Raw genomic sequence first — 57671 nt, forward strand, 5'->3', positions numbered from 1 at the left:
GGCTCCCAGTAGACGACTGGGTTGATAGGCCGGATATGGAAGCCCTGTGAGGGGTGGAGTTGACCGGTACTAATAGGCCGAGGGCTTGTCCTCAGTTGCTCGCGTCCACTGTGTTGTTCTGAAACAACGACCCCCGTTTTCGTGGCGGGTTCCGGTCGACAGTTTCATAGTGTTTCGGTGGTCATAGCGTGAGGGAAACGCCCGGTTACATTCCGAACCCGGAAGCTAAGCCTCATAGCGCCGATGGTACTGCAGGGGGGACCCTGTGGGAGAGTAGGACGCCGCCGAACAAATTGTGAGAGAACCCCCGCCGGTATTCCGGCGGGGGTTCTCTGCGTTCTACCCTCAGGCCGGCGAGACGGTCGGCCTGCCGAGGTGCCGGTCGTAGAACCGGCCCCCGTCCTCCACCTCGAACCACGGGGTGCCGACGTGCCCGCCCATGTTGGCGTGCAGCGTCTTCTCCTTGCTGCCGAAGGCGTCGAACAGGTCCAGGGCCCGCTGTCGGGGATTGCCCTCGTCGTCCCACTGCAGCAGGAACAGCAGCGGAGCGGTGACCTGCCGGGCCTGCGCGCGTCGTGCACGGGGCACGTAGCCCCCGGCGAAGAGACCGAGGGCCGCGATGCGCGGCTCGACCGCGGCCAGCCCGATACCGACGGCGGTCCAGCCCGAGTACCCGACCGGGCCGTCGATCCCGGGCAGCGTCAGGAGGGCGTCCAGGGTGGCCTGCCATTCCGGGACCGCCCGGTCGACCAGCGGTCCGACGAAGGACTCGAAGATCTCGTCGACCGGTTCGCCGGCCCGCATCGCCCGCTGGAGGTCGGCGCGGGCCTGCGCGTCGGCGGCGGAAGCCGGCCGATCGCCGCACCCGGGGGCGTCGATGGTGGCCACCGCGTAGCCGTACGCCGCGTAGTACCGGGCGCGGGCCACCAGTCGGGTCTCCCGCCGGGGCAGGCCGTTGTTGTGGGCCATCAGGATCAGCGGGGCCGGTGCGGATCCGGGCGTCCACAGGGTGCCGGGGATCTGTCCGAGGGTGAACTCGCGCTCGACCAGGCCGTTTGACGACGACTCGGCGGTGAACTGCAGAGCATGCATGAGGTGTTGCCTTCCGGGAGTGCCTTGGTGTCGAGGCGCTCCCGGCGACAGCTGCGTCAGTCGCCGGCCGTGACGGAGAGGGGGAGCACCCACGTCGTTACAGCGTTCATGGGTCTCACCTCCTCGGGCGGCGTCACGGTCGAGTGCACGCTACCAACCCGGCCGTCGTCGCTCCACTTCTTTTCCGGCGGTCAGAGGCGACCGGCGGCCTTGAGGGCGAGGTAGGTGTCGGCCAGGGCGGGGGCGAGCGAGGCCGGCGGGGCGTCGAGGACGGTGAGGCCGGCGCGGGTGAGACGGTCGGCAGTGTGGCGGCGGTCGGCGCGGGTCTGTTCGGCGGCCGCGGCCCCGTAGACGGCCTCGACGGTGCCGCGGCCGGCGGCGAGTTCGTCGAGGTGGGGGTCGGAGACGGAGGCGAGGACGACCTCGTGGCGCTTGGTCAGCAGGGGGAGCAGAGGGAGCAGGTCGTCCTCGACCGGGGCCGCGTCGAGCCCGGTGAGCAGCACGATCAGCGAGCGGTGCGGCGCCATCTTGAGCGCGGTGGAGACCAGCGAGCGCATGTCGGTCTCGTGGAGGGCGGGCTCCAGGACGGCCATCGCGTTGGTAAAGGCCGGCAGGATCTCGTTCGGGGAGCGGCCGGCCACCGAGACCCGCTTGCGCAGGTCGTGGGCGAGCAGGTCGACCCGGTCGCCGGCCTTGGTGGCCAGGGCGGTGAGCAGGAGCGCGGCGTCCAGGGAGGCGTCCAGGCGGGGCGCGTCGCCGACCCGGCCGGCCGAGGTGCGGCCGGTGTCGAGGACGACGAGGATGTGCCGGTCGCGCTCGGGGCGCCAGGTGCGGACGGCGACGGTGTGCCGGCGGGCGCTGGCCCGCCAGTCGATCGAGCGGACGTCGTCGCCGGGCAGGTACTCGCGCAGCGAGTCGAACTCGGTGCCCTGGCCGCGGGTCAGGACCGAGGTGCGGCCGTCGAGTTCGCGCAGCCGGGCGAGCCGGGAGGGCAGGTGCTTGCGGCTGGCGAACGGGGGCAGGGCGCGCACGGTCCACGGGACGAGGTGCGAGCCCTGACGGCCGGCCAGGCCGAGCGGGCCGAGCGAACGGACCGTCACCTTGTGGGCGTGGTGGTCCCCGCGCCGGGTGGGGGTGAGGACGGTGGTGACCCGGCGCCGTTCGTGGCCGGGCACGCGCACGGTGTGCCGGGAGGCGGCGGTCTCGGTGCCGGGCCGCCAGGCGGACGGGGCCCAGGCGTCGCGGATCCGGGCGCGCAGCGGGCGCCCGGCCGGGTTGGTGAGGGTCAGTTCGACGGCGGCGGGTTCGCCGAGCCGCACCACGGTGTCGCCGCCCCGGGTGATCCGCAGGCTGCGGACGGGGGCGGCGAGCACCAGGTCGAGGGCGACGCCGAGCAGGACCGCACCGGTGACGGCGCCGATCCCGGCCCAGGAGGGCAGCAGCAGGCCCGTGACGAGGGCGCCGAGCGCGGCGAGCAGGGCGGTTCGCCCGGTGAGGGCCATGCGGTGCGTTCCTTCGTCGGGGCCGGGGGTGAGCCGGCGACAGGGGCGGGCGGGCGGGGCGGGCTCAGCGCGGGGCGGGCGTCTGGGCGAGCACCGCCTGGATGACGGAGTCGGCGGTGACGCCCTCCATCTCGGCCTCGGCGCGTAGGGCGACCCGGTGCCGCAGGGTGGGCAGGGCCAGTGCCTTGACGTCGTCGGGGGTGACGTAGTCGCGCCCGGCCAGCCAGGCCCAGGCGCGGGAGGCGCCGAGCAGGGCGGTGGCACCGCGCGGGGAGACGCCGATGGAGAGCGAGGGCGACTGCCGGGTGGCCCGGCAGAGGTCGACGATGTAGGCGAGGACCTCGGGGGAGACGGTCAGCTTGGCGATCTGCTCCCGGGCGGCCGCGATGTGCTCGGCTCCGGCGACCGGGCGGACGCCGGCGGAGGCGAGGTCGCGCGGGTCGAAGCCGGCGGCGTGCCGGGCGAGGACCTGGAACTCCTGGTCGCGGTCGGGCAGCGGGAGGATCAGCTTCAGCAGGAAGCGGTCGAGCTGGGCCTCGGGCAGCGGGTAGGTGCCCTCGTACTCGACGGGGTTCTGGGTGGCGGCGACCAGGAACGGCACCGGCAGGGCGCGCGGTTCGCCGTCGACGGTGACCTGCCGCTCCTCCATGGCCTCCAGCAGGGCGGCCTGGGTCTTCGGCGGGGTGCGGTTGATCTCGTCGGCCAGCAGCAGGTTGGTGAAGACCGGGCCGGGCTGGAAGGAGAACTCGGCGGTGCGGGCGTCGTAGACCAGCGAGCCGGTGACGTCGCCGGGCATCAGGTCGGGGGTGAACTGGATGCGCTTGGTCTCCAGGCTGAGCGCGGTGGAGAGGGTGCGGATCAGCAGGGTCTTGGCCACGCCGGGGACGCCTTCGAGCAGCACGTGGCCGCCGCAGAGCAGGGCGACGACGAGGCCGGTGACGGCGGCGTCCTGGCCGACGACGGCCTTGCCGATCTCGGCGCGCAGGGCGGTCAGCGCCTCGCGCGGGTCCCGGAGCCGCGGGTCGCCGGGCGCGGTGGCGGCGGGGACGGTGGTGCCGGTGGTGGCGGGTGCCGTGCCGGGGGTGATGCGGAGCTGGGTGGTGGCCTTCTCGGTCACGGCTTCCGTACCTGCCTTTCGAGGGCGTCGAGGTCGTCGGCGAGCCGCAGCAGCGCGGCGTCGTCGGTCGGGGGCGGGCCGTACAGGAGGGCCCGTACGTCCCCGGCGGACCGCTCGGGAAGGCGGTCGGCGACGGCCGCGCAGAGCGCGGTGGGATCGGGCGCGCCGGCCTCGGGCGGGACGCCCAGGGCCGGGGCGACGCGGTGCGCGGTGGCACGGCGCAGGGCGTCGGCGGCGCGGCCGCGGGCCCTGGCGCGGTGGTAGAGGCGGGCCCGGCCCTCGGTGGTCTCGGAGGCGCGGACCACCACGGGCAGGTTCTCGCTGACGACCGGGCCGAGGCGGCGGGCGCGCCAGAGCGCGGCGAGCACGACGGCGATGGCCAGCTGGTAGCCGGCCCAGCTCCAGCCCTCGGGGATGTAGTCCTGGAAGCTCTTCTGCCCGCCCTCGGCGACCGGGGCGGTGTAGTCGGGCAGGTGCCAGGAGACGTGCGGCCGGGCGCCGAGCAGGCCGAGCCCGAGGGCGGCGTTGCCGTCCTTCTTGAGCAGCTCGTTGGTGAGGAACTCGCCGCTGCCGAGGACCACGACGTCGGTGCCGCGGCCGGTCGGCACGCTGACCAGGGGGTAGCCGTGCCCGCGCTGGTAGCAGCCCTCGCCGCGGCTGCCGGCGGTGTAGAGCAGGCCGCCGAGGTGGGCGCTGCCGGCCCGGACGGCCTCGGGCAGGGAGCAGCCGGGGTCGGTGCCGCGGACGCGGGCGTAGGGCACGCCGCCGTTCTCGTCGGACAGGCGGACGCCGGGGGCGAGGGCGCTGAGGGCGGCGGGGCCGGGGGCGATCAGGACCAGCCGGGCGTGCCGGGCGGCGGCGATGGCGGTGAGCTGCTCGGGGGAGAGCAGGTCGGGCTCGGGCAGCACCAGGGTGTCGGCGCCGGTGGGGCGGCCGGTGGGGTCGATGGCGGGGTCGACCTTGAGGCCCTCGCGTTCCAGCAGGGCGACCACGGCGTGGCTGCCGTCGGGGTCGTAGGAGCGCGGGTCCAGCGGCGGGTACTGGCGTTCGCCATTGGCGGCGGCCAGCACGACGGCGGCGAGCAGGGCGAGGACGAGGGTGAGCAGGTACCAGCGGGCGCGCCGCCACAGGCCGCGGCCGGTGGGGGCGATGCTGGTGCCGGCCGGGACGGGCGCGGGGGCCGGTGCCGTCTGCCGCAGTGCCGTCGGCGGGGCGGGGGTGGCGCTGGTCATGCGGCTCCTCCGGCGGCCGGGGCGAGGACCGGGCGGGCGCGGCCGAGGGTCCGGTCGAGGTCGCGCAGCAGCTGGTAGGCGGCCTGGTCGGCGGTGCGCTCGCCGTACGCGATGTCGTCGAAGGTGCGGGCGGCCGCGGTGAGCGCGGCGGCGTGCTCGGGCAGCGCGCGGCCGGCCTCGGCGGCGGCCTCGTCGGCGGTGCGGCCGGGGCGGGGGTCGAGCAGGGCGCGTTCCTCCAGGTCGCGGACCAGGGCGCGCATCTGCTCGCGGACCGCCTCGGCCCACAGGCCGGCGGCGGCGTGCCGCTCGGCGTCGGCGCGGTGCTCGGCGGCGCTGCGCGGGCCGGTGCCGCCGAAGACGCCGAGGTCGGTGCGGGCGGCCCGCTTGGGCGCGCCGAGGCGCCACCAGAGGGCGGCGCCGATCACCAGGGCGACCACCAGGAAGAGGACCAGGCCGGTGGCACCGCTGGTGCCGCCGCCGGCGAGCGCATTGAGCGCGTCGTTGATCCGCTCCATGATCCAGTCGATGATCCGTTCCTGGATGCTCGGGTCGTGCCGGTGGTAGTCGGCCTTGACCAGTTCGTCCCGGGCCGCCTCGCGGGCCGCGTCACGCGGGGTCGTGACCGGGGCCCCGCTCGCGAGCACGACGATCTCCCCCCAGGTCGGCATCGGGCTCAGAGCCTTGCCGGGGCGGGGCCGGGCTGGTCGCCCCAGCCGGTGCCGCCGTGCTCGGGCAGGCCGGCGGCGCGGGCGAGCTCGATGTCGAGGGCCTCGCGGCGGATCCGCTGGTCGACGTAGAGCAGCACGCCGATGGTGGCGGTGAAGGGGAGCGTGATGGTGGAGGAGATGATGCCGCCGATGGCGACGGCGACCAGCATCGCGGTGGGCATGCTGGTGCTGTCGCCGGCGTCGATCTGGCTGGAGAGGTCGCTCCAGCCGAGCACCACGCCTGCGACCGTGAACGGGGTGGCGATCACGCTGGAGACGATCCAGGAGATGAGCATGCTCAGGAGGGTGATGCCGAAGATCCGCCACCAGGAGCGGCGGACCAGGCGGCGGGAGCGGGAGAGGGCGGCGATGACGCCCTGCTTCTCCAGCATGAGCGCGGGCGCGGCCAGGCTGAGCTGGATCCCGATCCAGCAGACGACGGGGAGGCTGAGCATGCCCACGATGATGAGCAGGGCGGTGATCGCCGGCTCCTCCGCCCCGGCCAGCGCGTAGCCGATCAGCGGGGTGAAGGCCAGCAGGGCGATACCGCCGAGGATCAGTCCGTTGAGCAGGGTGAGGCCGATGAGCTGGAGCATCCGCGGCCGGGCGTCGCGCCAGGCGTCCCGGAGCGTGACGGCCTGCCCGAGGATGGCGCGGCTGACCACCATGGTCAGCAGGGCTGAGGCGATCACGCCGAGCAGCCAGGCGAGCGGCAGGCTGACCAGGGAGCTCAGCACCGGGGTGAGTTCGCCGGTGTCGCCCTGGACGGCGAGCTGGGCGCCGAGCGCGACGCCCTGCTGGACCACGGCGACGCCGAAGGAGAGGCCGAGGGCGGTCCGCCAGTGCTTGCGGACGGTGGAGACGGCGCCGTCGAGGATCTCACCGAGGCCGAGCGGGCGCAGCGGGATGACGCCGGGCTTGGGGCTGGGCGGCGCGCCCCAGCCGTACTGCCCGCCGGGCGGCCCGTACGGCGGCGGCTGCTGCCCGTACGGCGGCTGCTGCCCGTACGGGGGCTGCGGGGCGCCCGGGGCGGTGCCCCAGGCGGGCGGGGCGTCGTGGTGCGGTGCCGACTGGCCGGGCACGGGGGCGGGCGCGTCGGCCGGGGGCCGGGCACCGTCGCGGGGCGGCTCGGACGAGCCGGGCGAGGCCCAGCCCGGGGTGTCGGTCATCACTGCTCCTCGGAGGGCGTCAGGGTTCGCGGCACCGGGTGGATCTTCACCCGGGCGCAGCGCCCATCGTGCCATGGTGCCCGGACGCGCCCCAGGGGGATCCGGTTGCTGAACGGCAACGGCCTCTCCGTGGACGGCCGGTGGCCCCTCAGGCGGGCCCCGGGGGTGGGTGGGGCCGGACCTTTCGCCCGGTATGGCCGGAATTCGCCAGGGTGCCAGTTGGCCGTTCTGGAGCAATGGGACTGCTGTGCGGCAGGTCACAATCCGGTAATGAGAAGATGGACCCATGAAGGGACGCGTCCTCGTCGTTGATGACGACTCCGCACTGGCCGAGATGCTCGGCATTGTGCTGCGGGGTGAGGGTTTTGAGCCGTTTTTCGTCGCGGATGGGGACAGGGCGCTAGCCGCCTTCCGGGAGACCAAGCCCGACCTGGTCCTGCTTGACCTCATGCTGCCCGGCCGCGACGGCATCGACGTCTGCCGGCAGATCCGGGCGGAGTCCGGGATTCCGATCGTCATGCTGACCGCCAAGACCGACACGGTGGACGTCGTGGTGGGTCTGGAGTCGGGTGCCGACGACTACGTGACCAAGCCGTTCAAGCCCAAGGAGCTGGTGGCCCGGGTGCGTGCCCGGCTGCGCCGCGCCGAGGAGCCGACTCCGGAGCAGCTGACCATCGGCGATCTGGTGATCGACGTGGCCGGCCACTCGGTCAAGCGGGACGGACGGGGCATCCCGCTGACCCCGCTGGAGTTCGACCTGCTGGTCGCGCTGGCCCGCAAGCCCTGGCAGGTGTTCACCCGCGAGGTGCTGCTGGAGCAGGTCTGGGGCTACCGGCACGCGGCGGACACCCGGCTGGTCAACGTCCACGTGCAGCGACTGCGTTCCAAGATCGAGAAGGATCCGGAGCGCCCCGAGATCGTGGTGACCGTGCGCGGCGTCGGCTACAAGGCCGGGCCCAGCTGACGTGAGCGAGCAGTCCGACGAGACCCCGGCGGGTGCCGCGAGCGACGGGGGCGGCGGCGCCGTGCGCGGGGACGTGCTGAGTTCGACCGTGCGCAGCCGCCGCCGGCGCGGGCCGGCGGCCCTGCTCGCGCCGGTGCGCCGTCAGCTGCGCCGCCCCGTGCACCGGGTGGCCGCGCTGTACCGGCGGTCGATCCAGCTGCGGGTGGTGGCGGCGACCCTGCTGCTGTCGGTCCTGGTGGTGCTGGTGCTGGGCGTCGTCGTGATCGCCCAGGTGCGCACCGGGCTGCTGGACACCAAGCGGGCCGCGGCGCGCGACCAGGCGATCGCGGGCTTCCAGACCGAGCTCAAGAAGATCGACGAGGCGAAGGACCTGCGGCTGCGGGTCGGCGCGGCCGCCGACCCGGCCACCGAGGAGCCCGGAACGTGGCTGCTCCGGCAGGTCGGCGAACTCGCCGCCAGCGGGCAGAACGTCTACTCGGTGATCGCGATGCTGCCGGCCAGCGGCCAGACCGTGCAGCCGGACCGGACCAGCTTCGGCCCGCGCTACTCGAGCGACATCTCGCCGGACAGCATTCCGGCCGCGCTGAAGACGCGGGTGGCCCAGGAGGCCGGCCAGACCTTCAGCCAGCCCACCCGGATCCAGCGCTCCCCGGAGAGCGGCGGGACGACCGAGCCCGGCCTGGTCTTCGGACAGCAGTTCGTCGGCCCGGACGGCACCAGCTACCAGCTGTACTACGTCTTCTCCTTCGGCCAGGAGACCAAGACCCTCAACCTGATCACCGGCACCCTGGCGACCGCCGGCGTGTTCGTGGTGATCATGATGGGCGGCATCGCCTGGCTGGTGGTGCGCCAGGTGGTGACCCCGGTCCGGATGGCCGCCGGGATCTCCGAGCGGCTGGCCGCCGGTCACCTGGAAGAGCGGATGAAGGTCACCGGCACGGACGACATCGCCCGGCTCGGCGAATCGTTCAACCGCATGGCCAACGCGCTGCAGGCGCAGATCCGCCAGCTGGAGGAGCTGTCCCGGGTGCAGCGGCGCTTCGTGTCGGACGTCTCGCACGAGCTGCGCACCCCGCTGACCACCGTCCGGATGGCCGCCGACCTCATCTACGACAGCCGCGAGGACCTGGACCCGATGGCGGCCCGGTCCGCCGAACTGCTCCAGGGCCAGCTGGACCGCTTCGAGTCGCTGCTCGCCGACCTGCTGGAGATCAGCCGGTTCGACGCGGGCGCGGCCGTCCTGGACGCCGAGCCGGTGGACCTGCGCGAGATCGTCGGCCGGGTGGTCGAGGCCGCCGATCCGCTGGCCCAGGCCAAGGGCAGCGCGGTGGTGATCCGCGGCGACGGCGAGCCGGTGGTGGCCGAGGTCGACTCCCGGCGGATCGAGCGCATCCTGCGCAACCTGGTGGTCAACGCGCTGGAGCACGGCGAGGGCCGGGACGTCGTGGTCCGGCTGGGCTCGCAGGACGGCGCGGTCGCGGTCGGCGTGCGCGACTACGGCATCGGCCTCAAGCCGGGCGAGGCGTCCCGGGTGTTCCACCGGTTCTGGCGGGCCGACCCGTCCCGGGTGCGGACCACCGGCGGCACCGGCCTCGGCCTGTCCATCGCGGTCGAGGACGCGCACCTGCACGGCGGCTGGCTCCAGGCCTGGGGCGAGCCGGGCGGCGGTTCGCACTTCCGGCTCACCCTGCCGCGCACCCGCGGCGGTGAGATCAACCGGGCGCCGTTCCGGCTGGAGCCGGAGGACTCGCGCAACAACCGGGGCCTGGGCACGTACGGCACGCCGTACCGGCGGGCGATCCGCCCGGCCGGCTCGACCGCGCTGGCCGCGGCGGAGGACCCGGCCGTCCCGGAGACCCCGGAGGCCTCCGGGGGCGGGTTCGGCAGTGGGCTCGGCGGTGTGCTGAGCATCGGCCCGGGTCTCGGCCGGCGGCTGCCGGACGCCCCGCGGGCCGACCCGTCGGACGTCCTGCCGGCCGGTGCCGGGTACGGTGCGACGGGCGCGCAGGTCATGGTGGACACGGCGCCGGGCCGGCCGTCGGTGGCGCAGCGGACCGCGGGACCGGACGGGACCGCCGGGGCGGGCACGGGTGGAACGGACACGGAGGGGTCGCAGGGTGCGAAGGACCAGCGGCAGGACTGAGCCGCGGCTGGCCGGGGTGGTCGGGGCCCTGCTGGGCTCCCTGCTGGCCGGCGGCTGCGCGGCGATGCCGGATTCCGGTGGTGTCACCAAGATCGAGCTGTCCAAGAGCTCGGCGGACAAGAACCTCCAGGTGAGGGTCTTTCCGGTGGAGCCCGCCAAGGGGTCCGACCCGCAGGAGCTGCTGGCCGGCTTCCTGGACGCGCTGACCGCGGACGACAACTACGGCACGGCCCGCAAGTACCTGACGCCGGCCGCGGCGGCGAGCTGGAACGCCGAGACCGGCGTCAAGGTGCTGGGCGGCAAGCCGACCCAGCCGAACGTGAGCGTGACCGACACCGAAACCGACATCTCCATCGCGCTCAACGGGCAGCTGGTGGCCGAGGTGGACGAGCGGCACTCGTACCGGATCGTGGACCCGCGTCCGTTGGATCTCCCCTTCTCCTTCAAGCGGGAGAAGGGCGGCGAGTGGCGGATCGACAAGCTGCCCAACGGGCTGATCCTCAACGAGGTCAACTTCCGCAACAGCTACCGCCAGGTCGACCGGTTCTACTACGCGGCGCCGGACCCGTCCGCGCCGACCGCCGCGGCGGCGACCAGCCAGGACGTGCTGATCGCCGACCCGATCTACCTGCGGCGCCGAATAGACCCGCTGGTCTCGGCCGTCAACGCGCTGATCTCCGGGCCGTCCACCTGGCTCTCCCCGGTGGCCCGGTCGGCCTTCCCGGCCGGGAGCAAGCTGGAGTCGGTGAGCCTGGACGACGGCCACACCGGGCACGTCGTCGTCAGCGGGGTCGACCTGGGCAGCGCCACCGCGTGCCGGCGGATGGCCACCCAGCTGCTCTACACGCTCGCCGACCAGGGGACCGGGCAGGTGGACAAGCTGGAGCTCAAGGGGCAGCACGGCGGCCCGAGCTGTCAGGCGAGCCGCGGCGACGAGCCCGCGACCGGCCCCGGCTCGCTGGCGGGGCAGATGGCCACCCGGCAGTTCTACCAGCGCGCGGACAACGGCGTGCTGTACGAGACGCGCGGGGGCGACGACATCGGTGAGCCGGTGCACGGGCCGCTGGGGCGCCCGCAGCAGTCCGGCCGGCGGCTGGGCGAGATCGCGGTGGCCCGGGACGGCGAGCACGCCGCGGCGATCAGCGGGGACGGCCACCAGCTCTACACCGTGCCGTTCCTGGAGAACCTGGCGGCGATGCCGCAGCCGGTGCTGACCACCCCGAACCGTCCGGGGGCGAAGGCGGAGGACGGGCTGACCTCGCCGACCTGGGACGGGCGCGGCGACCTCTACGTGGTGGACCGCGACCCGCAGGGGCCGAAGGTGCTGCTGGTGCGCGACAAGAAGGTCGTCGAGGTGCCGGTGGTCGGCCTGGGCAACCGGTCGGTGCAGGGCATCAAGGTCTCCTCGGACGGGGCCCGGGTGGCCCTGCTGCTCAAGGAGGGCAAGGACAGCAAGGACCAGCAGCTCTGGCTGGGCCTGATGGTCCACGAGGGCACCAAGGACGCGCCGACCGCGAGGATCGTCGGCCTGCAGCCGGCCAACCCGGTGTTCCAGGAGGTGGTCTCGGTCTCCTGGGCCGAGGCGGACCAGCTGCTGGTGCTGGGCAAGGAGAAGGACAAGCTGCAGCAGCTGCACTACGTCAGCACGGACGGGTCGCAGAACCCGGACGCGCGGCTGCAGAGCGGCGGCGAGATGGGCGCCGTCGCCGCGTCGGAGTCCCGGGTGAACGGCGGGGGCGGCAGTGCGCCGCTGGTGCCGCCGGTGCTGGCGCTGCAGGGGGCGGAGGGCAAGCCGTACCGGCTGGTCAACAACCAGTGGCGGGAACTGGTGCTGCCGTACCAGACCTCCGCGTTCATCTACCCGGGCTGATCACCGGGACCGTCGGCGTGCCGCCGGTCCGCGCCGGCCGCCGCGACGGTGGCGGCCGCGTGGGGCGGCAGGCCGGCGGCCGACAGCGCCCGGGCCGCCTCGGCGAGGCTCGCGCCGGTGGTCACCAGGTCGTCCACCAGGACCGGCCGGCGCCCACCGGGCGGGCGGGGGCCGAGCGGCCGGACGGTGAGCGCGCCGTGCAGGTTGCGCCGGCGCTCGGCGGCCGGGAGCCCGGCCTGGTCGGCGACCGGGCGGAGGTGGCGCAGCAGGGGCGCGGCGCGGGCGTCCAGCCCCTCGCGGCGCAGGGCGCGGGCGGCGGCGCCGGCCAGCCGCAGGGTCGGGTCGTGGCCCCGGGCGCGGACGGCCGCGCGGGCCGAGGGCACCGGGACGAGCAGCAGCGGGAACTGCCCGGTGCGCGGGCCGAGCGCGGAGCGCACCGCGCGGGCGAGCGCCTCGCCGAGCGGGCCGGCCAGCCGGAGCGCGCCGCGTTCCTTGTGGGCGAGCAGCAGCCGGCGGACCGGGCCCTCGTAGGGCGCGGCGGCGTGCGTCCAGGGCAGGGCGGCGCACGGCCCTGGACGTGCGGTGGCGAGGGTGTGCCGGCAGGCCGGACAGAGCTGCCCCGGTCGGCGCCGCAGCCCGCGCAGGTGGCCGGCACCAGCACGTCGAGCAGACCGGCCAGGGCGTGTGCGAACGGCCCCTGGGCGGGCTGCGGTTGCGACGGTGCGGGCGTCGGTGGCATGGCTGCTCCTTCCGGCTCGGGAACGGAGAGTGAGCAAAGAATGCGCCGTACGGGGGGTGTTGTCCAGGTATTTACCTGTGTTTCACTCGCAGGAGGGTAGACAGGGGGCAACGGCTTGACCGCCAAGCCGATCTGTCCGCCTTGCCCGAACTCTCCACTGGGGAGGCGAAAACTCCGTGTGAGGTGTTCGATGAGCCCCAGGGGGTTTCAACCGTCCCTGATGGGGAGGAAGTGAGGTGAGGGCCAGTCGTTCCCGCCGTTGCCGGTGGGACGGAGGGCCGGCGGAAGGATTGGCTGGTCCGGCTGGTCTCAGTCCGGTCCGGTAGCACCCGGACCGGCGACAGAACGAGGGATCGGAGTTCTGCGTGGACATCGTTGTCAAGGGCCGCAAGACCGAGGTGCCCAAGAGGTTCCGGGATCACGTGGCCGAGAAGCTGGAGAAGGTCCAGAAGTTCGACACCAAGGCGATCAGCCTCGATGTCGAGGTGTCCAAGGAACACAACCCGCGGCAGGCCGACCGGTCCGACCGCGTGGAGATCACTCTCCGTACCCGTGGCCCGGTGATCCGGGCCGAGGCCGCCGCCGCCGACCCCTACGCGGCGCTCGACCTGGCCTCGGCGAAGCTCGACGCCCAGCTGCGCAAGTCCGCGGACCGGCGTCGGGTCCACAAGGGCGGCAACGGCCGCACCCCGATCAGCGTCGCCGAGGCGACCGCGGCCCTGGCCGCGCTGCCCGAGACGCAGCCGTCGGAGAGCAGCACCAACGGGGCCGTCCGCAAGACCATGATGGGAACCCTGGAAGTGGAGGGCGAAGGCCCGCTGGTGGTCCGGGAGAAGACGCACCCGGCCGCCCCGATGGCGCTCGACCAGGCGCTCTACGAGATGGAGCTGGTCGGCCACGACTTCTACCTCTTCGTGGAGAAGGACAGCGGCCTGCCGAGCGTCGTCTACCGCCGGCACGGTTACCACTACGGCGTGATCCACCTGAAGGCCGACGGTTCGACCGTCGAGGGCGGTGGCGCCGGTGGTGCGATCGGCGCGGGTGACGACGAGGACTGACCGTCCGAGCAGCATGGGAGGGTGACCCCGGTGGCCGGTGCCGCCGGGGTCACCGGCGTTCGGGGCGGCCCGGCCGCGTCGCCGGGCCGCCGCGCAGGTCACCCGATGCGGGGCAATCGGCGCCGGAGGGTGACCGCAGGGGCCTCCGGCCGTGGAATGATTGGCGGACGACGACCGGCGACGGGGGAGGAGCGGATGGGGGATCACTTCGGGCTGGGGCCCGCAACGGGGCCGGTCGCGGGGGTGTCGCCCGGCCCGGGGGCGGAGCCCGAGTACGCCCCGCACCGGGGGGAGCCGATCCGTGTCCTGGTGGTGGACGACCACGCGCTGTTCCGCCGCGGCCTGGAGATCGTGCTGGCCGAGGAGGAGGACATCACGGTCGTCGGCGAGGCCGGGGACGGCGCCGAGGCGGTGCTCAAGGCCGCCGACCTGCTGCCGGACATCATCCTCATGGACGTCAGGATGCCGCGCCGCAGCGGGATCGAGGCCTGTACGGCGATCAAGGACGTCGCGCCCAGCACCAAGATCATCATGCTGACGATAAGCGACGAGGAGGCCGACCTCTACGAGGCGATCAAGGCGGGCGCCACCGGGTACCTGCTCAAGGAGATCTCCACCGACGAGGTGGCCACCGCGATCCGCGCGGTCGCCGACGGGCAGTCCCAGATCAGCCCGTCGATGGCGTCCAAGCTGCTCACCGAGTTCAAGTCGATGATCCAGCGCCGGTCCGACGAACGGGACCTGGTGCCCGCGCCGCGGCTGACCGACCGGGAGCTGGAGGTGCTGAAGCTGGTGGCCACCGGGATGAACAACCGGGAGATCGCCAAGGAGTTGTTCATCAGCGAGAACACCGTGAAGAACCACGTGCGCAACATCCTGGAGAAGCTCCAGCTGCACTCCCGGATGGAGGCCGTGGTGTACGCGATGCGGGAGAAGATCCTCGAAATAGGGTGAGCGCGCGGGGGCCGCCGCGCCCCCGCTCAGCCGAGCAGTTTCTCCAGTGCCGGGCGGAGCGCCTCGTCGTGCAGCGCCTCGACCCGCACGCCCTCGCAGCCCACCCAGGAGGCCGCCTCGCGCAGCGCCCCGGCCAGCGCCTCCAGGTGCCGGGGGGAGTCCAGCGAGACCTGACGGGCCACCAGCGTGCGTCCCTCGCGGGCCGGATCGACCCGGCCGACCAGCCGGCCGCCGGCCAGCAGCGGCATCGCGAAGTAGCCGTGCACCCGCTTGTGCCTGGGCGTGTAGGCCTCCAGCCGGTGGAGCATGCCGAAGATCCGCTCGGTGCGCGGGCGGTCCCAGATCAGCGAGTCGAACGGCGAGAGCAGCGTGGTCCGGTGGCGCCCGCGCGGCGCCGCGGCGAGCGCCGCCGGATCGGCCCAGGCCGCGCCCGGGGAGCCGTCCGGGCCCCAGCCGGCCACCTGGACCGGGACCAGGCCGGAGTCGGGCAGCACCGCGTCCAACTGGTCGGCGCGCAGCCGGTGGTAGTCGAGCAGGTCGGCCCGGGTGGCCACGCCCAGGGCCGCGCCGGACTGCGCGACCAGGGTGCGCAGGCAGTGCTCGTCGTCCGGCTCGGCCGCGAACAGCTCGGCGGGGATCGCCTGTTCGGCCAGCGCGTAGACGCGCTTCCAGCTCCGGCGCTCGGTGCAGACCACGTCGCCGAAGGCCAGCGCCCGCTCCACCGCGATCTTGGTGTCGGACCAGTCCCACCACTCGGCGGTGCGCTTGGCGCCGCCCAGTTCGGTGGAGGTGAGCGGCCCCTCGGCGCGCAGCTTGTCGAGCACGGTGCGGTACGTCGCCGCGTCGACCTGCTTGCCCCAGACGTGGGCCTTGGCGCGGTAGCCGCGGCGCCGGAAGGCGAACAGCGGCCACTCCTCGACGGGCAGCACGCAGGCCGCGTGCGACCAGTACTCGAAGCTCGCGCCGCCGCGCCAGTACGCCGCCTCGACGGCCGGGCGGCCGACCGCGCCGAGCCGGGCGTACGGGACCAGTTCGTGGGAGCGGGCCAGCACCGAGATGGTGTCGAGCTGGACGGCGCCGAGCCGGCGCAGCACCCCGCGCACGCCGCCGCGGCGGTCCGGGGCACCGAGCAGTCCCTGGGCGCGCAGGGCGATCCGGCGGGCGTCGTCGGCGCCGAGGACGGTCGCCGGGGCGGGGGTCGCGGGGGAGGGGCCGGCGGTCGGGCGCGGGGTCGAGGCGGTCATGCCGGCGAGCCTAGACGGGGGCACCGACAACCGGCCCGGGCCGGCCGGCGTCCGTCCGGTCAGCCCGGGAGGTCCTCGGCGAGCAGCGAGGCGATCCAGGAGTCGCGGAACTGCCCGCGCTGCTCGGCGTAGGAGCGCAGCAGGCCCTCCATGCGGAAGCCGACCTTCTCGGCCACCGCGCGGGAGCCCTCGTTGCCCACGTAGGCGAGCCACTCCAGCCGGCGCAGGCCCAGCTCGCGCAGGCCGTAGCGGGCCACCGCGGCGGCGGCCTCGGCGGTGTACCCGCGGCCGCGGAACTCCTTGGTCGCCCACCAGCCGACCTCGGCGGCGCCCGGCCGGCCGGCGCAGGCCATCAGCCCCTGGCTGCCGACCAGCGCGCCGGACTCCCGCTCGAACACGCACCACACCAGGTTCTCGCCGGTCCGCCAGCCCTCGGTGGCGAAGTCGTGGACGAAGTACTCGGCGTCCTGGCGGCGGTAGGGGGACGGGACGACCGTCCAGCGCTGGATCTCCTCGTCCTGGCAGGCGGCGAAGACCGCGTCGACGTCGCCCTCGGCGGGCGCGCGCAGGACCAGGCGCTCGGTGGTGAGGACGACGGGCTCCGTCGTGCGCGGTTCGTTCCGCTTCTGAGACTCTTCTTCCATGCGCGGATTATTCCGTGCAAAGAGAAATCCAGGTATCCGATTAACGGACCGGCGTGGCCAACTGGCCGGACGCCCGCCCGGTTTGCCCCGGTGCGATGGACTTTCACCGGATGTGCTCGCGCGGGTGACACGGGAATAGCGTGCTGACGCACCTCCCGGGGCATTGGACTCCTCGCATACGATGGCCCGTGCGGTGGGGTGGATCCACCGTGCAGTCGTCCAGTGCCAATACAGGCAAGGAGCCCGCTCACGTGTCCGTCTTCGACAAGATCCTGCGCGCCGGCGAAGGCAAGATCCTTCGCAAGCTGCAGCGGATTGCTGCCCAGGTCAACTCCATCGAAGAGGACTTCGTCAACCTCACCGACGCCGAGCTGCGCGCACTGACCGACGAGTACAAGCAGCGGCTCGTCGACGGCGAGACCCTGGACGACATCCTCCCCGAGGCGTTCGCCACCGTCCGCGAGGCCGCCAAGCGCGTGCTGGGCCAGCGGCACTACGACGTCCAGCTGATGGGTGGGGCCGCGCTGCACCTCGGCTACGTCGCCGAGATGCGCACCGGTGAGGGCAAGACCCTGGTCGGCACGCTGCCCGCGTACCTCAACGCGCTCACCGGCAAGGGCGTGCACCTCATCACGGTCAACGACTACCTCGCCGAGCGCGACTCGGAGTGGATGGGCCGGGTGCACCGCTTCCTCGGCCTCGAGGTCGGCGTGATCCTCGCCAACATGACGCCCGCCGAGCGCAGGCGCCAGTACGGGATGGACATCACGTACGGCACCAACAACGAGTTCGGCTTCGACTACCTGCGCGACAACATGGCCTGGTCGAAGGACGAACTCGTCCAGCGCGGCCACAACTTCGCGGTGGTCGACGAGGTCGACTCGATCCTCATCGACGAGGCCCGCACCCCGCTGATCATCTCCGGCCCGGCGGACCAGGCGACCAAGTGGTACGCCGACTTCGCCAAGCTGGTGCTGCGCCTGAAGATCGACCGCGACTACGAGGTCGACGAGAAGAAGCGCACCGTCGGCATCCTCGAGGAGGGCGTCACCCGGGTCGAGGACTACCTCGGCATCGACAACCTCTACGAGTCGGTGAACACCCCGCTGGTCGGCTTCCTGAACAACGCCATCAAGGCGAAGGAGCTGTACAAGGCGGACAAGGACTACGTCGTGATGAACGGCGAGGTCATGATCGTCGACGAGCACACCGGCCGCATCCTGGCCGGCCGCCGCTACAACGAGGGCATGCACCAGGCCATCGAGGCCAAGGAGGGGGTGGAGGTCCAGAACGAGAACCAGACGCTGGCCACCATCACCCTGCAGAACTTCTTCCGCCTGTACGACAAGCTGGCCGGAATGACCGGTACCGGCACCACCGAGGCGGCCGAGTTCCACCAGATCTACAAGCTCGGCGTGGTGCCGATCCCGACCAACAAGACCCCGCTGCGCATCGACCAGCCCGACCTGATCTACAAGTCGGAGCCGGCCAAGTTCGCCGCCGTGGTCGAGGACATCGCCGAGAAGCACGAGAAGGGCCAGCCGGTGCTGGTCGGCACCGTGTCGGTCGAGAAGTCCGAGTACCTGTCGCAGGAGCTGCGCAAGCGCGGCATCCCGCACGAGGTGCTGAACGCCAAGCACCACGAGCGCGAGGCGCAGATCGTCGCCCAGGCCGGCCGCAAGGGCGCCGTCACCGTCGCCACCAACATGGCCGGCCGCGGTACCGACATCATGCTCGGCGGCAACGCCGACCACCTCGCGGCCGCCGAGCTGGCCCAGCGCGGGCTCTCCGCGGTGGACACCCCGGAGGAGTACGAGGCCGCGTTCCCGGCCGCGCTGGAGAAGGCCAAGGCCGCGGTCAAGACGGAGCAGGACGAGGTCAAGGAGGCCGGCGGCCTCTACGTCCTCGGCACCGAGCGGCACGAGTCCCGCCGGATCGACAACCAGCTGCGCGGCCGTTCCGGCCGTCAGGGCGACCCGGGCGAGTCCCGCTTCTACCTGTCGCTGGGCGACGACCTGATGCGCCTGTTCAAGGCTGGCATGGTCGAGCGCGTGCTCTCGATGGCCAACGTGCCCGAGGACGTGCCGATCGAGTCGAAGATGGTCACCCGGGCGATCGCCTCCGCGCAGACCCAGGTCGAGCAGCAGAACTTCGAGATCCGCAAGAACGTCCTCAAGTACGACGAGGTGCTGAACCGCCAGCGCGAGGTCATCTACGGCGAGCGCCGCCGGGTGCTGGAGGGCGAGGACCTCCAGGAGCAGGTCGGCCACTTCATGGACGACACCGTCGAGGCGTACGTCCGGGCCGCCACCGGCGAGGGCTTCGAGGACGACTGGGACCTCGAGAAGCTCTGGACCGCGCTCAAGCAGCTCTACCCCGTCACCCTGGACCTGGAGGAGCTGGAGGAGGAGGCCGGCGGCACCGCGGGCCTCACCCCGGAGTTCCTCACCAAGGTCATCCAGGAGGACGTCCAGGCGCAGTACGGCGCCCGCGAGGACCAGCTCGGCACCGAGATCATGCGCGAGCTGGAGCGCCGCGTCGTCCTGTCGGTGCTGGACCGCCGCTGGCGCGAGCACCTCTACGAGATGGACTACCTCCAGGAGGGCATCGGCCTGCGGGCCATGGCGCAGCGCGACCCGCTGGTCGAGTACCAGCGCGAGGGCTTCGACATGTTCACCGCGATGATGGAGGGCATCAAGGAGGAGTCCGTCGGCTACCTGTTCAACCTGGAGGTCCAGGTCGAGCAGCAGGTCGAGGAGGTCCCGGTCGAGGACGCCGCGGTCATGCTCGACAAGCTTGAGAAGGACGCCGCCCGCCCGGAGATCAAGGCCAAGGGCCTGGAGGCCCCCAAGCCGCAGCGGCTGCACTACACGGCCCCCTCGGACGAGGTCGGCGGCGGTGTGGTCGAGGGCGACTTCGAGGACCTCGCGGTGGAGGACGAGGGCGACGGCCTGACCCGCGCCGAGCGCCGCAAGGCCGCCAAGTCGGCCAAGGGCCGCCGCCGCAAGGGCTGAGACGAGGCCGGCGGCCGGTCCGCGCCGCGGACCGGCCCGCCGCCGGGCAGGGCGCCGCTCCCGTACGGGGGCGGCGCCCCGCGCCGTTTCCGGGGCGGTCCGCCCGGGCGCGCGGACGGCGCTCACCGGGCCTCCACGGCGGTGCACTGCCACTGGCCCGAGGGACCGCGCGGCTCCAGCCGGAACGCCACCACGTGGTGCCGGGGGCCGAGGTCGACCCGGACGCAGGCCTCGACGGCGCCCGGCGAGGGGGAGCGGTCGTGCACCGGGCCGAGCCGCGGCCGCACGCCGCCGTGCGGCCGGCGCAGGGTGCCGGCCCGGACCAGGGCGGAGAGCTGGCCGTAGCAGTCCAGCGTGGTGTGGCGCATCAGCTGGCCGGACGGCCGGACGCCGGTGAGCACCTCCACCAGCCGGAGGGCGAACCGGGCGCTCAGGCCGTCGAGCGGGGCCCGGACCTGAGCACCGGTGCAGACCGCCCGGGGGTTGCGGGGCCGGCGCGGGGGCGCCGGGTGGTGGTCCCGCGCGGTGCCGCGGGGCCGGACGGGGCGCGCGGAGAGCACGGCGGGCGGGGCGGCCGGCGGTGTGGAGCGGTTCGGGCACGTGGTCATGGGCCTTCCTCGGGGGCGGTCGGCGCGGGGCCGGGCGGGGCCGTACCGTCGGTGCCGCGGGTACGGACGGGTCCTTGCTAGCGGCCGCCCGCGCGGGGCGGCAACGGTTTTCCGACGGTCCGGCGGACGGCTCCCGAATTCACCTATCCGGGTGAGTGGGCCCGTGCGGGGGCAGGGCTCCGGGCGCCCGCGCGGGCCGTGGGTTGACGTGCCGGGTCGGCCGGGACGGCCCGAAAGGGGACGGTCCGTTCGCCAGGACGGGCGTTGCGCCCGCGGCGCCGCGCGCGCAGGATCGAAGGCCGGGCCGTACGTCCCGCGCGGCGTCCGCCCGGCAGCGCACCACCACCCACCGCCCCGACGACGACAGGCGGCCGGTATGACGACATGGGTATCCGGAACACGTCCGGCGCCGCCGGTGCCCGGGGGCGCTCCCCGGCGCGGCCTGGTGCTGGGCGGCGGGGGCATGCTCGGCGCCGCCTGGACGGTCGGCGCGCTGTGCGCCGTCGAGGAGGCGACCGGCCGGCCGGCCGGTGAGGCGGAGGTGCTGCTGGGCACCTCGGCGGGCGCGATCCTCGGCGCGCTGCTCGCGGGCGGGGCGGACACCGGGCAGTTGCGCGACCACCAGCGGGGCCTGCCGATCGGGTCCGGGCCGCTGGCCGGGATCGACTTCGACTACGACACGGCGGTCGGCGGCGCGCTGCCGCCGCGGCCCCGGGCGGGAATCGGCTCGCCGGGGCTGCTGCGGGACGCCGTCCGGCACCCGCGCACCTACCCCTGGCTCACCATGGTCTCGGCGATGGCGCCGCACGGCCGGGGCTCGCTGACGTCGGTCGGCGCGCTGGTCGGCGCCCTCTTCGACGGCCCCGACGGCCCCGACGGCCCCGACGGCCCCGACGGCCCTGGAGGTACGGGCGGCACCGACAGCCCGGGCGCCCCGGACGGCCCGGACGGCCCCGGGGGCTGGGCGGGGGGCCCGGCGCTGCGGGTCGTCGCGGTGGACTACCGCAGCGGCCGCCGGGTGGTCTTCGGCGACCCCGGCGCACCCCCGGCCCGGGTCGACGAGGCGGTGATGGCCTCCTGTGCGATCCCCGGCTGGTTCGCACCCGTCCCGGTCGGCGGCACCGAGTACGTCGACGGCGGCTGCTGGTCGGCCACCAACGCCGACCTGCTGCTGGACCGGGGTCTCGACGAGGTGTACGTGCTCGCCCCGATGGCGCTGCGGCCCGACCCGCCGGGGCGCCCGGAGCCCGACGGCGGCGCGTCGGCCGCCACGCGCGCCCGGCGCGTGAGGGAGTGGCTGCACGCCCCGCGCGAGCGGGACCGTCCGAGCGGGGTGCTCGCCCAGCTGGTCGCCCGCTACCGCCGGACGGTGACCCGCCAGCTGTTGCGCGAGGCCCGGGTGCTGCGGGCCGGCGGCGTGCGCGTCCACCTGCTCGCGCCCACCCCCGCCGACCTGGCGGTGATGGGCCCGAACATGATGGACCCGGCCCGCCGCGGGCCCGTCCTGGAGAGCGCGCTGGACAACTGCCGACGGTCCCTGCGGACCGCGCGCTGACGGTCCGGGGAGGCGGGGCGCGCGGCCCGGCGGCGCGCGGGTGATCACGGCCCGCCGTCCGGCGCTTATTCTTGGGGGCGCTGGAAGCTGTGCCGCTGGACGAACCGGAGAGTGCCACCGATGCGCGTGTACGTGCCCACCACCCTGACCGCCCTGGCGGCGGCGCACTCGGGCGGCGCGCTGGAGCAGTCCGCGGCGTACGCCGTGACGCCCGCGCTGCGCGAGTGGTACGTCAGCGACGACCTGGAGGAGCTGGAGTACGCGGCGCTGAACCGGGCCGCCCAGTCCTCGCTGCGCCTGCTGGCCGCCGAACCCGACGCCCCGCGCCGCCGGGTCGTCGTGGCGCTCGACATCGCCGACTCGGCGGTGAAGCCCTTCCCCGGCGACGAGTACCAGGACCAGGCCTCGCTCGGCCGGGTGGTGCTGGCCGGCCCGGTCAAGCTCGCCAAGGCGGCCGCGGTGCACGCGGACGTCGCCGACGCGGACGTGGTGGCCGACGTGACCGCGGCCGTCGAGGCGGTGGCGGCGGCGGACGCCGGCGACCAGGACGCCCAGTTCACCGTGGACGGCGCCGAGGACCACGACCTGCTCTGGTTCGCCACCCAGGAGATCACCGGCCTGCTCGGCTGAGCCCTGCCCGGCCGGTCCGCTCGGCCGGGTCCGCCCCGCGTCGCCGGCCCGCGTGAGCCCCGTCCTACCGGTCCGGCGGTGCCCGGCGTTACCGTTCAACGCGTGCGCACTCATATCGTCTGGGACTGGAACGGAACGCTCTTCCACGACATGGAGGCGGTGCTCGGCGCGAGCAACGCCGCCTTCGCGACCATCGGCGTAGCGCCGATGACGCTGCAGGAGTACCGAGAGCAGTACGAGATCCCGATCCCCCGCTTCTACCAGCGGCTGCTCGGCCGGCTGCCCTCCGAGGACGAGTGGCTGCGCCTGGACGACGCGTTCCACGACAGCTACCGCCGGCTGGCCGCCGCCTGCGGCCTCACCGAGGGCGCCCGGGAGCTGCTGGACGACTGGCGGGCGGCCGGGCACAGCCAGTCGCTGCTGTCCATGTACGAGCACGACCGGCTGCTGCCGGTGGTCGACGGCTTCGGCCTGACCAGCCGGTTCCTGCGGGTGGACGGGCGCAGCGGCCCGGCCGGCGGGCAGAAGGCCGAACACCTGGTCCGGCACCTGGCCGCGCTCGGCGAGCGGGTGGACCCGGCCCGCACGGTGCTGATCGGCGACGCGGCGGACGACGCGCTGGCCGCGCTGAACGCGGGCGCCCACGCGGTGCTGTACACCGGCGGCTCGCACACCCGGGAGAAGCTGGAACCGGTCGGCGTGCCGGTGGTGGACACCCTGGCGGAGGCGGTGGAGCTGGCCGGCCGGCTCGCCGGCTGAGGCACCCGCCGGGCGGCCGGGCGTGGCGCGGACCACGTCCACCGTTGGCGTGTCCGGGCGGGCGAAGCGGCCCGCCGCTGGTCAGGCTGGACGGGTGCCGGTCCCGTCGTCGGAACGGGGTCGGCCACCGTGACGAGGAGCGGAGTCCGCCATGCCCATCGACGCAGTCACCCAGGTCCCGGTCCCGGGCAACGAGCCGGTGCTCGGCTACGCGCCCGGCAGCCCGGAGCGGGAGCGTCTGGTGCGCCGGCTGGACGACCTGGCGGCCGAGCAGGTCCCGCTGCCGATGACCATCGGCGGGGAGCAGCGGTTCGGCGGCGGCGAGCGGATCGACGTCGTCCAGCCGCACCACCACGCGGCCAAGCTGGGCGTGCTCGGCAACGCCACCCGGGAGGACGCCCGGGCCGCGGTGGACGCCGCGCTGGCGGCCGGGCGGGAGTGGCGGGCGCTGTCCTTCGACGACCGGGCGGCGGTCTTCCTGCGCGCCGCCGACCTGCTGGCCGGGCCGTGGCGGGAGACGCTGAACGCGGCCACCATGCTCGGGCAGTCCAAGACCGCGCAGCAGGCGGAGATCGACTCGGCCTGCGAGCTGATCGACTTCTGGCGCTGGAACGCGCACTTCGCCCGGCAGATCCTGGCCGAGCAGCCGGTCTCCTCGCCGGGGGTGTGGAACCGCACCGACCACCGCCCGCTGGAGGGCTTCGTCTACGCGATCACCCCGTTCAACTTCACCGCGATCGCCGGCAACCTGCCGACCGCGCCCGCGCTGATGGGCAACACGGTGGTGTGGAAGCCCGCGCCGACCCAGACGCTGGCCGCCCACTACCTGATGCGGCTGCTGGAGGCGGCCGGCCTGCCGCCCGGCGTGGTCAACCTGGTCACCGGCGACGGGCAGCAGCTGTCCGCGGTGGCGCTCGCCGACCCCGCCCTGGCCGGACTGCACTTCACCGGCTCCACCGCGACCTTCCGCTCGCTCTGGCAGACGATCGGCGCCAACATCGGCGGCTACCGGACGTACCCGAGGATCGTCGGGGAGACCGGCGGCAAGGACTTCCTGCTGGCGCACCGCTCGGCCGACCCGGAGATCCTCAAGGCCGCGCTGATCCGCGGCGCCTTCGAGTACCAGGGCCAGAAGTGCTCGGCGCTCTCCCGCGCCTACCTGCCGCGCAGCGTCTGGCAGCGGATCAAGGACGACTTCCTCGCCGAGGTGGACGCGCTGGCCGTCGGCGACGTCACCGACCTGTCGAACTTCATGGGCGCGCTGATCGACCGGCGCGCGTTCGAGAAGAACCGGGAGGCCATCGACCGGGCCAAGGCGGACCCGACGGTGGAGCTGGCGGCGGGCGGCCAGTACGACGACGCGATCGGCTGGTTCGTCCGCCCGACCGTGCTGGTCTCCTCGGACCACCGCAACGAGATGTTCCGCACCGAGTACTTCGGCCCGATCCTGGCCGTCCACGTCTACGAGGACTCCCGCTGGGAGGACGTGCTGAACCGGGTGGACGCGGGCGCGCCGTACGGGCTGACCGGCTCGGTGGTGGCCCAGGACCGCTACGCGATCGCGCAGGCGGTGGAGGCGCTGCGGTTCGCCGCCGGGAACTTCTACATCAACGACAAGCCGACCGGCGCGGTCGTCGGCCAGCAGCCCTTCGGCGGCGGCCGGGCGTCGGGGACCAACGACAAGGCGGGCGCGGCGCAGAACCTGCTGCGCTGGACCTCGGCCCGGTCGATCAAGGAGACGTTCGTCCCGCCGACCTCGCACGTTCACCCGCACATGGGCTGAATGCCCACCCTCCGCACACGGATTCCGCAGAGGCTCCGCACGAACTTTCGGCTTTCGGCGCAAACCGGCAGGCTGATTGGACAAGCTGTCCAGGACGGCCCGATCTTCCTGCAGGTTTGCGCCTGCTTGTCCCCTGACACCTTCGATTGATCCCGTTAGGCTGGCTGGCGTCGTCGGGTGGTTCCGCAGAGGCCGAACGTCTCGTCCTACCCGCTGCAGAGGTGTTCCATGCGTGCCATGGACGCCTTTCAGCAGGACGGTGCGGCAGGATTGCGGAAGACCCGGCGGTGATCCCGATACCACCACCGAGTCACGCAACGGCGCGCGACAGGAGCCAAGAAGTCATGCAGACCAAGCTGGACGCAGCCAAGGCCGAACTGCTCAGGAAGGCAGCAGCAGCCGCTGAGAACAGCCAGGTGGGGGGAGCGGCGCCGGGGGAGGGACTGAGCAACGGCGCTCTGTCCGCGTACCTGCACCACTACTACCTCCACACCGCGCCCGAGGACCTGGTCGACCGCGACCCGGTCGACGTCTACGGCGCGGCCGCCTCGCACTACCGCCTGGGCCTCAAGCGCCCGCAGGGCACCGCCGAGGTGCGGGTGCACACCCCCTCGGTCGAGGAGAACGGCTGGTCCTGCGGCCACACCGTGGTCGAGGTCGTCACCGACGACATGCCGTTCCTGGTCGACTCGGTGACCAACGAGCTGTCCCGCCAGGACCGCGCGATCCACGTCGTCATCCACCCCCAGCTTGTCGTCCGCCGTGACATCACGGGCAAGCTGCTGGAGATCCTCGACGTCGACGCCTGCGCCCGCAGCCAGGCCGCCGGCGCCGAGTGGCCGGCCGACGCGACCGTCGAGTCGTGGATGCACATCGAGGTCGACCGCGAGACCGACCGCGAGGACCTGCGCGAGATCGAGAGCAACCTGCGCCGCGTGCTCGGCGACGTCCGTGAGGTCGTCGAGGACTGGTCCAAGATGCGCGACTCCGCGCTGCGGCTGGCCGACGAGCTCGCCGAGCAGCCCCCGGCCGGCCTGCCCGAGCAGGAGGTCGGCGAGGCCTGGGAGCTGATGCGCTGGCTCGCCGACGACCACTTCACCTTCCTCGGCTACCGCGAGTACGACCTCGTCGAGCACCAGGGCGAGGAGGTCCTGCGGGCCGTCGCCGGCACCGGTCTCGGCATCCTGCGCTCCGACCCGATCACCCGCGACGAGCAGCACCACGCCGTCAGCGAGGCCTTCGGCCGGCTCTCCGCGCCGGTGCGCGCCAAGGCCCACGAGAAGAAGCTGCTGGTCCTCACCAAGGCCAACAGCCGGGCCACCGTGCACCGTCCCGCCTACCTCGACTACGTCGGCGTGAAGAAGTTCGACGCCAACGGCGAGGTCATCGGCGAGCGCCGCTTCCTCGGCCTGTTCTCGGCCGCCGCGTACACCGAGTCGGTCAGCCGCATCCCGGTCGTCCGCCGCAAGGTCCAGGACGTCATCGCCGACTCCGGCTTCTCCACCGAGAGCCACGACGGCCGCGACCTGCTGCAGATCCTGGAGACCTTCCCCCGGGACGAGATCTTCCAGACCCAGGCCGACGAGCTGCTCCAGATCGCCACCAGCGTCCTCTACCTGCAGGAGCGCCGCCGGCTGCGGCTGTTCCTGCGCCAGGACGAGTACGGGCGCTACTTCTCCGCGCTGGTCTACCTGCCGCGCGACCGCTACACCACCCGCATCCGGCTGCGCCTCATGGACATCCTGATGCAGGAGCTCAACGGCGCCTCGATCGACTACACGGTCTGGTCGACGGAGTCGGTGCTGACCCGGCTGCACTTCGTCGTCCGGGTCACCCCCGGCAGCGAGCTGCCGCAGCTGACCGACGCCGAGGTCGAGCGGATCGAGGCCAAGCTGGCCGAGGCCGCCCGGTTCTGGATGGACGGCTTCAACGACCAGCTGCACGTCGAGCTGGGCGAGGAGAAGGCCGCCGAGCTCTCCCGCAAGTACGCCAACGCCTTCCCCGACGGCTACCGCGCCGACTTCACCGCGCGCACCGCCGTCGCCGACCTCAAGCAGATCGAGTCGCTGCACGGCGAGGGCGACTTCCGGCTGAACCTGTACCAGCCGGTCGGCGCCGGCGACGACGAGCGCCGCTTCAAGATCTACCGGGTGGGCGGCCCGATCTCGCTCACCGAGGTGCTGCCGGTCCTCCAGCGGCTGGGCGTCGAGGTGCTCGACGAGCACCCGTACGCGCTGACCCGCTCCGACCACACCACCGCCTGGGTCTACGACTTCGGCCTGCGGCTGCGCGAGGCCGTCGAGCTGACCGACGAGGCCCGCGAGCGCTTCCAGGAGACCTTCGCCGCCACCTGGACCGGCAAGGCCGAGAACGACGGCTTCAACGAGCTGGTGCTGACCGCCGGGCTGACCTGGCGCCAGGCGATGATGCTGCGCGCGTACGCCAAGTACCTGCGCCAGGCGGGCTCCACGTTCTCCCAGGACTACATGGAGGACGCGCTCCGCAACAACACCCACACCACCCGCCTGCTGGTGAACCTCTTCGAGGCCCGGCTGAGCCCCAGCCACCAGCAGGGCGCGCTGGAGCTGACCGAGGGCATCCTGGAGGAGCTGGCCGGCGCGCTGGACGAGGTCGTCTCGCTGGACGAGGACCGCATCCTGCGCTCCTTCCTGCACCTCATCAAGGCCACCCTGCGGACCAACTTCTTCCAGCACGACGGCTCGGGTGCGTGGCACTCCTACGTGTCGATGAAGTTCGACCCGAAGGCCATCCCGGACCTGCCGGCCCCGCGCCCGGCGTTCGAGATCTGGGTCTACTCGCCGCAGGTCGAGGGTGTGCACCTGCGCTTCGGCAAGGTCGCCCGCGGTGGTCTGCGCTGGTCCGACCGGCGCGAGGACTTCCGCACCGAGATCCTCGGCCTGGTCAAGGCGCAGATGGTGAAGAACACCGTCATCGTGCCGGTCGGCGCCAAGGGCGGCTTCGTCGCCAAGCAGCTGCCGGACCCGTCGGTCGACCGTGACGCCTGGCTGGCCGAGGGCGTCTCGTCGTACAAGACGTTCATCTCGGCGCTGCTGGACATCACCGACAACCTGGTCGCCGGCGAGGTCGTCCACCCGGCCGACGTGGTCCGCCACGACGAGGACGACACCTACCTGGTCGTCGCCGCCGACAAGGGCACCGCGACCTTCTCGGACATCGCCAACGGCGTCGCCGAGTCCTACGGCTTCTGGCTGGGCGACGCGTTCGCCTCCGGCGGCTCGGCCGGCTACGACCACAAGGGCATGGGCATCACCGCCCGCGGCGCCTGGGAGTCCGTCAAGCGCAACTTCCGCGAGCTGGGCCACGACACCCAGACCGAGGACTTCACCGTCGTCGGCATCGGCGACATGTCCGGCGACGTCTTCGGCAACGGCATGCTGCTCAGCGAGCACATCCGCCTGGTCGCCGCCTTCGACCACCGCCACATCTTCCTGGACCCCAACCCGGACGCGGCCGTCTCCTACGCCGAGCGCCGCCGCCTGTTCGAGCTGCCCCGCAGCTCCTGGGACGACTACGACAAGTCGCTGATCTCGGCGGGCGGCGGCGTCTTCCCGCGCAGCGCCAAGTCGATCCAGCTGTCGCCGCAGGTCCGGGCCGTGCTGGGGGTCTCCGACACCCGGCTCACCCCCGCCGAGCTGATGAAGGTCGTCCTGCAGGCGCCGGTCGACCTGTTCTGGAACGGCGGCATCGGCACCTACGTCAAGGCCTCCACCGAGTCCAACGCCGAGGTCGGCGACAAGGCCAACGACGCCATCCGCGTCAACGGCGAGCAGGTCCGCGCCCGCGTCGTCGGCGAGGGCGGCAACCTCGGGTGGACCCAGCTGGGCCGCATCGAGTACGCGTCCGCCGGCGGTCCCGAGGGCAACGGCGGCTGGATCAACACCGACGCCATCGACAACTCGGCCGGTGTCGACACCTCGGACCACGAGGTCAACATCAAGATCCTGCTCAACCAGGTGGTCGCCGACGGCGACATGACGGTCAAGCAGCGCAACACCCTGCTCGCCGAGATGACCGACGAGGTCGGCCACCTCGTGCTGCGCAACAACTACGCGCAGAACGTGGTGCTGGCCAACGCCGTCGCCCAGGCGCACAGCATGGTCAACGTCCACTCCCGGATGATCAACCGCCTGGAGTCGCAGGGCCGGCTCGACCGGGCCCTGGAGTTCCTGCCCACCGAGCGGCAGATCCGCGAGCGCCAGCAGAACGGCCGGGGCCTGTCCCAGCCGGAGATGTCGGTGCTGCTCGCCTACACCAAGATCACCCTCGCCGACGAGCTGCTCGCCACCGAGCTGCCCGACGACCCGTTCTTCCGCACCGCGCTGCACGAGTACTTCCCGAGCGCGCTGCGGGCCCGGTTCGCCGAGCAGATCGACCGGCACCCGCTGCGCCGCGAGATCATCACCACGCTGATCGTCAACGACACGATCAACCGGGGTGGCTGCACCTTCGCCTTCCGTCTGAAGGAGGAGACCGGCGCCACCTACGAGGAGGTCGCCCGCACCCACACCGCGGCCCGGGCGGTCTTCGGCCTGGAGGAGATCTGGTCCGAGATCGAGGGCCTGGACAACAAGGTCCCGGCCCGGGCGCAGACCAAGATGCGGCTGCACGTGCGCCGTCTCGTCGAGCGCGCCACCCGGTGGATGCTCAACAACCGGCGCCAGCCGCTGGACATCGCGGGCACCATCGAGTTCTTCCACGACCGGGTCAACCAGGTCTGGGGCTCGCTGCCCAAGCCGCTGCGCGGCGAGGACCTCGTCTGGTTCGAGAAGATCTACGGCGAGCTCACCGAGGCCGGCGTGCCGGAGCAGCTCGCCACCCGGATCGCGGGCCTGTCCTCGACCTTCCCGACCCTGGACATCACCGAGGTCGCGGACCGCTCCGGCAAGGACGTCGCCCAGGTCGCCGAGCTCTACTACGACCTGGCCGACCGCCTCCAGATCACCCACCTGCTCGACCGCATCATCGAGCTGCCCCGCACCGACCGCTGGTCGTCCATGGCCCGCGCCGCCATCCGCGAGGACCTCTTCGCGGCCCACGCGGCGCTGACCGCCGACATCCTGGCCTGCGGCCCCGACGGCGCGGCCCCCGAGGAGCGCTACACCGCCTGGGCGGACCTCAACGCCACCCTGCTGAACCGCGCCAAGAGCACCCTCGACGACATAAGGGGGTCGGACAACTACGAGCTGTCCAGCCTCTCCGTCGCGATGCGCGTCATCCGCACCCTGCTCCGCACGGGCTCGATGCGCTGACACCCGGCCGGCACGGCGAACGGCGGGCCCGCGTCCTGATGGACGCGGGCCCGCCGCTTTTCCGCTTCGGGAGGGAACCCGACGGGGCGGTGCGGACAGGTGGAGGTGTGGAACTGTCGCAGCGGGGACGGATACGGGATGGCGATCAGTGGGCGTTCGGGGAGCTGTTCGACGAGACGGCGGGTGATCTGTACCGGTACGCGGTGCGGGCCACCGGGGACTGGGCGGTCGCGGAGGACGTCGTCCAGCTGACCTTCCTGGAGGCGTGGCGGCTGCGGCACAAGCTGCGGGAGGACGGCGGGGCGGTGCGGCCCTGGCTGTTCGGGATCGCCGCGAACGTCCTGCGCAACACCGCCCGGGCGGCCCGGCGGCACCGGGCGGCGATGGACCGGCTGCCGGTCCGGGAGACGGTGCCGGACTTCGCCGACGAGCTGGTGGGGCGGCTGGACGACAGCGCGCAGCTGGCCGCCGCCCGGCGGGCGATGGGGCGGCTGCGGAAGGCCGAGCGGGAGGTGTTCGGGCTCTGCGTGTGGGCGGGGCTGGACTACGCGGGTGCGGCCGAGGCCCTGGGGGTGCCGATCGGCACGGTGCGTTCGCGGCTCTCGCGCGCCCGGACCAAGCTGCGCGCGCTCGCCGAGGAGGAACTGCGCAACGGGCGGGAACTCCGCCCGGCCTCAGGACAGGTACGGGGTGGCCGCGTCGGAGCGGCCCGGTCGATACGGGAGACGAACCGATGAACGAGGACGAACGCGCTGAGCTGGACCGGCTGGTGCCGGGCCCGGCGAGGCCCGAGCTCTCCGCCGACCGCCACCGGTTGTTGAGGGGACATCTGATGAGTGAGATCCGCGAGACGAAGCCCGCGCGGGCCCGGCGCGGCAGGCTCGGCTGGGTGGCGGTGCCCGCCCTGGCGGGCGGACTGGCGCTGGCGGTGGTGCTGAGCGGCGGCGGCGCGGGCACGCCCGCGCCGCCGCAGCAGGCCCAGCAGCAGAGCACCGGCGGGACCACGCTGAACGCCGCCCCCGTGGGGGCCGTCCAGCTGCTGACCCAGGCGGCGGACACCGCAGCCGGCAAGCCCGACCCGAAGGCGGGCAAGAATCAGTTCGTGTACGTGGACAGCCTGGTGGCCTTCTCCAGCCTCAACATGGCCACCGGCGAGTCGAAGGTCGACCCCGCGCACCGCCGCCAGATCTGGCTCTCGGTGGACGGCAGTCGGCACGGTGTCCTGAAGGAGGAGCGCGGGGACGGCAAGGCCATCGCTCCGGAGAAGACCAAGCCGGGGGATCCGGCGCCGCGCACCGACGGCGGCATGTGGCTCGACCCGAACGCCAAGCCGGGCCTCAACGCCCCGACGTACGCGTACCTGGCCACGCTGCCGACCGACCCGGACGCGCTGCTGAAGAAGATCTACGCCGAGACCAAGGGCATGGGCCCGGGCCCCGACCAGGAGGCCTTCGTGACGATCGGCGACCTGCTGCGGGAGCAGCTCGCCCCGCCGGCCGTCAGTGCCGCGCTCTACCGGGCCGCCGCGAAGATCCCCGGCGTCACCGCGGTGGACGACTCCGTGGACGCCTCCGGCCGGCACGGCGTGGCCGTGGCCCGCGAGAACGGCGGCATCCGCACCGAGTGGATCTTCGACCCGAAGACCCACGAGTTCCTCGGCGAGCGCACCGTGGTCGCCGCCGAGGGCAACGAGCTCGGCAAGCCGGGCACCGTCACCGGCCACTCCGCCGTCCTCGGCCGCACCGTCGTCGACCAGCCCGGGGAGGAGGCGCCGCAGAAGAGCGCCTGAGCCGGAAGGGTTCCTTCGAAGGACAGGTGAAGCCGTGGGGCCCGGTGCGAGCGGGCCCCACGGCTGTTTCCTGCGGCCTCCACGGTGCGCGGTGCGGGCCGATCGGCCGTGATCGCGCCATCGAGGGCCGGTTTCCGGTCCGATGGTGGATCCATGGGGTCGATCGGCCCTGTAGGGCATGCGGAACATCTGCCAGATTCGTGACGCGCCGTAAGTGACATGTCACATATGGCGTTTCGGATACGACAGAGGAGGAGTAGCACGATGCGAACGAACCGACTCGCCCTGACGCTGGCGGGTGCCGCCGGCGCGGTGGCGATGCTGGCGGCGCCGACCCAGGCGAGTGCCGCCCCGGCCGGCGCGACGAACAGGACCACCACCACGGAGACCTGCAGCTCGACCAGGCTGCAGTCCGGACTGATGACCTGGCTCTGTGCCGAGGTGACCGGCAGTGACGTGCAGCTGGTGGGTTGGATCAACCTGGCCGGCCCGCCGAGCCCGGGGGGCCCGTACCCGCAGCCCCGCAACCTGTGGACCGCGCTCTCCGGCCAGGTCGTGGGCGGCGCCTCGCTCGGCTCGGACAGCAAGTGGACGTGGTTCGACCTCGGCATGACCGACGTGCGCGGCGTCGGCGGGACCGTGGCGTGCGGCTCCACCGTGCGCGGCAGCTTCGGTGTCACCGATCCCGGCTGGGGGCCGAATCCGGTCACCGTCGATGTCGTGGTGCCGTGTTGACGGACACGTCGTCCTGACCGGTAGGCGGTCGAGGCGGCTGCGGGCCCGGGGGTCGGGGGGCCTCGGGCCCGTCCCGTTCCCGCCAGGGATTCGGGGCCGGGCCGTGATCGCGCCATCGAGGACCGGTTTCCGGTCCGATGGTCGATCCCGGGGGGCGATCGACTGCGGGGTACGGGAAGCGCGTGCCAGAGTTGCTGCATGCCCCATGTGAAATGTCACATATGGCATGCAATGCCCTGAGAATCCGACGGAGCAGAAGAGGAGTGGGACGATGCGAGCGAACCGACTCGCCCTGACGCTGGCGGGTGCCGCCGGCGCGGTGGCGATGCTGGCGGCGCCGACCCAGGCGAGCGCTGTCCAGGCCGGCACGACGACCACCACGGAGATCTGCAGCTCGACCAAGCTGCAGGCCGGGGTGAATACCTGGCTGTGCGCCGAGGTGACCGGCGGCGACGTGCAACTGGTGGGGAAGATCTACCTGGCCGGTCCGCCCAGCCCGGGCGGCCCTTACCCGGAGCCCCAGGACCTCCTGACCGTGCTCGACGGTCAGGTCGTGGGCGGCGCCTCGCTCGGCTCGGTCAACAAGTGGACGCGGTTCCACGCCAGCCTGGTCGAGGTGCGCGGCGTCGGCGGGGCCGTGACCTGCGGCTCGACCGTGCACGGCAGCTTCAGCGTCACCAAGCCCGGCTGGGGATCGGTCCCGGTCACCCTCGACGCCGTGGTGCCGTGTTGACGGACACGTCGTCCTGACCGGTGGGCGGTCGAGGCAGCTCGACCTCCAACGGCCGTCCGCCCCCGCCGCGACAGCGATCGCGGCGGGGGCGGACGGCCGTGCGGACTTCTTCCGCCTCAGCGGGCGGCGGCGCGTTGGAGGGCGCTGGCGAGGAGGGCGAGGTCGGTGGGGCCGTTGCCGAGTTCGCGGACGGGGCGGCGGGCGGGCGGGGCGCCGAGGGTGAGCGGGTCTATGGCGACGACGGTGGGGCGCAGGGTGGCGGTGCGCGGGATGCGGCCGCTGATGCGGGCGGCCTGGAAGGCGGTGACGCCGCCGTCGGGGAGGCGGAGGTAGCCGCGGCCGGGGGTGGCCTCGGGGAGGGCGGCGGCGTCGCCGAGGTGGATGAGGAGGTCGGAGTCGGCCGGGTCGTCGGTGCGCAGGGCGATGCGCAGCAGGGCGGCCTCGTCGACCTCGGTGCCGGTGGTCTCGTCGGGGCGGCCGGTGGTCACCGCGAGGTGGACGCCGAGGGCGCCGCCGCGGCGGGCGACGGCGGCGAGGGCGCGGGCGAGCGGGCGGCCGACCGGGGAGGTGGGGGAGAGCAGGGCATCGTAGTCGTCCACGACGACGACCAGGCGGGGCGGGCAGGGACCGCTGGGCGCGGGCGGGGCGACGGGGGAGTCCGGGCTGCGCGGGTGGATGACGCGCGCGGGAGCGGGCGCGTCGGGGGCGCCGACGGTGGCCGGGACCGGGACGGGCTCCCCGTCGAGGATGCGGGCCGCGTGCCAGGAGGCGAAGTCCAGCCCGTCGAACAGCCGCTCGCGCAGGACCAGCTCGTCCTCCAGCGCCTCCGCCGCGAGCAGCGCGGCCCGCGGGTCGGCGGCGGCGTTGACCCGCCCGGTGACGTGCGGCAGCTCGCTGCACCCGGCGAGGCCGTCCTCGGTGGCCCGCCCCTCGACGATGGTGACGGCGAGGCGTTCGGGCCGCTCGGAGGCGGCCAGCGAGGCGACCAGGGTGCGCAGCAGCTCGGTCTTGCCGGAGCCGCGGGCGCCGCCGATCAGCAGGTGCGGGCCGCCCGGGTCGGGGGAGGGGAGGGTGAGTTCGGGGTCGGCGAGGTCGAGGACGCACAGCTCGTCGCGGGTGGTGCCGAGCAGGGCGGTGGCGGCGCCGATGCCGCCGGCGTGCGCGGCCCAGCGGGCGGACAGCTTGGCCGGGGTGACGGTGTCCAGCTGGAGCAGGTCGAGCAGCCGCAGCGCGTCCGGCAGCGGTCCCCGGTTGGCGGGGGCGGCCTCGCGCAGCGGGGCGAGGACGCGGGCGAGCCGCTCGGCCCAGGCGTCGGAGACGGCGTCCAGGGAGACCTCGTGCAGGGTCTCGCGGCCGCGGGTGACCGGGCCCGGGCGGTCGAGCGAGAGCTGGGTGCCGACCTCGCCGGTGATCAGCGCGGTGGCGCCGAGGCCACGGGGCAGCAGTTCGGGCTGTTCGGCGAGGCAGACCGGGAAGATGCCGACGGCCGGGCCCTGACGCAGCAGCAGGTCGAGCGCCAGCCGGGCGGACTCGGTGCCCGGGCGGCCGTCGACCACGACGACGGTGGCGGGGTGGCCGCCGAGGCCGACCGGCCCGCTGAGCCGGCCGGTGAGTTCGGTGAGCCGGGCGGTCGCCTGCTCGTCGTCGAGACCGAGCAGCAGCCGGCAGTCCTGGCCCTCGGCGGGGCGCAGGTGGGGCAGCCACAGCGCCCAGGCCCAGGTGTCGGCGCGGTCCTGCGGGGTGCGGGCCGGATCGGCGTCGACCACGACCAGGCTGAGCCCGGTCGGCGGGTGCAGCGCGGCGAGCTGGGCGACGACGGCGCGGGTGAGCGCGTCGAGGCGCTCGCGCGGGCCGCTGAGGCCGAGGCTGCCGGCGGTCTGCAGGTCGACGGTGACCGGGACGGCGGGCAGCACGGTGCCGGGGGAGGTGCCGGGGCCGCCGGGCCGGTCGGCGGTGCCGAGCCGCAGGGTGAGCGCGTCGGGGTGGCCGGGGCCGCGCTCCCAGAGCCGGGGGCCGGGGCCGAGCGCGTTGAGCAGCAGGGTGGCGAGGTCGGGCCAGCGTTCGCGCTGGGCGGCGGCCTGCCGGATGCGGACGGCCGTGTGGTGCCGTTCGGCGCTCTCCTCGGGCGGTTCGGCGCTGGAGCGGCCGAGCCGCAGCGAGAGCAGGCCGCGGCCGCGCCCGGCGGGCGGTTCGGGGGCGGCCGGCGGTTCGACGGCGGGCGGCGCTGGGCGGACCGGGGCGGGGGCGGAGAGCCGGAGGTGGCCGTGGCCGTCGGGCAGCGCGGCGCGGCCGGGTGCCCCGGAGGTGTCCCGGGGGTCCGGGGCGGTGACGCGCAGGGTGGTCTCGCCGATCCGCAGCAGCGCGGTGCCGTCGAGCGGGACGGCCTCCTCGGGCGCGCCGGGCGGGACGATCCGGCCGTCGACGGTGGTCCCGTTGGTGGAGCCGAGGTCGCGGACGGTCACCGTGCCGTCCTCGGCGAGGTGCAGGGCGAGGTGGAGCCGGGAGACGTCCGGGTCGTCGACCGGGACGTCGGCCTCGCCGGAGCGGCCGACCCGGATCTCCCGGCCGTGCAGGCGGTGCACCCCGCCGGCGTCCGGCCCGCCGACGACGCGCAGCTCGGCGGCGGCCGGGGTGTCGTCCGGGTCCTCGGCGGTCGGGTCCGGCTCGTTGAGGGAGAGGACGGCGCCGTCCAGCAGCGGGGGGTGACCGAGCAGCGTGTGCTCGTCCACCCGCTGGGTCCCCGCGTACAGGTGCACATGGGTGGCGGCCCGCGGTCCGCGCACGCCGACGGCGCCCGCGAGGGCGCCCGCGAGGGAGCCGAGCGCGGTGCCGACGGGCGCGGTGACCAGCACGTCCACGTAGGGGATGGCGGAGCCGGCGGCTGCCGGGCCGCTGCGCGGTCGGAGGACGGTCAGCCGGATCTGCATCTCGCCCGCGGTCCCTTCTGCTGGTGTGACGCCTTGTGCCGCTGCCTCGGGCCGCCACGGGGGTGCGGGGGTGGCCGCGACACCGCTTGGGCCACAAGAGTGGCGAGTGTCATCCTGCCATCCGTCACGGACAGTCCGCGCACCGTACCGGATTTGACGATCTTGCGATCATGGCCATGGTGGAGGCGACGGGGAATCAGGTCAACCGGCGCCCGGAAGGGCAGACCCCGCGGCCCCCGCGGAACCGCCCGCGCACGCTCCGGGTCTTCCCTTGGGGGATGTCCCCCAACCCGGGCGAACGCCCCTGCCGGTCGCCTCAAAAACGGGAACGGACCCCGTTAGAGTGGCCGGAAACACGGGCCCGGCAGGCTCACCGCACCGGCGGAGGAGCGCCCCGCGCGGGCGGCACGGCGAGGAGTGCGACAGGTGCGGCCAGTCGGCAGCAAGTATCTGCTGGAGGAGACCCTCGGACGAGGGGCCACCGGCACCGTCTGGCGCGGCCGGGTCCGCGCCGACGTCGAGGTGCCCGGCAGCGCGCCCGGGCAGCTGGTGGCGATCAAGGTCCTGCGCGAGGAGCTCGCCGCCGACCCGGACGTGGTGATGCGCTTCCTGCGGGAGCGCTCGGTGCTGCTGCGGCTGACCCACCCGAACATCGTCAAGGTCCGCGACCTGGTCGTCGAGGGCGAGCTGCTGGCCCTGGTGATGGACCTCGTGGACGGCCCGGACCTGGCCCGCTACCTCCGCGAGCAGGGCCCGTTCAGCCCGATCGCGGGCGCCCTGCTGATGGCCCAGGTCGCCGACGCGCTGGCGGCCAGCCACGCGGACGGCATCGTGCACCGCGACCTCAAGCCGGCCAACGTGCTGCTCGCCACCGCCGTCGTCGACGCGACCGAGCAGATGCACCCGATGCTGACCGACTTCGGCATCGCCCGGCTCGCCGACTCCCCGGGCATCACCCGCAGCCACGAGTTCGTCGGCACCCCCGCGTACGTCGCGCCGGAGTCCGCCGAGGGCCGCCCGCAGACCTCCGCGGTGGACGTCTACGGCGCCGGGATCATGCTGTACGAGCTGGTCACCGGCCGCCAGCCGTTCCAGGGCGACAACCCGCTGGCCATCCTGCAGGCGCACCTCGCCCAGGAGCCGCAGCGGCCGTCCACGATGCCGGAGCCGCTCTGGACGGTGATCGAGCGCTGTCTGCGCAAGGACCCGGCGCAGCGGCCGAGCGCGGTGTCGCTGGCGGGCGCCCTGCGGGTGGTCGCGGCCGGGGTGGGCGTGCACGCCTCGCCGGCGGCGGTGGACGCGGCGATCGCCGTCGGCGGGCTGCTCCTGCCGGACCCGCAGCCGGCCGCCGTGCCGGGCGCGCCGGTGGGGGTGCCCGGACTGTCGGCGGACGCGCCGTTCGGCGCCGAGGACCGCACCCAGGTGCTCCCGGCCGGCCACCCCGGTCACCCCGGTCAGCAGCCCGGCCAGCCCGGCCAGCAGTACGACCCGGCGGCCGCGACCCGGGTGATGGGCACCCAGCCGCCCCCGTTCGACCCGGCGGCGACCCGGGTGATGCCGCCCGCCGCCGTGCCGCCGCCCCCGCCCGGCCCGCCGCAGGCCGAGACCCCGCACCCCTGGCAGACCCAGCTGCGGGCGGCCCGGGACCGCAACCAGCAGACCGAGATCGCCTACTTCGGGCCCGAGGACTTCGAGGCCCCGCCGGTCGCCCCGCCGCCCTTCCAGGCGGGCCAGGGCGGCCAGCCCGGCCACCCGCCGCAGGGCTACCAGCAGCCCGGCCAGTACCCGGGGCAGCACCAGGGCCAGCAGCACCAGGGCCGGCAGCAGCCGGGCGGCTACCGGCAGGCCCCGCCGCCCGGATACGCCCAGCGCCCGCCGGTCGCCCCGCCGCCCTACCAGGCAGGCCGGCCGGGCCGCCCCGGGCAGGGCGAGGGCAGCCCGCAGCCGCCCGGCGGCTACAACCAGCCCCCGGCCGCGCCCGCCGGGCGCCGGCCCGCGCCCGCCCCGCAGCACCCGGCCCCGCAGCAGGCGGCCCCCGCCGCCCCGCCGCGCCGGGCCGAGCCGCCCGCGCCGCAGCACCGCGAACCCCCGCAGCGCCGCGCCGAGCCGCCCCGCGAGGCACCCCGGGAGGCCCCGCGCCGCGAGCCGCGCCCGCGCAGCCGCAACCGGATGTACATCCCGGGCCTGGGCTGTCTGAAGGGCTGCCTGATGGTGCTGCTGGTGCTGGCACTGGCCGCGGCGGCGCTGTGGAACTTCACCCCGCTGCCGGAGTACTGGGCCAACGTCCAGGACTGGTTCTCCAGCGCCAAGGACTGGGTGACGGACCTGTTCGGCAGCGCGAAGAACTGACGGGCACACAGGAACGGCGGATCCCGGGGGGCTTGCGAATGAGGGTGCGACACACGTCCGGACGCCCGGCGGCGGCGGGCCTGCTGCTCGCCGTCGTGGCGGCGCTGCTGCCGGCCGGTCCGGCGGTGGCGGCGCCGACCCCGCACTGCGGCCGGTACGAGACGGTGCCGGTGGCCGGCGGTCGGTACGTGGTGGACAACAACGCCTACGGCCCGGGGACGAACACCTGCCTGGCCACCGACGGCGGCCCCGGGTTCACCGTGCACTCCTCGGACGCCGCCGCGAGCCCGCCGGCCGGACCGGTCGCCTACCCGGAGATCTTCGACGGCTGCCACTGGAACACCTGCTCCACCGGCAGCGCGCTGCCGCTGCGCGTCTCCGAGCTGGGGCGGGCGACCAGCAGCTGGTCCACCACGCTGCCCGCCGCGGGCGACTTCAACGTGGCCTACGACCTGTGGTTCCACACCACCCCGGCCACCCCCGAGGCCAACGGCCAGCCGGACGGGGCCGAGCTGATGATCTGGCTGGACCGCCGTCCGGCCGGGTCCGGTCCCACCGGTTCCACCGCGTACGTCGGCGGGACCGGCTGGACCAGCTGGCAGCTCACCATCGCCGCCAACGGCCGGCAGTGGCCGATGGTCGCCTACCAGGCGCGGACCCCGGTCGACTCGGTCACCGACCTCGACCTGCGGGCCTTCGTCCGGGACGCGGTGGCCCGCGGCGTGGTCAGGCCGGAGTGGTACCTGGTCTCGATCGAGGCGGGCTTTGAGCTCTGGAGCGGCGGTGCGGGCCTGCGGACCGACTCCTTCGCCACCGACGTCCGCCCGGGGCGCCCGACCGGCCCGGTCGGCGCGCCCGGCGGCCACTGCCTCGCCGACCTGCCCGGGAGCGTGGCGGACGGCCCGGAGCCGGTCGCGCTGCTCGCCTGCGACGGCTCGCCCGGGCAGCAGTGGAGCGTGGAGACCGACGGCACGCTGCGGCACGCCGGCAAGTGCCTGGGCACCGACGGCAACGCGGCCTCGCTCAACCCCTGCAACGGTTCGCCGTACCACGTCTGGCTGGTCGGCCTGGCCGGCGCGCTCTGGAACCAGGGCGCCGAGGGCTGCCTGCGCGACCCCGCGGCCGGGGCCGCGCCGGGCGGCGGCGCCGACCTGGCCGGCTGCGACGGGTCGGCGGGGCAGCGCTGGACGCTGCCGGCCGAGGTGGTCTGACGGGGAGCCCGGAGCCGCCCCCGTCGGCAGGATTGACGCTTTGTCGACAATTCACGGGATTTCCCGCCGCCCAGCACCGGCCGAGCGGCCCCAGGAGGCCCGCGGAAGGCGTCCGGGCGCGTAGGTTGGTCGCTGTTGTCCCGCCCCACCGAGTGCTCCGGACCCTCCCGGAGCGCTCCCGCCGCCCACGGAGCAGCATTGGCACGCAAGATCGGCAGCCGCTACACCGTCCACCAGGTGATCGGCCGGGGCTCGGCCGGGACGGTCTGGCTCGGCGAGGGCCCGGACGGTCCGGTCGCGGTCAAGCTGCTGCGCGAGGACCTGGCCGCCGACCAGGTGCTGGTCGGGCGCTTCGTCCAGGAACGCGCCGCGCTCACCAGCCTCGACCACCCCCGGGTGGTCGGCGTGCGCGACATGGTCGTCGACGGCAGCGACCTCGCCCTGGTGATGGAGCTGGTCCAGGGCACCGACCTGCGCTCCCGGCTGGAGCGCGACGGCGCGCTGCCCCCGCAGCTCGCCGCCTCGGTCATCGCGGACGTCGCCGACGGCCTGGCCGCCGCCCACGCGGCCGGCATCGTGCACCGGGACGTCAAGCCCGAGAACGTGCTGCTCGACCTCGCCGCCGCCCCCGGCCCCGGCGGCGCCCCGCGCGCCAAGCTGACCGACTTCGGCGTGGCCCGGCTGGTCGACGCCCCGCGCCGCACCCGCGCCACCCGGATCATCGGCACCCCCGACTACCTCGCCCCCGAGATCATCGAGGGCCTGGAGCCGCGCGCCGCCGTCGACATCTACGCCCTCGCCACCGTGCTGTACGAGCTGCTGGCCGGCTTCACCCCGTTCGGCGGCGGCCACACCGGCGCGGTGCTGCGCCGGCACGTCACCGAGCAGGTGCCGCCGATCCCCGGCCTGCCCGACGGCCTGTGGCGGATCATCGCCGAGTGCCTGGCCAAGGCCCCGGCCTCCCGGCTGCGCGCCGCCGAGCTGGCCGCCCGGCTGCGCGAGCAGCTGCCGGCCCTGGCCGGGCTGCCGGTGCTGGCCGTCCCGCAGCAGGGCCGGGCGCCCGCCGAGGAGCAGCTGACCCCGGGCGAGGCGGTGTACGCCGAGGTGGACGCCGCCCCCGGCACCCACAAGCGCCGCCGCGGCCCGGCCGTCCCGCTGGTGCCCGGGGTGGCCCCGGACTCCACCCGGGACACCCACACCAGCCTGCGCCGTCCCTCCGCGCACGAGCTGGCCTCCTACGCGGCCGAGTCGCGGGCCCAGCGCACCACCCCGGGCGCGGTCCACCGCCGGGACCGCCAGGCGCTGCTGCGCCGGCGCCGGGTGCTGGCCGTGCTGCTGGCCGTGGTCCTGCTGCTGGCCGGCGCCGCCGCGGCCTGGACCGCCTTCGCCGCCACCGCCCCGGACGCCGGGCCCGGCCCCCGTCCGACCGGCGTGTCGGGCGCCCCGAGGGCGCCCTAGCGGCGCGCCCGGGGCCCCTCGGCGGCCCGCTCCGGGAGCCCGCGGGGCCCCCGACGCACCCGGGGTCGTCATGAGCACCCCGGGAACCATTACCCTGGGGGCGTGGCAGCCGTCGATCCTTCCGAAGAGCTCAAGAACCTCGAAACGACCATGGGGTCGATCGAGGCCGTCCTCGACCTGGACAAGATCCGGGCCGACATCGCGCGTCTGGAGGAGGAGGCAGCCGCCCCCGACCTGTGGGACGACCTCGCGAACGCCCAGAAGGTGACCAGCAGGCTCTCCTTCCTCCAGGGCGAACTGCGCAGGGTCGAGGGCCTCCGCGGCCGCATCGACGACCTGGGCGTCCTGTTCGAGCTGGCCGAGGCCGAGGACGACGCGGACACCCGCGCCGAGGCCGAGACCGAGCTGGTGGCCGTCGCCAAGGCGGTCGAGGAGCTGGAGGTCCGCACCCTCCTGTCGGGCGAGTACGACGCCCGCGAGGCGCTGATCAACATCCGCGCCGAGGCCGGCGGCGTGGACGCCGCCGACTTCGCCGAGCAGCTGATGCGCATGTACCTGCGCTGGGCCGAGCGGCACGGGTACCCCACCGAGGTGTACGACACCTCGTACGCGGAGGAGGCCGGCATCAAGTCCGCGACCTTCACCGTCAAGGCCCCCTACGCCTACGGCACCCTCTCGGTCGAGCAGGGCACCCACCGCCTGGTCCGCATCTCCCCGTTCGACAACCAGGGCCGCCGGCAGACCTCGTTCGCCGGCGTCGAGGTGCTCCCGGTCGTCGAGCAGTCCGACCACGTCGACATCGACGAGTCGGACCTGCGCATCGACGTCTACCGCGCCTCCGGCCCCGGCGGCCAGGGCGTCAACACCACCGACTCGGCGGTGCGCATCACGCACATCCCGACCGGCATCGTGGTCTCCTGCCAGAACGAGCGCTCGCAGATCCAGAACAAGGCGTCCGCGATGAACGTCCTCCAGGCCAAGCTGCTGGAGCGGCGCCGCCAGGAGGAGAAGGCGGCGATGGACGCGCTCAAGGACAGCGGCAGCTCCTGGGGCAACCAGATGCGTTCCTACGTGCTGCACCCGTACCAGATGGTCAAGGACGTCCGCACCGAGTTCGAGGTCGGCAACCCGCAGGGCGTGCTGGACGGCGACATCGACGGTTTCATCGAGGCCGGCATCCGGTGGAGGAAGCAGCGGGAGACCGCCGCGCAGTAGTCCGCGGTCGCCCGCGGTCCGCACAGGACATACGGCAGGGCCCCCGACCGGTCAACCGGTCGGGGGCCCTGCCCGTTCGTGCGGTTCTCGCCGTTCGTACGTCTTACGGCTCAGGCCAGCGCCTGCCGCGCGATCAGTGCCACCGCGAGCAGTCCGGCCAGCACGGCCAGCAGCATCGCGGGGGAGAGCGCGGCGAACAGCCCCTGCTGCTCCTGCAGCCGGGCCCGGGTGGCACGGCAGGCGGGGCAGCGGCCCTCGCTGACGCGGCCGTTGCAGTGGGCGCACACCAGATGGTCGCAGGTCATGCGATCTCCTCCTCGCTGCTACTGCAAACGCACCGGACCGGGCCTTGGTTCCTTCTCTTGCCCTGTGCGGCGGAGCGGTCGGGCCCGACCGCACCCTCCACTGTGCCAGGTTCCCGGCGTTCCGGCCCCCGGGCTGTGAGATGGCTCCCAATTTTCGGGGCATATCCGGGCATTTTCCCCCAGTTCCGTGCGGCTGTCGAGGCCCGAACCTGCGGGCCGGGCGCCCGTTCGCGTATGGTCCCAAGCCGGGAGCGGCCGTTCCGCTCCCCTCGCCCGCCCCGGGCCGGGCATGCCGAGGGGCGGACCGACCCAGGACTGGCGCCGCCTAGGATGGCCTCCGTGATGCAGCCGTGATCAGATTCGACAACGTCTCCAAGACCTATCCCAAGCAGAACCGTCCCGCCCTGGACAACGTCTCGCTGGAGATCGAGAAGGGTGAGTTCGTCTTCCTGGTCGGCTCGTCCGGCTCGGGCAAGTCCACCTTCCTGCGCCTGTGCCTGCGCGAGGAGCGCCCCAGCAGCGGCGAGGTGCACGTGCTGGGCAAGGACCTGGGCAAGCTGTCCAACTGGAAGGTGCCGCACATGCGCCGCCAGCTGGGCACCGTCTTCCAGGACTTCCGCCTGCTTCCCAACAAGACGGTCGCGCAGAACGTCGCGTTCGCGCTGGAGGTCATCGGCAAGCCGAAGAGCGCCATCAACAAGGTGGTGCCCGAGGTGCTCGACCTGGTCGGCCTCGGCGGCAAGGAGGACCGCATGCCGGGCGAGCTGTCCGGTGGTGAGCAGCAGCGCGTGGCGATCGCCCGGGCGTTCGTCAACCGCCCGATGCTGCTGATCGCGGACGAGCCCACCGGCAACCTCGACCCGCAGAACTCGGTCGGCATCATGAAGCTGCTCGACCGGATCAACCGCACCGGCACCACCGTGCTGATGGCCACCCACGACCAGGCCATCGTCGACCAGATGCGCAAGCGCGTCATCGAGCTCGACAAGGGGCTGCTGGTCCGCGACCAGGCCCGCGGCGTCTACGGATACCAGCACTGACCACTCGGCGCTGACCCCGTGGGCCGCCCGCCCGCCTCGCCCGACCAGCAGTACCGACCCTGGAGTTGTTGAACGCATGCGCGCCCAGTTCGTCCTGTCGGAGATCGGTGTGGGTCTCCGCCGCAACCTGACGATGACCATCGCCGTCGTCGTCAGCGTCGCGCTCTCCCTCGCCCTCGCCGGTGCCTCCCTCCTGGTCCGCGACCAGGTCAACTCGATGAAGGGGTACTGGTACGACAAGGTCGAGGTGAGCATCTACTTCTGCACCAAGGCCGACGCCCGCAACTCGCCCCAGTGCGACAAGGGCGCGGCCACCGACCAGCAGATCGCCGACATCAAGACCCAGCTGGACAAGATGGACTCGGTGGTCCAGTCCTCGACCTTCGAGAACTCCGCCGAGGCGTACAAGCACTGGAAGGAGATGAACCCGGACAACCCGCTCATCTCCGTCCTCGGCCCGGAGGCCATCCCGCAGTCCTGGCGGGTCAAGCTCAAGGACCCGACCAAGTACGACGTCATCCAGAGCGCCTTCGCCGGCAAGCCCGGCGTCAAGTCGGTCGAGGACCAGCGCAAGATCCTGGAGAACCTCTTCGGCCTGCTGAACGGCCTCCAGACGGCGGCCTTCGTCATCATGGTGCTGATGCTCTTCGTCGCCCTGCTGCTGATCGTCAACACCGTCCGGGTGTCGGCGTACAGCAGGCGGCGCGAGACCGGCATCATGCGCCTGGTCGGCGCCTCGAACTTCTACGTGCAGATGCCGTTCATCGCGGAGGCCGCGTTCTCCGCGCTGCTCGGCGCGGTGATGGCCTCCGGACTGCTGCTCGGCGGCCACTTCTTCGTCCAGAACTGGCTGGCCGAGCGGGTGCAGTTCATCCACTTCATCGGCCTGTCCTCGGTGCTGGCGGTGATACCGCTGCTGGTCGTGGTGGGTATGGGCATGGCCGGCATCGCGGCCTTCTTCACCCTCCGGAAGTACCTCAAGGTCTGAGGCCCCGAAACGCCCGGCGACCCGGGACGGCCCCGGACGGCACTGCGCCGTCCGGGGCCGTCGGCGTTCCGCCGCCGACCGTTGCGGGCCGCGGTGTCCCGGACACGCCCTAGACTCCGGTCCATGCCAGTCACTCCCCGCGCGGCGCGTCAGGTGGCCACCCTCAGCCTGGTGTTCGGTGCGGTCCTGCTGGCCGGGGCCGCCACCGGCGCCTGGGGCGAGTCCGGCACGACGCCGCGCCCGCCGTCGGCCGACACCGCCCGGCCCGCGGCCGCGACCATCGGCGCCGGCCAGGACCCGGCCGGCGCCGACCTCTCCGAGCAGCAGGCCGAGCACCTGATCGGCGCGACCGGCGACCGCTGGGGCGCGTACTACAGCGCCCAGGAGTACGCCGAGTTCAGCCAGGGCCTGGACGGCCGCTACCTCGGGGTGGGCCTGTCCGTGGGCCGCGGCGAGGACGGCGTCACCACCGTCTCCCAGGTGCAGCCCGCCGGCCCGGCCGCCGCCGCCGGCATCGCGGTCGGCGACCGGCTGCTGCGGATCGGGGAGGACGAGGCGGACCGGCTTCCGGTCACCGAGGTGGTCGCCCGGCTGCGCGGACGCGAGGGCGCCGAGCGGCAGCCCGGTTCGGAGGTCGTCCTGACCGTGCGGCGGGAGGAGGGCGAGGACCGCGAGGTCCGGCTGCGCCGGGCACTGCTGGACAGCCAGCAGGTGACCGTCGAGCACCTGGCCGGCGGGGCGGTGCGGATCGCCGTGCGGGCCTTCACCTCCGGCGTGGCCGAGCAGGTGCGCGCCGCCGCGCGCGCCGCGCGGGCCGGCGTGGTGCTCGACCTGCGCGGCAACTCCGGCGGACTGGTCGACGAGGCCGCCGGCACCGCCGGGGTCTTCCTGGACGGCGGCCCGGTCGGCTCGTACCAGGACCGCGGCGGCACCCGGGAGCTGACCGCCCCGCCCGGCGGCGACCAGCGCACCCCGCTGGTGGTGCTGGTCGACGGCGGCACGATGAGCGCCGCCGAACTGCTCACCGGCGCCCTGCAGGACCGCGGCCGGGCCGTGGTGGTGGGCGGGCGCACCTTCGGCAAGGGCACCGTCCAGCAGCCCAGCCGGCTCGCCGACGGCGCGGTGCTGGAGCTGACCGTCGGCCGCTACTACACCCCGGCCGGCCGCTCCCCGGAGGGCACCGGACTGGCCCCGGACGTCCCGGCGGACGCCTCCGAGGACGCCGCCGCGCTCGCCCTGCGGGTGCTGGCCGGTCTCGGCAGCCGCGCGTAAAGGGGCTGCTCGGCACCGGGTGGAGGTGCGAGAATGACCGCGCTATGGCAAAGGAAACCGGACACAAGCTGATCGCGCAGAACAAGAAGGCGCGACACGAGTACACCATCCTCGACACCTACGAGTGCGGTCTCGTGCTCACCGGCACGGAGGTGAAGTCACTGCGCGAGGGGCGGGCCAACCTGGTCGACGGCTACGCCTACATCCAGAACCACGAGGCGTGGATCGACAACGTCTTCATCCCCGAGTACACCCAGGGGACGTGGACCAACCACGCGGCGCGGCGCAAGCGTAAGCTGCTGCTGCACAAGCTGGAGATCCGCAAGATCGAGACGAAGGTCCGGGACGCCGGCCACACCCTCGTCCCGCTCTCGCTGTACTTCAAGGACGGCCGGGTGAAGCTCGAACTGGCGCTCGCGGTCGGCAAGAAGCTCTACGACAAGCGGCAGACCCTGCGCGAGAAGCAGGACACCCGTGAGGCGGCGCGCGCGGTGGCGGCCGCCCGGCGGCGCCAGCGTTAATCGGCTGGCCCTCGCTGGTCGCCTCGCGTACCATGGGGCCCAGCACCACGGACGGCCCGCCGTCCGCGCTGTTTCTCAACAAAACATGGGGATGATCGGTTTCGACAGGGGATGTTGAAACAGGGGAAGCGAGCCGAGGAACGCGGCAATGATCTCGTTAACCACGTGTCGCAAAAAAATAATCGCCAACTCTAAGCGCGATTCCCAGCAGTTCGCTCTCGCTGCCTAATAAGCACCGATAGCGCTTGGGTGTCAGACCGGGGGGTTCCCGACCCGGACCCTGGCATAATCTAGGGAACTCAACCGTCCGCCCGGGCTGCGGGGGTGGATGGGAAATCAAACAGCAGCTGGGCCTGTTGGCGGCTTGTCCGCGTGACCGCCAGGGCCGAGAAAAGCACAGCGGACTGCGCTCGGAGAAGCCCTGAATTAACTCCACTGGACCCGGGTTCGATTCCCGGCATCTCCACCACCCCATGTTCACAGTGAAGGCCGTCCACCGCGTTGCGGAGGGCGGCCTTCACGTTTCCCCCGGCCGGGGCGTAGGATCGTCCGTCCGCTCGTTTCCCGGAGCCGGATTCCGCCGCAACCACCGAGGCCATGCAGAGCAACACGGACACCAGCACCACGGACACCACCGCCACCGACCACGAGACCGTGCGCGAGCGCGAGATCGCCGGTGAGCAGCGTCACCTCGACACGGTCTACCACCGCCTGGAGGAGAAGCTCGCCGAGGCCGAGTACATCCTGGAGGACGCCGCCAAGCGGGTGCACGTCGGCACCCCCGGCGCACTCGCCGAGCGCGACGCCCAGGTGTACCGGGCCGGCGCCCATCTCCAGCGGCTCAACAACGAGTTCGAGGACTTCCTGTTCGGCCGCATCGACCTCCAGCGGGCCGACGCGCCGGAGGAGCACGGCATCCCCTCCGACACCCCGCTCGACCCGGCCGACCCGGAAGTCGCCGAGACCCTGCACATCGGCCGGCTCGGGGTGCTGGACGCGGAGTACGGCCCACTGGTGATCGACTGGCGGGCGCCCGCCGCGGCGCCGTTCTACCGCTCCACCCCGCTGGAGCCCGGCCGGGTCATCCGCCGCCGGGTGATCCGCTCCAAGGGCCGCAAGGTGATCGGCGTCGAGGACGACCTGCTGCGTCCCGACCTCGCCCCCACCCTGGACGGCGAGGAACTCGCGGTGGTCGGCGACGGCGCGCTGATGGCCTCGCTCGGCCGCGCCCGCAGCCACTCGATGCGCGACATCGTCTCCTCCATCCAGAAGGAGCAGGACGAGGTGATCCGCGCCGCCGCGGCCGGCGCCACCCTCGTCACCGGCGGCCCCGGCACGGGCAAGACCGCCGTCGCGCTGCACCGGGCGGCCTTCCTGCTCTACCAGGACCGCCGCCGGTACGCCGGGGGCATCCTGGTGGTCTCGCCGACCCCGCTGCTGGTCTCCTACACCGAGGGCGTGCTGCCCTCGCTCGGCGAGGAGGGCCAGGTCGCCATCCGCGCGGTCGGCTCGCTGGTCGACGGCATCGAGGCCGGCACCTACGACACGCCCGAGGTGGCCCGGATCAAGGGCTCGGCCCGGATGGTCCAGCTGCTGCGCCGGGCCGCCCGGGCGGCGCTGGAGCTGGGCGCCCCGCAGGAGCTGAAGGTGGTCGCCCGCGGTGAGGTGCTGAAGCTGGACGCGGGCCGGCTCAAGGCGGTGCGCGGCAACGTCATCGGCTCCGGCGGCACCCCGCTCAACCTGCTGCGCCCGCGCGCCCGCCGGCTGCTGCTGGACGCGCTCTGGCAGGAGGCCACCCGCCACCTGCCCCGGCCCGCCGACCACTACGCCCGTGAGCAGCGCCAGGAGGAGAAGGAGTCCTTCGACGAGTACGTCTCCGACGAGGCGCCGTTCCTGGACTTCCTGGACGCCTGGTGGCCCGCGGTCACCCCGCGCCGGGTGCTGGGCACGCTGAAGCAGTCCCGGCACACCAACCGGATCGCCCGGCGCGCGGTGACCCCGGAGGAGGCGAAGCTGCTGGCGGGGTCCTGGCGGCACCTGTCGGGCCGCGGCGAGGGCGCGCTCTCGGCGCACGACGTGGCGCTGGTGGACGAGCTGCAGGTACTGCTCGGCGAGCCGGCCCGCCCGAAGGTCCGCGAGGTGGACGCGGTGGACCTGCTGAGCGGCCTGGACGAGGTCACCACCTTCGCCGACCGCTCCGCCCGGCAGCGGGAGAGGGTGCCCGTCGAGCGCGTCGAGTACGCGCACGTGATCGTCGACGAGGCGCAGGACCTCACCCCGATGCAGTGGCGGATGATCGGCCGCCGCTCCCGGACGGCCACCTGGACCATCGTCGGCGACCCGGCGCAGTCCTCCTGGCCGTTCCCCGGGGAGGCGCAGGCCGCCCTGGACGAGGTGCTGTCCGGCAAGCCCCGGCGCCGCTTCACGCTGACCGTGAACTACCGCAACCCGGCCGAGATCGCCGAGGTGGCGGCCAAGGTGCTGGCGCTGGCCGCGCCGGGCACGCCGTCGCCGAGCGCGGTGCGGCACGTCGGCGTCGAGCCGCGCTTCGCGGCCGTCACCGACCCTTCGCCGGAGGCCTTCGGCGCGGCCGCCCGGGCCGAGCTGGAGCGGCTGCTGGGCGAGGTGGACGGCACGGTGGCCGTGGTGGTGCCGATGGACCGGCGGGCCGAGGCGGCGGGCTGGGCCGAGGGGCTGGGCGGGCGCGTGGTGGCGCTGGGCAGCCTGGAGGCCAAGGGCCTGGAGTACGACGCGACCGTGGTCGCCGACCCGACCGGGATCGCCGGGGAGTCCGAGGCGGGCCTGCGGGTGCTGTACGTGGCACTCACCCGGGCGACCCAGCGGCTGACCGTGCTGTCCGGACCGGACGACCTGCCGGACGCGGCCGGGGTCCCCGCGCTGCTGCGCGACCGAGCGCGCCGCTGACGGTCCGTACGGCCGGCCCCGCCCGGGGCCGGCCGTACGCCGTCACCCGGTGCGACCACGGCGAAGGCCCCCCACCCGGAGGGTGAGGGGCCTTCAGAAGCTACGACACCGACCCGCCATGCTCGCCTCGCGGCAAGTGGTCCCTCGAAGGGACGAAGGTTGGGCCCGGGGGCTTGGATCGAGCCGGTGTCCCGTCCAATGTAACGCATCGGGCGGCGGAGGCAAGAAGTTGTCGGGTCCGCACACTCAATGAACGATATTTCTGACTACGCCCGGATTGGTGCGACCATCGAGAGCTAGCATGCGCAAGCGAGGTCTTCAACAAGCTGTTGAACTCGCGGACGGACGGACGGAAGAAGGAACGTCGATGGCGACGGTGCCCAGTGTCTCGAACTCGATCACGGTGCGGCTGGAGGTGCCGGCCAGAGGCAACGCCGTCAGTGCGATCACCACGGCGGTGGAGTCCTCCGGGGGCTCGGTGACCGGCCTCGACGTGACCGCCTCCGGCCTGGAGGCGCTGCGGATCGACGTGACGGTGGCCGCCTCCTCGGTGGCGCACGGCGAGGAGATCGTCGAGAAGCTCCGGGCGATCGACGGCGTCACCATCGGCAAGGTCTCGGACCGTACGTTCCTGATGCACCTCGGCGGCAAGATCGAGATGTCCTCGAAGCTGCCGATCCGCAACCGTGACGACCTCTCGATGATCTACACCCCGGGTGTCGCCCGGGTCTGCATGGCGATCGCCGAGAACCCCGAGGACGCCCGCCGCCTCACCATCAAGCGCAACAGCGTCGCCGTGGTCACCGACGGCTCCGCCGTGCTGGGCCTGGGCAACATCGGCCCGGCCGCCGCGCTGCCGGTCATGGAGGGCAAGGCGGCCCTGTTCAAGCGCTTCGCCGGGATCGACGCCTGGCCGATCTGCCTGGACACCCAGGACACCGACGAGATCGTGGCCATCGTCAAGGCGATCGCCCCGGGCTTCGCCGGCATCAACCTGGAGGACATCTCCGCGCCGCGCTGCTTCGAGATCGAGGCCCGGCTGCGCGAGGCCCTGGACATCCCGGTCTTCCACGACGACCAGCACGGCACCGCGATCGTGGTGCTGGCGGCGCTGATGAACGCGCTCAAGGTGGTCGGCAAGGAGATCGCCGACATCCGGGTGGTGATGTCGGGCGCCGGCGCCGCCGGCACCGCGATCCTCAAGCTGCTGATGGCGGCCGGCGTCGAGCACGCCACCGTCGCGGACGTGAAGGGCGTCGTCCACGAGGGCCGCGAGGACCTCAACGACAGCCTGCGCTGGATCGCCGAGCACACCAACCGCTCGGGCCGCACCGGCAGCCTCAAGGAGGCCGTGGCCGGCGCCGACGTCTTCATCGGCGTCTCCGCCCCGAACGTGCTGGACGGCGACGACCTGGCCACCATGGCCGAGGACGCCATCGTCTTCGCGCTGGCCAACCCGGACCCGGAGGTCGACCCGGCGGTGGCCCGGCAGACCGCCGCGGTGGTCGCCACCGGCCGCAGCGACTTCCCCAACCAGATCAACAACGTGCTGGTCTTCCCCGGCGTCTTCCGCGGCCTGCTGGACGCCCAGAGCCGCACCGTCAACACCGAGATGATGATCGCCGCCGCGCGTGCGCTGGCCGCCACCGTCGGCGACGACGAGCGCAACCCGAACTACATCATCCCCAGCGTGTTCCACAAGGACGTCGCCAAGACCGTCGCCGCCGCCGTCCGGGAGGCCGCCCTGGCCGCCGCCTCGGAGGCGCCCGCGCCGTCCCGTCCGACCCCGGGCATCGTCGGCACCCTCGACACCGCCTCCTTCCCCGCCGTGAAGCTCTGACGCCGGGCCCCTGCGCCGGGCCCGGCGTCACGCCTCCGCGGCGGCCGGCCGCGATGTGTCGCGGATCGGTCAAATGTCCGATTAGCGGTCGTACCCGCCCGTTCCCGCCCCGAACCCTTGCGACACAAGGGCGAGGGGCGTGTTTGGGCTTGTCGGACCTAGGGCGTACGGTAGCCCTGCACGGGTCAGGCGTGTCCGACAAGTACGGAACGTCCCCCCGGTCCTCCGGCGCGTCGTCCCGACCGCCGCCCGCGCCCGGTCCGCCGGAGCCGACGGAGCGTCACACCTCCGGCGGGCGGGCACTGTTCGGGTGGTGGCGCCGGGGCTCGATTGGCATTCTCGGGGCCGGTCGGGGCAGGATTCGTATCCGGGCAGGCAGGCGGGCCTTCGAGGGCACGGCGCGCGGCACTGGGTGCGGACCCGGCTCGCGACCACGCATTGCCTGCATGAGCACAGTGTGCGGACCTGCGGCCCATCCGGGTGCCCCCGGTGGGAGCACCGATGGGCCCCCGCACACCGCAAGCGAACAGACCACAGGAGTACACATGAACCGCAGTGAGCTGGTGGCCGCGCTGTCCGAGCGCGCCGAGGTGACCCGCAAGGACGCCGACGCCGTTCTGGCCGCCTTCGCCGAGATCGTCGGCGAGGTCGTCGCCAAGGGCGACGAGAAGGTCACCATCCCCGGTTTCCTGACCTTCGAGCGCACCCACCGTGCCGCTCGCACCGCCCGCAACCCGCAGACCGGCGAGCCGATCCAGATCCCCGAGGGCTACAGCGCCAAGGTCAGCGCCGGCTCCAAGCTGAAGGAAGCCGCCAAGGGCGCCTGAACCACCCCTTGAACGCCCGAGAGGCCGGGCCCCCGTCGCGGGGGCCCGGCCTCTCGTCGTCGCGCCGGGGGCGCCGGGGCGCCGGTCAGGCGCCGACCAGCTCCTCGCTGGCCTGCTCGCTCGGCAGCTCGACGTGGGCGCCGAGGTCGCGCAGCTTGTCCATGAAGTTCTCGTAACCGCGGTTGATCAGGTCGATGCCGTGCACGGTCGAGGTGCCCTCGGCCGCCAGCGCCGCGATCAGGTACGAGAAGCCGCCGCGCAGGTCCGGGATGACCAGCTCGGAGCCGATCAGCTTGGACGGGCCGGAGACCACCGCGGAGTGCAGGAAGTTGCGGGCGCCGAAGCGGCAGGGGGTGGCGCCCAGGCACTCGCGGTAGAGCTGGATGTGCGCGCCCATCTGGTTGAGCGCGCCGGTGAAGCCCAGACGCGACTCGTACACCGTCTCGTGCACGATGGACAGGCCGGTCGCCTGGGTCAGCGCGACCACCAGCGGCTGCTGCCAGTCGGTCTGGAAGCCGGGGTGCACGTCGGTCTCCAGGGCGATCGCCTTGAGCTCCCCGCCCGGGTGCCAGAACCGGATGCCCTCGTCGTCCACCTCGAAGGCGCCGCCGACCTTCCGGAAGGTGTTGAGGAAGGTCATCATCTCCAGCTGGCGGGCGCCGCGCACGTAGATGTCGCCCTTGGTGGCCAGCGCCGCGCAGGCCCAGGAGGCCGACTCCAGCCGGTCCGGCAGCGCGCGGTGGTTGTAGCCGTTCAGCTCGTCCACACCGGTGATCAGGATGGTGCGGTCGGTGCCCATCGAGATGATCGCGCCCATCTTCTGCAGCACGCAGATGAGGTCGACGATCTCCGGCTCGATGGCGGCGTTGCGCAGCTCGGTGACGCCCTCGGCGAGCACCGCGGTGAGCAGCACCTGCTCGGTCGCGCCGACCGAGGGGTAGGGCAGCTCGATCCTGGTGCCGCGCAGCCGCTGCTGGGCGACCAGGTAGGTGCCCTGCGGGTGCTTCTCGATGGTGGCGCCGAACTGGCGCAGCACCTCGAAGTGGAAGTCGACCGGACGGCCGCCGATGTCGCAGCCGCCCAGGCCCGGGATGAAGGCGTGGCCGAGGCGGTGCAGCAGCGGGCCGCAGAAGAGGATCGGGATGCGCGAGGAGCCGGCGTGCGCGTCGATGTCGGCGACGTTGGCGCTCTCCACGTGCGAGGGGTCGAGGATCAGCTCGCCCTCCTCGTCGCCGGTGCGCACGGTCACGCCGTGCAGCTGGAGCAGCCCGCGGACCACCTTGACGTCGCGGATGTCCGGGACGTTGCGCAGTCTGCTGGGACCCTGGCCGAGCAGCGCGGCGACCATGGCCTTGGGCACCAGGTTCTTCGCACCGCGGACGCGGATCTCGCCTTCGAGCGGGTTTCCGCCGTGGACCAGCAGGACGTCGTCGGTCATCGTTCTCGCAATCCGGGGTGCCAGAGGAGTGGGTGGGGCTCGGCGACGAGCCATGCGGTGGAACGGTTGCACGGGCGCGTCGGGCCCCCGGCGTGACCGAATCGGCACCGTGGACGGGCGTCCACCACCAGTAGATGGTAGTGGTCGTGCCGATGGTTCCCGTGAGCCTCTCCCGTGATGGTGCTCTCCCCGGGGCCCGCGGCGCGCGCCGGTGCGTCCGTACGGGTGTTCGCGGCCGGTGCCCGGCCCCGGGCGCGTCCGGTCCGCGGACGAACGGGATCCGACCGGCCCCCGGGCGCGCCGCCCCGCCGGTTCTCGGGTGTCCGCCGCCGGGGGTTCTGCGGGATCATGTGGACATGACGGCGGCCCATTCGCACGCAGGCCGGTCCCACACCGGCCGACTGCTCGTCGCGACGCCCGTGCTCACCGACCCGAACTTCGCCCGGGCGGTGGTGCTCCTCCTCGACCACGACGCCGAGGGGGCGCTCGGCGTGGTGCTGAACCGGCCGACCCCGGTCGAGGTCGGCAGCGTGCTGGACGGCTGGGGCGTCCTGGTCGGCCGCCCGGCGGTGGTGTTCCAGGGCGGGCCGGTGGCGCTGGACTCGGCGCTCGGCCTGGCGGTGGCGCCGGGGGAGCCGGGCACCGGGGAGCCGCTCGGCTGGCGCCGGGTGCACGGGGCGATCGGCCTGGTGGACCTGGAGGCGCCGCCCGAGGTGCTGGCCGGCGAGCTCGGCGCGCTGCGGATCTTCGCGGGGTACGCGGGCTGGTCGCCCGGGCAGCTGGAGTCGGAGATCTCCAGCGGCGCCTGGTACCTGGTGGACTGCGAGCCGGGGGACATCTCCAGTCCCGAGCCGGAGCGGCTCTGGCGGGCGGTGCTGCGCCGCCAGCGCGGCCCGATGGCCCTGCTGGCGAGCTACCCGGACGATCCGACGCTCAACTGAGGGACGCCGGGGCGGGCGGCCGGGACATGGCGCGCCGCCGTACTGGCCCGGTTTCGCGGGGCGCCCATAGACTTGGCACCCATGAGCACTCTTGAGCCCGAGCGCGGCCTCGGCACCGGCACCCTGGTCGAGCCCGTCCCGCAGGTGTCCCACGGGGACGGCGACCACGAGCGCTTCGCGCACTACGTCCAGAAGGACAAGATCATGGAGAGCGCCCTCTCCGGATCCCCGGTGGTGGCGCTCTGCGGCAAGGTGTGGGTGCCCGGGCGCGACCCGAAGAAGTACCCGGTCTGCCCGATGTGCAAGGAGATCTACGACGGCATCGGCAAGCCGCAGGGCGGCGACGACAAGGGCAAGTAGGCCGCCCGCGTTCCGCGCACCGCCGTTTTGCATAGCACCGCGATTCCGGGGTGGTCTATGCCAGTTCTCCGGGCCGGGGGCAGGATGGCGCAATGGACCTCATTCCCGCCCCCGTGAGTTCCGTCCGCCTCCCGGACCGGGACTTTCCGCTCGACCGGACCACCACCCTGACCGCGCCGCCGGAGCTGGCCGGGGCCGAACGGTGGCTGCGCTCCTCGCTGACCGCCGCCACCGGCCTCCCGCTCGCCCCCGGGCGGCCCGGCGAGGGTGTCGAACTGGTCCACGACGGCACGCTGGCCGGCGAGGCGTACCGGCTCTCGGTGCGCCCCGGCCACGCCGTGATCACCGCCGGCGGTCCGGCCGGCGCCCTGTGGGGCGCCCAGACGCTGCGCCGGCTGCTCGGTCCGGACGCCTACCGGCGGGCCCCGCTGCGCTCGGAGTGGGTGCTGCCCGGCGTGGACATCGAGGACGCCCCCCGGTTCGGCTGGCGCGGCGCGCTGCTGGACGTCGCCCGGCACTTCCTGCCCAAGTCCGACGTGCTGCGCTTCGTCGACCAGCTGTCCGCGCACAAGCTCAACGTGCTGCACCTGCACCTGACCGACGACCAGGGCTGGCGGGTGGAGATCAAGCGCTACCCGGCGCTCACCGAGAAGGCCTCCTGGCGCGAGCGCTCGATGGTCGGCTACCGGGCCGGCCAGCGCCGCGACGACCGCCCGCACGGCGGCTTCTACACCCAGGCCGACCTGCGCGAGATCGTCGCCTACGCGGCCGAGCGGGGCGTCACGGTGGTGCCCGAGATCGACCTGCCGGGTCACACCCAGGCCGCCGTGGCCGCCTACCCCGAGCTGGGCAACACCGACGTGGTGGACACCGCGGGGCTCGGCGTGTGGACCGACTGGGGCGTCAGCCACAACGTGCTCAACCCGTCCGAGGCGACCCTGCGGTTCTTCGAGGGGGTGCTGGAGGAGGTCCTGGAGCTCTTCCCGTCCGAGTTCATCCACCTCGGCGGCGACGAGTGCCCCAAGGAGCAGTGGAAGGACAGCGCCGCCGCGCAGGCGCGGATCCGCGAGCTGGGCCTGTCCAACGAGGACGAGCTGCAGAGCCACATCATCCGGCACTTCGACCGCTGGCTCGCCGAGCGCGGCCGCCGGCTGATCGGCTGGGACGAGATCCTGGAGGGCGGCCTGGCGCCCGGCGCCGCGGTGTCCTCCTGGCGCGGCTACGGCGGCGGGATCGCCGCCGCGCAGGCCGGGCACGACGTGGTGATGTGCCCGGAGCAGCACGTCTACCTGGACCACCGGCAGGCGCCGGGCGAGGACGAGCCGATCCCGGTCGGCTTCGTGCGCACCCTGGAGGACGTGTACCGGTTCGAGCCGGTGCCGGCCCAGCTCGACGAGGCCGCGGCCCGCCGGGTGATCGGCACCCAGGCCAACCTGTGGAGCGAGTTCATGGACAGCGCCCGGGACGTCGACTACCGGGCCTTCCCGCGGCTCGCGGCCTTCGCCGAGGTCGCCTGGTCGGCGCTGCCCGCCGACCCGGCCGCGCGCGACTTCGCCGGCTTCGAGCGGCGGATGGCCGGACACCTGGAGGTGCTGGACGCGCTCGGCGTCGAGTACCGCCCGGCCGCCGGTCCGCACCCGTGGCAGACCTGGCCCGGCGTGCAGGGCCGCCCGATCGAGGGGCTGCCGCCGGTCGTCTGACACCGCGTACGGGAACTTCCGAGCGGGCGCCGGACGTCAAGAACAGATGAACATCCGACCCGGTCCATCACGGACCGGGTCGGATACCGCCCGGTATCGGTCCCAATCGGGCAGTACCGTTCGCCCGTCCCGAAATGATCATCGAGCATTGTGTGCCAGAGTTGCCCAACCCGGCCCGATCGCCCGTACCCTACGGGCCAGGCCGGGCTGCCGGAGCGGACACCCCGTCCAGGGCCGCGGGCGGCAGGCGATCGATGAGCAAGTGGAGCACGGTGGGACCCAGGTGAACCGGACGATCATGCTGCCGGCCTCCCTCGACGAGGCCGTCGAAGCGCTGGCCGCTCACCCGGCCGCGGTACCGGTGGCCGGCGCCACCGACCTGATGGAGGCGGTCAACGCCGGACGCCTGCGCCCCGCCGCCCTGGTCGGCCTCGGCCGGATCACCGAACTGCGCGGCTGGCGCTACGAGGACGGCGGCACCGCCGTCCTCGGCGCCGGGCTCACCCACGCCCGGATGGACCGCCCCGACTTCGCCGCGCTCATCCCGGCGCTCGCCGACGCCGCCCGCACCGCCGGACCCCCGCAGGTGCGCAACGTCGGCACCCTCGGCGGCAACATCGCCACCGCCGCCCCGGCCGGCGACACCCTCCCGGTGCTCGCCGCCCTGGAGGCCAGCGTCACCCTCGCCCGGGCCGGCGCCACCCGCGAGGTCCCGGTCAGCCACCTGCTCACCGGCCTCGACCCGCTGCGCCCCGGCGAACTGCTCACCTGGGTGCGCGTCCCGCTGCTGCACGCCCCGCAGGTCTTCCTCAAGGCCACCGGCCGCAGCGGCCCGGCCCGCGCCACCGCCTCCGTCGCCCTCGTCCTCGACCCCGCCCGGCGCGCCGTGCGCTGCGCCGTCGGCGCCGTCGCCCCGGTGCCGCTGCGGCCCCTGGAGGCCGAGGCCTGGGTGGCCGGCTGCATCGACTGGGACGGTTCGCGGGAGATCGACCCCGCCGCGACCGCGGCCTTCGGCGAGTACG

General features: G+C 73.6%; 43 protein-coding genes, 2 rRNA genes and 1 other RNA gene (1 of these 46 running past the window's edge). 33 read left to right on the forward strand and 13 right to left on the reverse strand.

The window, feature by feature from the left end; translation table 11 throughout:
- Positions 1–93, forward strand: a 23S ribosomal RNA gene (locus tag ABT238_RS16325); the annotation flags it as partial.
- Between the two features lie 80 nt (positions 94–173).
- Positions 174–290: ribosomal RNA gene (gene rrf, locus ABT238_RS16330) — 5S ribosomal RNA — on the forward strand.
- Positions 291–345: 55 nt separating this feature from the next.
- On the opposite strand, the gene ABT238_RS16335 is transcribed toward rrf, so the two are convergent.
- From ABT238_RS16335 to ABT238_RS16360, 6 genes are all read right to left on the reverse strand, one after another.
- A complete protein-coding gene (locus ABT238_RS16335) occupies positions 346–1092 on the reverse strand; it encodes a dienelactone hydrolase family protein (protein WP_350760298.1) in 747 nt (248 codons plus the stop codon).
- A 191-nt stretch (positions 1093–1283) separates the two neighbouring features.
- Entirely contained in the window at positions 1284–2594 is a 1311-nt protein-coding gene (locus ABT238_RS16340; RefSeq protein ID WP_350760311.1) for a DUF58 domain-containing protein, read from the reverse strand.
- Between the two features lie 64 nt (positions 2595–2658).
- Positions 2659–3588 (reverse strand): AAA family ATPase, encoded by a 930-nt coding sequence (locus ABT238_RS16345; protein WP_350564247.1) that lies wholly within the window; start codon positions 3586–3588, stop codon positions 2659–2661.
- Positions 3589–3707: 119 nt separating this feature from the next.
- Positions 3708–4943 (reverse strand): DUF4350 domain-containing protein, encoded by a 1236-nt coding sequence (locus tag ABT238_RS16350; RefSeq protein WP_350760325.1) that lies wholly within the window; start codon positions 4941–4943, stop codon positions 3708–3710.
- On the reverse strand, positions 4940–5611 hold the full coding sequence (locus ABT238_RS16355) for a DUF4129 domain-containing protein (RefSeq protein WP_350760336.1): 672 nt from the start codon (positions 5609–5611) through the stop codon (positions 4940–4942). The genes ABT238_RS16350 and ABT238_RS16355 overlap by 4 nt, the downstream gene beginning before the upstream one ends.
- A 5-nt stretch (positions 5612–5616) precedes the next feature.
- On the reverse strand, positions 5617–6819 hold the full coding sequence (locus tag ABT238_RS16360) for a DUF7847 domain-containing protein (protein ID WP_350564064.1): 1203 nt from the start codon (positions 6817–6819) through the stop codon (positions 5617–5619).
- Positions 6820–7105: 286 nt separating this feature from the next.
- On the opposite strand from ABT238_RS16360, the gene mtrA reads away from it, so the two are divergent.
- From mtrA to ABT238_RS16375, 3 genes are read left to right on the forward strand one after another with little or no spacing between them, the layout of a single operon-like run.
- Positions 7106–7783 carry an MtrAB system response regulator MtrA gene (gene mtrA, locus ABT238_RS16365; protein ID WP_030247322.1) on the forward strand — a complete coding sequence of 226 codons (678 nt, stop codon included), beginning with the start codon at positions 7106–7108 and terminating at the stop codon, positions 7781–7783.
- Position 7784: 1 nt separating this feature from the next.
- Positions 7785–9926, forward strand: a complete 2142-nt coding sequence (mtrB, locus tag ABT238_RS16370; protein ID WP_502884224.1) for an MtrAB system histidine kinase MtrB — start codon at positions 7785–7787, stop codon at positions 9924–9926.
- Positions 9901–11796, forward strand: a complete 1896-nt coding sequence (locus tag ABT238_RS16375; RefSeq protein ID WP_350564066.1) for an LpqB family beta-propeller domain-containing protein — start codon at positions 9901–9903, stop codon at positions 11794–11796. Before mtrB ends, ABT238_RS16375 begins: the two co-directional genes overlap by 26 nt.
- On the opposite strand, the gene ABT238_RS16380 is transcribed toward ABT238_RS16375, so the two are convergent.
- Positions 11784–12572 carry a ComF family protein gene (locus ABT238_RS16380; RefSeq protein WP_350760407.1) on the reverse strand — a complete coding sequence of 263 codons (789 nt, stop codon included), beginning with the start codon at positions 12570–12572 and terminating at the stop codon, positions 11784–11786. The genes ABT238_RS16375 and ABT238_RS16380 overlap by 13 nt on opposite strands.
- A gap of 328 nt (positions 12573–12900) precedes the next feature.
- Here ABT238_RS16380 and hpf point away from each other — a divergent pair, with 328 nt between their 5' ends.
- Positions 12901–13593, forward strand: a complete 693-nt coding sequence (hpf, locus tag ABT238_RS16385; protein WP_350564069.1) for a ribosome hibernation-promoting factor, HPF/YfiA family — start codon at positions 12901–12903, stop codon at positions 13591–13593.
- A 195-nt stretch (positions 13594–13788) separates the two neighbouring features.
- On the forward strand, positions 13789–14547 hold the full coding sequence (locus tag ABT238_RS16390) for a response regulator (RefSeq protein ID WP_350564071.1): 759 nt from the start codon (positions 13789–13791) through the stop codon (positions 14545–14547).
- A 26-nt stretch (positions 14548–14573) separates the two neighbouring features.
- Here ABT238_RS16390 and ABT238_RS16395 read toward each other — a convergent pair whose 3' ends face one another.
- Complete coding sequence (locus tag ABT238_RS16395) at positions 14574–15791, reverse strand: winged helix-turn-helix domain-containing protein (RefSeq protein WP_350760445.1); 1218 nt, start codon at positions 15789–15791, stop codon at positions 14574–14576.
- 59 nt (positions 15792–15850) lie between these two features.
- On the reverse strand, positions 15851–16435 hold the full coding sequence (locus ABT238_RS16400; RefSeq protein WP_350564075.1) for a GNAT family N-acetyltransferase: 585 nt from the start codon (positions 16433–16435) through the stop codon (positions 15851–15853).
- A gap of 251 nt (positions 16436–16686) precedes the next feature.
- On the opposite strand from ABT238_RS16400, the gene secA reads away from it, so the two are divergent.
- The gene (gene secA / locus ABT238_RS16405) at positions 16687–19449 is read left to right on the forward strand and encodes a preprotein translocase subunit SecA (RefSeq protein ID WP_350564077.1); all 2763 of its coding nucleotides are present in this window, start codon (positions 16687–16689) and stop codon (positions 19447–19449) included.
- A 122-nt stretch (positions 19450–19571) separates the two neighbouring features.
- Here secA and ABT238_RS16410 read toward each other — a convergent pair whose 3' ends face one another.
- A complete protein-coding gene (locus ABT238_RS16410) occupies positions 19572–20057 on the reverse strand; it encodes an Rv3235 family protein (RefSeq protein ID WP_350564079.1) in 486 nt (161 codons plus the stop codon).
- Between the two features lie 376 nt (positions 20058–20433).
- Here ABT238_RS16410 and ABT238_RS16415 point away from each other — a divergent pair, with 376 nt between their 5' ends.
- The 9 genes from ABT238_RS16415 (at position 20434) to ABT238_RS16455 (ending at position 33332) form a co-directional block, all read left to right on the forward strand.
- Positions 20434–21612, forward strand: a complete 1179-nt coding sequence (locus ABT238_RS16415) for a patatin-like phospholipase family protein (protein ID WP_350760484.1) — start codon at positions 20434–20436, stop codon at positions 21610–21612.
- Positions 21613–21732: 120 nt separating this feature from the next.
- Complete coding sequence (locus ABT238_RS16420; RefSeq protein WP_350564082.1) at positions 21733–22242, forward strand: DUF6912 family protein; 510 nt, start codon at positions 21733–21735, stop codon at positions 22240–22242.
- Positions 22243–22344: 102 nt separating this feature from the next.
- Positions 22345–23001, forward strand: a complete 657-nt coding sequence (locus tag ABT238_RS16425; RefSeq protein ID WP_350564084.1) for an HAD family hydrolase — start codon at positions 22345–22347, stop codon at positions 22999–23001.
- Between the two features lie 157 nt (positions 23002–23158).
- Entirely contained in the window at positions 23159–24784 is a 1626-nt protein-coding gene (pruA, locus tag ABT238_RS16430; protein WP_350564250.1) for an L-glutamate gamma-semialdehyde dehydrogenase, read from the forward strand.
- 344 nt (positions 24785–25128) lie between these two features.
- Positions 25129–30075, forward strand: a complete 4947-nt coding sequence (locus ABT238_RS16435) for an NAD-glutamate dehydrogenase (protein WP_350564085.1) — start codon at positions 25129–25131, stop codon at positions 30073–30075.
- 107 nt (positions 30076–30182) lie between these two features.
- Entirely contained in the window at positions 30183–30812 is a 630-nt protein-coding gene (locus ABT238_RS16440; RefSeq protein WP_350564087.1) for an RNA polymerase sigma factor, read from the forward strand.
- A complete protein-coding gene (locus ABT238_RS16445) occupies positions 30809–31864 on the forward strand; it encodes a CU044_5270 family protein (protein ID WP_350564089.1) in 1056 nt (351 codons plus the stop codon). Before ABT238_RS16440 ends, ABT238_RS16445 begins: the two co-directional genes overlap by 4 nt.
- 264 nt (positions 31865–32128) lie before the next feature.
- Positions 32129–32599, forward strand: a complete 471-nt coding sequence (locus ABT238_RS16450; RefSeq protein ID WP_350760543.1) for a hypothetical protein — start codon at positions 32129–32131, stop codon at positions 32597–32599.
- Positions 32600–32870: 271 nt separating this feature from the next.
- Positions 32871–33332, forward strand: a complete 462-nt coding sequence (locus tag ABT238_RS16455) for a hypothetical protein (RefSeq protein WP_350564090.1) — start codon at positions 32871–32873, stop codon at positions 33330–33332.
- A 116-nt stretch (positions 33333–33448) separates the two neighbouring features.
- Here the strand turns inward: ABT238_RS16455 and ABT238_RS16460 are convergent, their stop codons facing one another.
- Positions 33449–36259, reverse strand: a complete 2811-nt coding sequence (locus ABT238_RS16460) for an FtsK/SpoIIIE domain-containing protein (RefSeq protein ID WP_350564092.1) — start codon at positions 36257–36259, stop codon at positions 33449–33451.
- A gap of 426 nt (positions 36260–36685) precedes the next feature.
- Between ABT238_RS16460 and ABT238_RS16465 the strand changes: the two genes are divergently transcribed.
- The 4 genes from ABT238_RS16465 (at position 36686) to prfB (ending at position 42492) form a co-directional block, all read left to right on the forward strand.
- Positions 36686–38608 (forward strand): serine/threonine-protein kinase, encoded by a 1923-nt coding sequence (locus ABT238_RS16465; protein ID WP_350760585.1) that lies wholly within the window; start codon positions 36686–36688, stop codon positions 38606–38608.
- A gap of 44 nt (positions 38609–38652) precedes the next feature.
- On the forward strand, positions 38653–39819 hold the full coding sequence (locus ABT238_RS16470; protein WP_350564096.1) for a GH12 family glycosyl hydrolase domain-containing protein: 1167 nt from the start codon (positions 38653–38655) through the stop codon (positions 39817–39819).
- 198 nt (positions 39820–40017) lie between these two features.
- Positions 40018–41277 carry a serine/threonine-protein kinase gene (locus ABT238_RS16475; protein WP_350760604.1) on the forward strand — a complete coding sequence of 420 codons (1260 nt, stop codon included), beginning with the start codon at positions 40018–40020 and terminating at the stop codon, positions 41275–41277.
- Positions 41278–41379: 102 nt separating this feature from the next.
- A complete protein-coding gene (gene prfB / locus ABT238_RS16480; RefSeq protein ID WP_350564099.1) occupies positions 41380–42492 on the forward strand; it encodes a peptide chain release factor 2 in 1113 nt (370 codons plus the stop codon).
- Between the two features lie 110 nt (positions 42493–42602).
- On the opposite strand, the gene ABT238_RS16485 is transcribed toward prfB, so the two are convergent.
- Positions 42603–42797 carry a hypothetical protein gene (locus ABT238_RS16485; protein ID WP_350564101.1) on the reverse strand — a complete coding sequence of 65 codons (195 nt, stop codon included), beginning with the start codon at positions 42795–42797 and terminating at the stop codon, positions 42603–42605.
- Positions 42798–43147: 350 nt separating this feature from the next.
- On the opposite strand from ABT238_RS16485, the gene ftsE reads away from it, so the two are divergent.
- From ftsE to ABT238_RS16525, 8 genes are all read left to right on the forward strand, one after another.
- A complete protein-coding gene (gene ftsE, locus ABT238_RS16490; RefSeq protein ID WP_350544679.1) occupies positions 43148–43837 on the forward strand; it encodes a cell division ATP-binding protein FtsE in 690 nt (229 codons plus the stop codon).
- A gap of 76 nt (positions 43838–43913) precedes the next feature.
- The gene (gene ftsX, locus ABT238_RS16495) at positions 43914–44825 is read left to right on the forward strand and encodes a permease-like cell division protein FtsX (RefSeq protein WP_344325131.1); all 912 of its coding nucleotides are present in this window, start codon (positions 43914–43916) and stop codon (positions 44823–44825) included.
- 123 nt (positions 44826–44948) lie between these two features.
- Positions 44949–46097, forward strand: a complete 1149-nt coding sequence (locus tag ABT238_RS16500; protein ID WP_350564103.1) for a S41 family peptidase — start codon at positions 44949–44951, stop codon at positions 46095–46097.
- Between the two features lie 44 nt (positions 46098–46141).
- The gene (smpB, locus tag ABT238_RS16505; protein ID WP_350564104.1) at positions 46142–46618 is read left to right on the forward strand and encodes an SsrA-binding protein SmpB; all 477 of its coding nucleotides are present in this window, start codon (positions 46142–46144) and stop codon (positions 46616–46618) included.
- 87 nt (positions 46619–46705) lie between these two features.
- Positions 46706–47087, forward strand: a transfer-messenger RNA (tmRNA) gene (gene ssrA / locus ABT238_RS16510).
- A gap of 128 nt (positions 47088–47215) precedes the next feature.
- The gene (locus ABT238_RS16515) at positions 47216–49543 is read left to right on the forward strand and encodes a HelD family protein (protein ID WP_350564106.1); all 2328 of its coding nucleotides are present in this window, start codon (positions 47216–47218) and stop codon (positions 49541–49543) included.
- Positions 49544–49910: 367 nt separating this feature from the next.
- Complete coding sequence (locus ABT238_RS16520; protein WP_350564108.1) at positions 49911–51383, forward strand: NAD-dependent malic enzyme; 1473 nt, start codon at positions 49911–49913, stop codon at positions 51381–51383.
- A 545-nt stretch (positions 51384–51928) separates the two neighbouring features.
- Positions 51929–52210: an HU family DNA-binding protein gene (locus ABT238_RS16525; RefSeq protein ID WP_030308200.1), complete on the forward strand. Its 282-nt coding sequence runs from the start codon at positions 51929–51931 to the stop codon at positions 52208–52210.
- A gap of 85 nt (positions 52211–52295) precedes the next feature.
- On the opposite strand, the gene murA is transcribed toward ABT238_RS16525, so the two are convergent.
- Positions 52296–53648 (reverse strand): UDP-N-acetylglucosamine 1-carboxyvinyltransferase, encoded by a 1353-nt coding sequence (murA, locus tag ABT238_RS16530; RefSeq protein ID WP_350564110.1) that lies wholly within the window; start codon positions 53646–53648, stop codon positions 52296–52298.
- Between the two features lie 356 nt (positions 53649–54004).
- Here murA and ABT238_RS16535 point away from each other — a divergent pair, with 356 nt between their 5' ends.
- From ABT238_RS16535 to ABT238_RS16550, 4 genes are all read left to right on the forward strand, one after another.
- The gene (locus ABT238_RS16535) at positions 54005–54589 is read left to right on the forward strand and encodes a YqgE/AlgH family protein (protein ID WP_350564111.1); all 585 of its coding nucleotides are present in this window, start codon (positions 54005–54007) and stop codon (positions 54587–54589) included.
- Between the two features lie 81 nt (positions 54590–54670).
- A complete protein-coding gene (locus ABT238_RS16540) occupies positions 54671–54949 on the forward strand; it encodes a DUF3039 domain-containing protein (protein WP_344325167.1) in 279 nt (92 codons plus the stop codon).
- Positions 54950–55041: 92 nt separating this feature from the next.
- Complete coding sequence (locus ABT238_RS16545) at positions 55042–56649, forward strand: beta-N-acetylhexosaminidase (protein WP_350760705.1); 1608 nt, start codon at positions 55042–55044, stop codon at positions 56647–56649.
- A gap of 298 nt (positions 56650–56947) precedes the next feature.
- Positions 56948–57671, forward strand: partial view of an FAD binding domain-containing protein gene (locus ABT238_RS16550; protein WP_350545037.1) — the 5' portion only. The gene runs 143 nt beyond the window's last position; the window shows 724 of its 867 coding nt (coding positions 1–724); it begins with the start codon at positions 56948–56950; the stop codon falls past the right edge of the window.

It is taken from the genome of Kitasatospora sp. NPDC001527 (genome assembly GCF_040298605.1).
Classification (GTDB): domain Bacteria; phylum Actinomycetota; class Actinomycetes; order Streptomycetales; family Streptomycetaceae; genus Kitasatospora.

Coding starts and splice junctions, on each gene's coding strand:
- ABT238_RS16485 (WP_350564101.1), bottom strand. CDS start 42,797: ATGACCTGCGACCATCTGGTGTGCGCCCACTGCAACGGCCGCGTCAGC.
- ABT238_RS16540 (WP_344325167.1), top strand. CDS start 54,671: ATGAGCACTCTTGAGCCCGAGCGCGGCCTCGGCACCGGCACCCTGGTC.
- ABT238_RS16390 (WP_350564071.1), top strand. CDS start 13,789: ATGGGGGATCACTTCGGGCTGGGGCCCGCAACGGGGCCGGTCGCGGGG.
- ABT238_RS16455 (WP_350564090.1), top strand. CDS start 32,871: ATGCGAGCGAACCGACTCGCCCTGACGCTGGCGGGTGCCGCCGGCGCG.
- ABT238_RS16525 (WP_030308200.1), top strand. CDS start 51,929: ATGAACCGCAGTGAGCTGGTGGCCGCGCTGTCCGAGCGCGCCGAGGTG.
- ABT238_RS16350 (WP_350760325.1), bottom strand. CDS start 4,943: ATGACCAGCGCCACCCCCGCCCCGCCGACGGCACTGCGGCAGACGGCA.
- mtrA (WP_030247322.1), top strand. CDS start 7,106: ATGAAGGGACGCGTCCTCGTCGTTGATGACGACTCCGCACTGGCCGAG.
- ABT238_RS16335 (WP_350760298.1), bottom strand. CDS start 1,092: ATGCATGCTCTGCAGTTCACCGCCGAGTCGTCGTCAAACGGCCTGGTC.
- ABT238_RS16420 (WP_350564082.1), top strand. CDS start 21,733: ATGCGCGTGTACGTGCCCACCACCCTGACCGCCCTGGCGGCGGCGCAC.
- ABT238_RS16520 (WP_350564108.1), top strand. CDS start 49,911: ATGGCGACGGTGCCCAGTGTCTCGAACTCGATCACGGTGCGGCTGGAG.
- ABT238_RS16340 (WP_350760311.1), bottom strand. CDS start 2,594: ATGGCCCTCACCGGGCGAACCGCCCTGCTCGCCGCGCTCGGCGCCCTC.
- ABT238_RS16415 (WP_350760484.1), top strand. CDS start 20,434: ATGACGACATGGGTATCCGGAACACGTCCGGCGCCGCCGGTGCCCGGG.
- ABT238_RS16515 (WP_350564106.1), top strand. CDS start 47,216: ATGCAGAGCAACACGGACACCAGCACCACGGACACCACCGCCACCGAC.
- ABT238_RS16535 (WP_350564111.1), top strand. CDS start 54,005: ATGACGGCGGCCCATTCGCACGCAGGCCGGTCCCACACCGGCCGACTG.
- ABT238_RS16545 (WP_350760705.1), top strand. CDS start 55,042: ATGGACCTCATTCCCGCCCCCGTGAGTTCCGTCCGCCTCCCGGACCGG.
- ABT238_RS16435 (WP_350564085.1), top strand. CDS start 25,129: ATGCAGACCAAGCTGGACGCAGCCAAGGCCGAACTGCTCAGGAAGGCA.
- ABT238_RS16360 (WP_350564064.1), bottom strand. CDS start 6,819: ATGACCGACACCCCGGGCTGGGCCTCGCCCGGCTCGTCCGAGCCGCCC.
- murA (WP_350564110.1), bottom strand. CDS start 53,648: ATGACCGACGACGTCCTGCTGGTCCACGGCGGAAACCCGCTCGAAGGC.
- ftsX (WP_344325131.1), top strand. CDS start 43,914: ATGCGCGCCCAGTTCGTCCTGTCGGAGATCGGTGTGGGTCTCCGCCGC.
- ABT238_RS16395 (WP_350760445.1), bottom strand. CDS start 15,791: ATGACCGCCTCGACCCCGCGCCCGACCGCCGGCCCCTCCCCCGCGACC.
- smpB (WP_350564104.1), top strand. CDS start 46,142: ATGGCAAAGGAAACCGGACACAAGCTGATCGCGCAGAACAAGAAGGCG.
- ABT238_RS16460 (WP_350564092.1), bottom strand. CDS start 36,259: ATGCAGATCCGGCTGACCGTCCTCCGACCGCGCAGCGGCCCGGCAGCC.
- ABT238_RS16445 (WP_350564089.1), top strand. CDS start 30,809: ATGAACGAGGACGAACGCGCTGAGCTGGACCGGCTGGTGCCGGGCCCG.
- ABT238_RS16355 (WP_350760336.1), bottom strand. CDS start 5,611: ATGCCGACCTGGGGGGAGATCGTCGTGCTCGCGAGCGGGGCCCCGGTC.
- ABT238_RS16400 (WP_350564075.1), bottom strand. CDS start 16,435: ATGGAAGAAGAGTCTCAGAAGCGGAACGAACCGCGCACGACGGAGCCC.
- ABT238_RS16410 (WP_350564079.1), bottom strand. CDS start 20,057: ATGACCACGTGCCCGAACCGCTCCACACCGCCGGCCGCCCCGCCCGCC.
- ABT238_RS16500 (WP_350564103.1), top strand. CDS start 44,949: ATGCCAGTCACTCCCCGCGCGGCGCGTCAGGTGGCCACCCTCAGCCTG.
- ABT238_RS16450 (WP_350760543.1), top strand. CDS start 32,129: ATGCGAACGAACCGACTCGCCCTGACGCTGGCGGGTGCCGCCGGCGCG.